We start from the raw sequence: 57,364 nt of genomic DNA on the forward strand, positions 1-57,364 counted from the left end.
GCCGTGGCCTGGAGCCCTGGAACAGCAAGAGCGTGGCCATGGTGGGCAAGCTGGAGCAGCCCATGAGCGGCAGCGATTTCGCAAAGCTTATTGCTGAGCGACTCGGTCGTGAGCCGCTCCACTGCGGTGACAGCGGTCCCGAGCTCATCAGCTCGGTGGCCTGGTGCACCGGCGGTGGCCAGAGCTACATCAACCTGGCGGCGGAGCAGGGCATCGATGCCTTCATCTCCGGCGAGGCCTCCGAGCAGACCATCCACACCGCCCGCGAGATGGGGATGCACTTCTACGCCGCCGGCCATCACGCCACCGAGCGCTACGGCATCAAGGCGCTGGGGGAGTGGCTGGCGACGGTGCACGGGCTGGAGGTGACCTTTATCGATATCGACAACCCGGTGTAGGTTCGATTAGCCGCGTAGCGGCGTAATCGGACGTGACCGCAGCAATAGGTAGAAATGACAAGGGAGGCCTAGGCCTCCCTTTTTTACATGCTGTTTTCGGCTACTCGCAGGCATGGCCCGCCGGGCCGAGCGCCATGCCATCCAGCAGGGCTGTGCCCTCCTGCATCCGCAGCCGCCCCTGGCAGAACCACTGCACCACCAGCGGGTAGATGCTGTGCTCCTGAGCCTGGACCCTGGCCGCCACCTCGCCTGTGTCATCCCCTTCGAAGATGGGCACCCGGGCCTGCAGGATCACCGGGCCGCCGTCCAGCTCTTCGGTGACGAAGTGGACGCTGGCACCGTGCTCGCTGTCTCCCGCCTCGATGGCGCGCTGGTGGGTGTGCAGCCCCTGATACTTGGGCAGCAGGGAGGGGTGGATATTGATCATCCGCCCCGCGAAGTGGCGCACCAGATCGGCACTCAGGATCCGCATAAAGCCGGCCAGCACCACCAGATCCGGCTGATAGTCTGCCATCAGCGCCTGCAGGGCGACGTCATACTCGGCCCGGCTGGCAAACTGCTGCTGGGCCAGGATGGAGGTGGCCACCCCGGCCTCCTGGGCGCGCACCAGACCATAGGCATCGGCCTTGTTGCTGATGACGCCGACCACCTGGCCCGCTATCTTGCCGCTGGCGCAACTGTCGAGAATGACCTGCAGGTTGCTGCCGCTGCCGGAGATGAGTACCAGGATGCGTTTCATAGGGGAGGTCATTTGATGACGACCTGCTCCTCGCCATCCGCAGCCTTGGCGATATGGCCGATGTGCCATGCGTTCTCGCCTTCGGCCTTGAGCAGGGTCAGCGCCTTGTCCAGCTGATCCGCGGGCAGGGCGATGATCATGCCGACGCCGCAGTTGAAGGTACGGTACATCTCGTGACGGGTGACGTTGCCGGCCTGCTGCAGCCAGCCGAACACCGCCGGCCACTGCCAGCTCTGCTCGTCGATCACCGCCTGGGTGTTGGCGGGCAGCACGCGGGGGATGTTCTCCCAGAAGCCGCCGCCGGTGATGTGGGACAGCGCGTGGATCTCGCACTCCTTGATGAGCTTGAGCACCGGCTTCACATAGATGCGGGTCGGCTCCAGCAGGGCGTTGGCCAGGGTGGTCTCACCCAGCGGCTGGTGCACGTCGGCCTTGGAGACTTCCAGGATCTTGCGCACCAGGGAGAAGCCGTTGGAGTGGGGGCCGCTGGCGGCCAGGGCGATCAGGGCGTCCCCTTCGCCGACCTTGCTGCCATCGATGATCTCGCTCTTCTCCACCACACCGACGCAGAAACCGGCGATGTCGTAGTCTTCCCCTTCATACATGCCCGGCATCTCGGCGGTTTCGCCACCCACCAGGGCGCAGCCGGATTGCTCGCAACCGGCGCCTATGCCGGTCACCACGGCGGCGGCGGTGTCCACATCCAGCTTGCCGGTGGCGTAGTAGTCGAGGAAGAACAGCGGCTCGGCGCCTTGCACTATCAGGTCATTGACGCACATGGCCACCAGATCGATGCCGACGGTGTCGTGTTTTTTCAGATCGATGGCGAGACGCAGCTTGGTGCCCACCCCGTCGGTGCCCGAGACCAGCACCGGCTCCTTGTAGCCCGCAGGGATTTGACACAGGGCCCCAAAGCCGCCAAGACCACCAAGGACTTCAGGACGACGAGTGCGTTTTGACACGCCCTTGATACGTTCAACCAGTGCATTGCCGGCATCGATATCCACGCCAGCATCCTTGTAGCTCAGTGAGGTTTTGTCAGTCACGCGTATTCCCCGTCATATGAAGAAGTGGAGGGTAAAATTCGGGGCGTATTCTACCAGCGGCGTGGTAAAAGCAGAAAGGAAATCGTTTGCGCGTTTTTGCGTGGAAAAGCTCCACAAGCGGCGGCTTTTGTTGTATGATTCCGCGATTTTTTCGCGGCAGGTTAGAGGAGATAATAATGAAAGTCGTTGAAGTCAAACACCCCCTGGTCAAGCACAAGATCGGGCTGATGCGTGAAGGCGATATCAGCACCAAGCGTTTCCGTGAACTGGCCAAAGAAGTGGGCAGTTTGTTGACCTACGAAGCGACCTCTGACTTCGAAACCGAGAAAGTTACCATCGATGGCTGGAACGGGCCAGTGGAAGTTGACCAGATCAAGGGCAAGAAGGTCACTGTCGTGCCCATCCTGCGTGCCGGTCTTGGCATGATGGATGGCGTGCTCGAGCACATGCCGAGCGCCCGCGTCAGCGTGGTCGGCATCTACCGCGATGAAGAGACCCTGCAACCGGTTCCCTACTTCGAGAAGATCGTCAGCAACATCGAAGAGCGTCTGGCCCTGGTGATCGATCCCATGCTGGCCACCGGCGGCTCCATGATCGCCACCATCGACCTGCTCAAGAAGAAGGGCTGCCAGTCCATCAAGGTGCTGGTGCTGGTCGCCGCGCCGGAAGGCATCAAGGCGCTGGAAGCCGCTCACCCCGACGTGGAGCTCTACTGTGCCTCCGTCGATCAGGGCCTGAACGAGAAGGGCTACATTGTGCCTGGTCTGGGCGATGCCGGTGACAAGATCTTCGGCACCAAATAAACCCTGATGCCATAACCCCTTCTGCTCGTGAGAGGGGGAAAACGGAGCCGGCATCTCGCCGGCTTCGCTGTTTATACAGTCCCCCGTCTTGCTGGGAAGCGCGCCTTGCCGCTACCATAAGCACCATCTCCCATTTCGAGAATCTTCTTTATGCTTAAACGCTTAGTGACGCTCCTCTGCTGCTCCCTGTCGTTGATGGTGTCGGCCGCCCAGGTGACCGATCTCTATCAGGGCAAGGCGCCGACCAGCGGTGACATGGCGGCCGCCCAGTCCCAGGCACTGGGCGATGTCTTGATCAAGGTGACAGGCCGACGCGACATTCTCACCCAGCCGGAGGTGGTCAAGGCGCTGGCCGCCCCGGGGGACTATGTGCAGCACTACGGCTATCAGGATCTGGGGCCGGTCAAGTTCCTCAAGGCCGACTTTGACGTCACCAAGGTCAACGCCCTGATCGCCCAGAGCAAGTTTGCCCTGCTCGGACCCGCGCGTCCGCAGTTGGCCATCTGGCTGGTGCTCGATGAAGGGGAGCGTCGCATACTGCCGGATCAGTCAAGCGATGGCTGGGCCGCCGCCCTGCGAGGCCAGACGCAAGCCATGGGCCTGCCGGTCAGCATTCCGCTGATGGATCTCGATGACAACATGGCGGTCAATGCCACCGATGTGTGGGGGCGTTTCGCCGATCCCATCCTCCAGGCGAGCCAGCGTTACGGCGCCGAGATGGTGGTGCTGGGCAAGCTGACGCCGGAGGGTGACAAAGAGGAGGGGAAATGGAGCATCGACTGGGGTCTCTATGGTCCCAAGGCGGGCGGTGAGCTGGCGGAGTTGACCAAGGGCGCCGGCTCAGGCACCCAGGCCGAGGTGGCGCAGGGGATGGCCGATGCGCTGGCCGGCTGGCTGGTGCAACAGTACGGCACCCGCCTGTCCGGTGTGGCCTCCAGCCAGACCCTGGTGGTGGAAGGCTTGTCCGGCATCGATGGCATGATCACGGTGCAGAAGATGCTGCAGGGCATGGCCAGCATCACCAAGGTGACGATCGGCAAGCTGGAGGGGGACAAGGTCACCTTCAACCTCTCCCTGCAGGGTGACAAGGCCGAGCTGGTACGCGGTCTGCAACTGGAGAGTCGCCTGCGCCAGATCGAAGACAATGAGAGCGGTTTGCGCTACCAATGGGCACAGCCCTGATCCTCTGCAGCCGAAGATAATGCGCGCAGTCTGCGTTACCAATGGTCGCACTGGCGATCTTTATTGAGGATCCAAACCGCCCGGCCGAGTCCGGGCGGTTCTCTATCTGCCGCGGCGATGATACACTTGGGCACAAATGTCACAGTCAAAGCCCAACGAGTGAAGCAACCGGCCCAACTGTCTTTAGCCGTACAATTACCGGATGATGAAACCTTCGTCAGTTTTTATCCCGGCAACAATGCCCATCTGATCACCGCCCTCAAGAATGCGGCCATCGGTCAGGGCGCGCCTTTCCTCTATTTCTGGGGAGCCAAGGGCTCGGGGCGTTCCCACCTGCTGCACGCTACCTGCGCCGAGGTCAACGCCCGCGACGCCGCCGCGGCCTATCTCTCCCTCGATCAGTTCGAACAGCTGGATCCCAGCATGCTCGATGCCCTCGAGAGCCTGCCCCTGGTCTGCCTCGACAGCCTGGAGGCCATCGCCGGCAATGCGCTCTGGGAGCGAGCCCTGTTCGACTTCTACAATCGCTGGAAAGAGAAAGGCGAGGGCACCCTGGTGGTGACCGGCTGCAGCGCCCCGCGCAAGCTGGGGCTGCAACTGCCGGATCTCGCCTCGCGCCTCGACTGGGGGGTGAGTTTCCACCTCGACGAGCTGGACGATGAGGGCAAGCTCAGCGCCTTGCAGCTGCGCGCCGAACTGCGGGGCTTCAAGTTGCCCATCGACGTGGGTCGCTTCCTGCTCAATCGGCTGTCACGCGACATGCGCACCCTGCTCGCCACCCTCAATCAACTCGATAACGCCTCGTTTCGCGCCAAGCGCAAGCTCACCATCCCCTTCGTCAAGGAGATCCTCGAGCTCTGACCCTGTCTGGTGAGGGATGCATCATCCCGTTTCATGTCTCACGCGCAAAAAAGAAACCCCGGCACCAGGCCGGGGTTTTTGTTCGCGTTATGCGGTCATCAGTGGAACTGATCTTCTTCGGTGGAGCCGGTCAGTGCCGTGACGGACGACTGTCCACCCTGGATGACGGTGGTCACCTTGTCGAAGTAACCCGTGCCCACTTCCTGCTGGTGCGCCACGAAGGTGTAGCCACGGCTGGCGGCGGCAAATTCCGGCTCCTGCACCATCTCGACGTAGTGCTTCATCCCCTCGCCACGGGCGTACTGGTAGGCCAGCTCGTACATGTGGAACCACATGTTATGAATTCCAGCGAGCGTGATGAACTGGTACTTGTAACCCATGTCGGACAGCTCCTGCTGGAAGCGGGCGATGGTGGCATCGTCCAGGTTCTTCTTCCAGTTGAAGCTGGGGGAGCAGTTGTAGGCCAGTATGGTGTCCGGGTACTGGGCCTTGATGGCTTCGGCAAACTGGCGCGCCTCGTCCAGATCCGGCTTGGCGGTTTCACACCACACCATGTCGGCGTAAGGGGCATAGGCGAGGCCGCGGGAGATGGCCTGCTCGATGCCGGCCTGCACCTTGTAGAAGCCCTCGGCGGTACGCTCACCGGTCAGGAAGCCAGCATCGTAAGGGTCGGCGTCCGTGGTCAGCAGGTCGGCGGCATTGGCGTCGGTACGGGCGATCACCAGGGTGGTGGTGCCGCAGACATCCGCTGCCAAACGTGCTGCGACCAGCTTCTGCACCGCCTCCTGGGTGGGGACCAGCACCTTGCCACCCATGTGGCCGCATTTCTTCACCGAGGCCAGTTGATCTTCGAAGTGCACGCCGGCGGCGCCCGCCTCAATCATGTTCTTCATCAGCTCGAAGGCGTTCAGCACGCCGCCGAAACCGGCTTCGGCATCTGCGACTATCGGCAGGAAGTAGTCGATGAAACCGGCATCCTGCGGACCCAGCTTGTTGGCCCACTGGATCTGGTCGGCGCGGGCGAAGGAGTTGTTGATGCGCTCCACCACGGACGGCACCGAGTTGGCCGGGTAGAGGGACTGATCCGGATACATGGTGGAGGAGAGGTTGTTATCCGCCGCCACCTGCCAGCCGGAGAGGTAGATCGCCTCTATGCCCGCCTTGGCCTGCTGCACCGCCTGGCCGCCGGTCAGGGCGCCGAGGCAGTTGACGTAGCCCTTCCTGGCGCCGCCGTGGATCAGCTCCCACAGCTTGTCGGCACCGCGCTGGGCCAGGGTATGTACCGGCTGCAGGCTGCCACGCAGGTTCACCACGTCTTCGGCGCTGTAGCCGCGTTTGATCCCTTTCCAGCGGGGGTTCTCTGCCCAGTCTTTCTCGATAGCCTGGATCTGTTGCTCACGGGTCAGTGCCATATCAGTTCCCTCTTTCATTGATTTCACGTTTCCATTGATTTGTTATGGACGAGCCCCGCCCGGGGCCCGGATTCAGAGCCGCTCGTAACCGGGCAGCGTCAGAAAATCGATCAGGGTGTCGGCGCAGGTGATCTGCTCCATCAGCTCGCTCGCCTCGGCAAAGCGGCCGGCCTGCCAGCGGGCATCGCCCAGCTCGGCTTTGACCACCTCCTGCTCCTCGGCCAGCATCTGGCGGAACAGCGCCTTGGTCACCACCTTGCCATTGGAGAGGCTCTTGCCGTGGCGGATCCACTGCCAGATGGAGGTGCGGGAGATCTCGGCGGTGGCCGCGTCTTCCATCAGGCCGTAGATGGGCACGCAGCCGTTGCCGCCGATCCAGGCTTCCAGATACTGCAGGGCGACCCGGATGTTGGTGCGCATGCCGGTCTCGGTGCGCTCACCCTCGCAGGGGGCCAGCAGATCGGCGGCGGTGATGGGGGCATCCTGTTCACGCAGCACCCCGATCTGGTTCCTGGCGCCGGCCGGGATGGCGGCGTTGAACACCGCCATGGCGGTATCGGCGAGGCCGGGGTGAGCCACCCAGGTGCCATCGTGGCCGTTGTGAGCCTCCCGCTCCTTGTCCGCCTTGACCTTGGCGAACACCTGCTCGTTGACGAGCGGATCCTTGGCGGGGATGAAGGCGGCCATGCCACCCATGGCCAGGGCGCCGCGCTGATGGCAGGTCTTGATCAGCAGGCGTGAATAGGCGGATAGGAAGGGCTTGTCCATGGTGACCACCTGGCGGTCCGGCAGCACCCTGTCCCCATGATCCTTGAGCGTCTTGATGTAGCTGAAGATGTAGTCCCAGCGGCCGCAGTTGAGCGCGACTATGTGATCCTTCATCTGATAGAGCAGCTCGTCCATCTCGAACACCGCCGGCAGGGTTTCGATGAGTACCGTGGCCTTGATGGTGCCGCGGGGCAGCCCGAACTTGTCTTCGGTCCAGGCGAACACCTCGCTCCACCAGCGCCCCTCCAGATGGCTCTGCAGCTTGGGCAGGTAGAAGTAGGGGCCTGAGCCCTTGGCCAGCAGCGCTTTATGGTTGTGCAGGAAGTAGAGCGCGAAGTCGAACAGGCCGCCGGGAATGGGGGCGCCGTCGAAGGTGACGTGTTTCTCCGGCAGGTGCAGGCCGCGCACCCGGCAGATCAGCACCGCCGGATCGGCCTTGAGGCTGTAGGATTTGCCCTCGGGGCTCTGGTAGGAGACGGTGCCGTTGACCGCGTCGCGCAGGTTGATTTGGCCCTCGATCACCTTATTCCAGGCCGGTGCCAGGGAGTCTTCGAAGTCCGCCATGAATACCTTGACGTTGGCGTTGAGGGCGTTGATCACCATCTTGCGCTCGACCGGCCCGGTGATCTCCACCCGCCGGTCCTGCAGGTCGGCCGGGATGCCGCGCACCGTCCAGCTTCCCTCGCGAATATGGGCGGTCTCGGGCAGAAAGTCCGGCAGCTCGCCACCGTCGATGCGCGCCTGACGGGCCACCCGTTGCTTCAGCAGTGCATCACGCTGAGAGGCAAAGCGCTCCACCAGTTCGGAGACCAGGGCCACCGCAGCGGGCGTCAGAATTTGCGCGTAATCGGGAAGCATCTCGCCTTGGATGCGCAGACGGTGGCTGCTGTGGGTCTGGGCCGGTGCCGACATAGGGTTCACTCCTTTGAAAGTTACATTTTGAACTTACTAACTACGACTAAGGTCTATCTCCATTTCCTTAAAGCCCCTGTAACAGCGGGATAACACGATTGATAAGGTGCAAAATATTGCCCGGTTCGTCAACCTAATTTTTAAAACGGGTGTTTTTGACTGGTGTTTAAGTTGATGTTTTTAATGAATTTATTTGATTGACGTAAAAGCTCTATCTAGATGGTTATGCTCTTGGCCAGGCACCCGTTCAGGCGAAGGGAGCGGAGTCCGTCCCGAACATGAAAAATGTAATTTATTACGTAATAAAATTACCAATGCAAAAACAAATCCCGACCTTACTCCAGGCTTTGCAAAAACATCTGTATGAAATACATCCTGCAAATGCCGTTGGCGTCTAGCTCCTGCAGGCATTGAATGATGAACTGCTGTTTAAAACTGGATCCGGATGCATCGAGCGGATGGGGGTCTGGGGCCCCTGTCGTTGAAATGACGAGCAATAACGTAGGTTTGTATCAGCGAGCGGTGGGGAGAGGGGAGGGATGGGAGGGGATGCAGGTAGTGAATAATGCCAATAACCTGCGTCTATTTAGCATTTTGTTGTTTTTTTAGTCGACCGGATTTGGCCGGGGGAAAGGGCGGTGCGGAGTAGCAGAATTGGCCATGGATCCACGATCTGGCAGGCGGGGAGAGGGGCTCATTGGCCGGCTCAATAGTCATCGTCCGGGGCGGCGAGATCGATCACATCGAGCTGCACCATGTTGCCCGGTTCGGCATCGGTGGCTTCGATGTCGGGATGCGGTGACGGAATAAGGGGCTGATCGGGTTGAAGTTCAACAGCTTGGGTCATGGGTGCTTGCCTCATTGGATTGCAAGCCGGTTGGTGACTCCCTCACCCTGATACCCACCTCCCTGTCTGAATGGCCGGCGGAAAAGTTGCGTATCCTAGCGACACTTTGTAAAAGCTTCAAGTGGTTCTGTATAAAAAACATGCCGTTCCCGAGGGGCCAGGTGCAGGATATGGGGATGCGGTGAAGCAGATAAAGGAGGAAAGGGTACAAACAAGAGTAGGGAGGAAAGTAGAGGGAGAGCTGGGGACAAAAAAATAGCCCAGTCGTGGGACTGGGCTATTTCTCGGGGAAAATGGTCGGTGTGAGAGGATTCGAACCTCCGACCCTCTACACCCCATGCAGATGCGCTACCTGGCTGCGCTACACACCGACGAGGTCAGTTCGAGCTGACGGAGGGAAGTCTAATGATCTGGGCAAGTAGGCGCAACTCCTTTTTTATCAGGGAGATGCCGATTGCTTCTTTATTGCGCAGACAAGATGCAACTTGGGCCCTGGCGGGAGATTTGGCATAATCGCCGCCCACCCGAGATGGCGGCATCCGGCCGCGGCGGCGGGTGGCATATAGGCACCAAGCCGTCTGAGTTGTGAATACGGATAGAAACCTAAGAGGAGCGGGCGTGGAGTCAGCAGAGAAGAGAGCAGCCGAGATGCAGATCACCCAGGATGAGCGCTGGATGCAGCATGCCATGGCGCTGGCCAGCAAGGCGGAGGGGATCGGCGAGATCCCGGTCGGCGCCGTGCTGGTGTTGGGGGACGAGGTGATAGGCGAGGGCTGGAATCGATCCATCAGCGAGCACGATGCCTGCGCCCACGCGGAAATCATGGCGATCCGCGCCGCAGGTAGCAGGCTGGCGAACTACCGGCTGCTCGACACCACCCTCTATGTGACGCTGGAGCCCTGCTGCATGTGCGCCGGCGCCCTCATCCACAGCCGGGTCAGGCGAGTGGTCTACGGGGCGCAGGATCTCAAGACCGGGGCCGCGGGCTCGGTGTTCGAGATCCTGCAGGACTCGCGGCACAATCACAGGGTGGAGATCCGTGGCGGCGTGCTGGCGGATGCCTGCTCGGCCCAGCTCTCGGCCTTCTTCAAGCGGCGCCGGGCCGAGCAGAAGGCGGCAAAACTGGCGGCAAAACAGGCGAGCGACGCCGCATCCTGACTGCTGCGAGGGGCACTGCCTGTCCCTCACCGAATGATGGGCCCAGTACCCTAGTCCAAACACCTCGTACAAACAAAGGGTTGGCCCCATTTCACCGCGACCATTTTCCTCAGCAATAACCTCTCTGCCTGCACCTCGATGTAACAAAACTGTCATGCAACCGCCATATAATGCCGCCAAGCCTAGCTCACATTGAGGTTTTGCATGTCATCGGAATCGATCAACCTGGTCATGGCGGGCAGTAGAAAACGCCGGATCAAGGACAAGTTGGCCAAGTACGGGGTCACCACAGGCGGTGGTCTGGTATTGGTGGCCCTGTTGCTTATCTTCTTCTATCTGCTCTATGTGGTGAAACCCATCTTCAATGGCGCCAGCATGGAAGCGACCTCCTCCTTTACCCTGCCGGTGCAGGGCAAGACCGCCTGGCTCGGCGTCGAAGAGCAGAACGAGATCGGTTATCGCTTCAGCGATCAGGGTCAGGTCAGCTTCTTCGCCGTGCAGCACGATGGCAACCTCAAGGTGGGTCAGGTGCTGGGTCAGGCCCAGATCGCGGGCAAGATCACCGCGGTCGCGACGCCGGCCCCTGGTCAGAAGCTGATCGCCTACGGCTTTGCCGATGGCAAGGCGCAGGTCGTCCAGCCTTACTTCAAGGTCTCCTATCCCGACGACGTGCGCGTCATCGAACCCAGCCTGCAGTATCCCTTCGGTGAGGAGCCCATGGTGGTCGATCCCCAGGGCAAGGCGCTCAAGGGCATGGTGTTCGAGGCGACCAAGGACAAGATGGCCGCCGCCGCCGTGACCGAGGATGGTCGTGGCGTGATGACGGTGCTGAGCGGCGAGGAGAACTTCCTCTCCGGCGAAGTGGAGTGGAGCAGCCAGAACTACGCCATTCCCTCCCTGCCGCGCCACGTGGATCAGATGCTGCTGACCCCCAACCTGCGCATCCTGTTCGTGCGCGAAGGCAACCGCCTGTCGATCTATGACATCCACAATCTCAGCGACATCTCCCTGCGCGACGTCATGGAGATCAACGCCCCCAACGCCAACGTGACCAAGGTCGAGCTGCTCTCCGGCGCCTCCTCCCTGCTGGTGGGCAACGACAACGGTGTCATCTCCCAGTGGTTCGAAGTGGCGAAGGATGGCAAGCGCCAGTTCGCCCAGATCCGCGACTTCAAGGGCGATGGTCCGGTCGACCTGCTGACCCCCGAGCACTTTCGCAAGGGCTTCATCAGCGGTGCCAAGGACGGTACCGTCAGCTTCTTCCACGCCACCGGCGAGTCCAAGCTGCTGAGCGAGAAGATCGAGGGCGGTGCCCTGGCGGCGCTCGCCATCTCCCCCCGCCACAACCTGTTGCTGATGCAGCAGGAGAACACCTTCAAGCTGTTCGACGTCGAGAACGAGCACCCCGAGGTGACCTGGTCGGCTCTGTGGCAAGAGGTGTGGTACGAGGGCTATCCCGAGCCCATGTATGTGTGGCAATCGACCTCCGCCAGCAACGACTTCGAGGCCAAGCTGAGCCTGGTGCCGCTGGTGTTCGGGACCCTCAAGGCCTCCTTCTACGCCATGCTGTTCGCGGTGCCGCTCGGGGTGGCCGGTGCCATCTACACCGCCTACTTCATGTCGGCGGGGCTGCGCAAATACGTCAAGCCGACGGTGGAAATCATGGCGGCACTGCCGACCGTGATCCTGGGCTTCCTGGCCGGTCTCTGGCTCGCCCCCATCATCGAGGGTTCGCTGCCCGGGGTGATACTGCTGCTGATCCTGCTGCCGATGGGCATGTTGCTGACCGCGCTGGCCTGGAACTACCTGCCGGAGCGTGGCCGCTCCTGGTTGCCTGACGGTTGGCACGCCATTCTGCTCATTCCGGTGCTGCTGCTGATCGGCTGGGGGGCCTTCGCCCTGAGCCCGCTCATCGAGAACGCCTTCATGCACGGGGATTCCCGCATCTGGCTGACCCACGAGATGGGCATCAAGTTCGACCAGCGCAACTCCCTGGTGGTCGGCATCGCCATGGGCTTCGCGGTCATACCCACCATCTTCTCCATCGCCGAGGATGCTGTGTTCTCGGTGCCCAAGCACCTCACCCAAGGGTCTCTGGCGCTCGGCGCCACCCCCTGGCAGACCCTGAGCCGGGTGGTGATCCTGACCGCGAGTCCGGGCATCTTCTCGGCGGTGATGATGGGCCTTGGCCGCGCCGTGGGCGAGACCATGATAGTGCTGATGGCGACCGGCAATACCCCCATCATGGACTTCTCCATGTTCCAGGGGCTGCGCACCCTGGCGGCGAACATCGCGGTGGAGATGCCGGAGTCGGAAGTGGGTAGTTCCCACTACCGGGTGCTGTTCCTCGCGGCCTTCGTCCTGTTTGTATTCACCTTTATGTTCAACACCCTGGCCGAGTTCATTCGTCAGCGGTTGCGCGAAAAATACAGCTCTCTGTAATGAGCCGTTCTATAAAAAGCGGCGTTCTGTATATGGACAAGGAATCAACAATGGGTAAGTGGTTTAAATCAGGGGCCCCCTGGATCTGGATGACAGGCGGCGCCGTCAGCCTGAGTCTGGTGGCGGTACTGGGTCTGTTGCTGCTGATCGGCTGGCGTGGTCTGGTCTACTTCTGGCCTCACCCCATCTACGAATGGCAGCTGGAAGACGCCAGCGGCAACAAGAGCGTGCTGATCGGCGAGATCAACGATCGCGAGCTGGTACCGGTCGAGCGGTTGCGCTCCGCCGGCCAGGCGCTGGCAGGGGAGGAGCGCGAGCAGCTGACCCGTTATCTGGTCAAGACCGGCAACCGCGAGTTCGTCGACCTCGATTTCCGCTGGGTGCTGGAGACCGACATCAAGTCCCGGACCCAGCCGGCCGAGCTGGCCATGGTGGAGCGCACCACCAACGGCAACTTCTACGGCTACATCGTCGGGGTGAAGGAGGATGGCCGCGAGCTGAGTCAGGACTTGCATCCCGCCCTGCAGCGGGTGCTGGCCCGTGCCAACGCGCTCTCCGAACAGGCCAACGATCTGCAAAAGGGTGACATCGGCAGCATCAACTATCAGCTGGAGCGACTGCGCCTCAAGGAGCGCAAGGCCGAGCTGGAGGACGAGTTGACCGAGGCGCTCAAGGCTGACCTGGCCGCGCAGCGTCAGGCGCTCAACGATCGTTATCAGGTGCTGGAGAAGGAGCTGTTCTCCCTGCGTAGCGAGGCGGATCGGGACGCCATCACGGTCAAGGACATGCGTGGCGAGCTCATCACCATGCCCATGTCCAAGGTGCTGGATGTGGTATGGCCCAACGACATGAGCCTGCCGGCCAAGGTGGGACACTGGTTCCATCAGATCGGCAAGTTCGTCTCCGACGATCCCCGTGAGGCCAACACCGAGGGCGGCGTGTTCCCGGCCATCTTCGGCACAGTGTTCATGGTGTTGCTGATGGCGGTCATCGTCACCCCGCTCGGGGTGGTGGCGGCGGTCTACCTGCACGAGTATGCGGGCAAGAATAACCTGACCAAGATCATCCGCATCGCGGTGATCAACCTGGCGGGGGTCCCCTCCATCGTATACGGCGTGTTTGGCCTCGGCTTCTTCGTCTACACCCTGGGTGGTTCGTTAGACCAGCTGTTCTATCCGGAAGCGCTGCCGAGCCCGACCTTCGGCTCCCCCGGTGTCATCTGGTCGGCGCTGACCCTGGCCATCCTGACCCTGCCGGTGGTGATCGTCTCCACCGAAGAGGGGCTGGCCCGAATTCCGAGCACCATACGTCAGGGCTCCCTGGCATTGGGAGCCACCCAGGCCGAGACCCTGTGGCGCATAGTGCTGCCCATGGCGAGCCCGGCCATCATGACCGGCCTCATCCTGGCGATAGCCCGGGCGGCGGGTGAAGTGGCACCGCTGATGCTGGTGGGGGTGGTCAAGCTGGCACCGACCCTGCCGATGGATGGCAACTTCCCGTACCTGCACGTGGAGCGCAAGTTCATGCACCTGGGCTTCCACATCTACGACGTCGGCTTCCAGAGCCCGAACGTCGAGGCGGCGCGGCCCCTGGTCTATGCCACCTCGTTCCTGCTGGTGACGGTGATCGTCGGCCTGAACCTGACGGCCATCGGTATTCGTAACCACCTGCGCGAGAAATTCCGCTCTTTGGAGCACTGATGATGAACCTGACGGGCATCATGGGTATCCGCAACCACCTGCGCGAGAAATTCCGGTCGCTGGAACATTAATCCGGCCACCCCTGAGACAAGAGATGCGCGGCCCAGCGGCTGCCATCAACAGCATGATGGTCGCCGGAGTGTATCCGGCCACCCTGGACTGATTTGAGGTAACAGATGATCAACGTAACACCGACTTCGACCCAGCATACCGCCCTGGACCTGCTCAACCTGAGCCCGGAACAGACCGCGCTGGAGGTCAAGGATCTCAACCTGTATTACGGCAACAAGCAGGCGTTGTTCAACGTCAACATGAAGATCCCCAAGGGGCAGGTGACCGCCTTCATCGGCCCGTCCGGCTGCGGCAAGTCGACCCTGCTGCGCTGCATCAACCGGATGAACGATCTGGTGGAGATCTGCCGCATCGAGGGGGAGATCCAGCTGCACGGCCACAACATCTACGACAAGGGGGTGGATGTCTCCGCCCTGCGCCGTCAGGTGGGCATGGTGTTCCAGCGTCCGAACCCCTTCCCCAAGTCCATCTATGAGAACGTGGTCTATGGTCTGCGCCTGCAGGGCATCAACGACCGCCGCACCCTGGATGAGGCCGCCGAGCGTTCACTGCGCGGTGCCGCCCTGTGGGAAGAGGTGAAGGATCGTCTGCACGACAATGCCTTCGGCCTGTCCGGTGGTCAGCAACAGCGTCTGGTGATCGCCCGGGCCATCGCCATCGAGCCGGAAGTGCTGCTGCTCGATGAACCGACCTCGGCGCTGGATCCCATCTCCACCCTCACCATCGAGGAGCTGATCAACGAGCTCAAGAGCCAGTTCACCGTGGTCATCGTCACCCACAACATGCAGCAGGCGGCGCGGGTGTCGGATCAGACCGCCTTCATGTACATGGGCGAGCTCATCGAGTACTCGAACACCAACACCATCTTCACCACCCCGGCCAAGAAGAAGACCGAAGACTACATCACCGGTCGTTACGGCTAAGGGGCGAGGGAAAGAGTGGTATGAACAGCATGAATTTCAGCGAACACATTAGCGGTCAGTTCAGTGGCTAAGGCATAATCGGAGCGATAAGGATTATTTGTATGGACAATATGAACCTCAATAAACACATCTCCGGTCAGTTCAATGCCGAGCTGGAGAACGTACGCAATCAGGTGTTGGTGATGGGTGGCCTGGTTGAGCAGCAGCTGACCGACGCCATCTCGGCCATCCACATCCAGGATCTGGATGCGGCGCGCAAGATCGTGGCCAACGACCACAAGGTCAATGCGATGGAAGTGGCGATCGACGAGGAGTGCACCCGCATCATCGCCAAGCGTCAGCCCACCGCGTCCGACCTGCGGCTGGTGATGGCCATCATCAAGACCATCACGGATCTGGAGCGCATCGGCGACGTGGCGGACAAGATCGCCCGCATGCTGACCGACAACGCCAACAAGCCGCAGCCGCCGCTGGTGTCGCTCGAAAACATGGGCCGCCGCACCATCAAGATGCTGCACGACGTGCTCGACGCCTTCGCCCGCATGGATCTGGAGGCGGCCATCGCCGTCTACAAGGAAGATGACAAGGTGGATCGGGAGTACGAGTCCATCATCCGCGAGCTGATGACCTACATGATGGAAGATCCGCGCACCATTCCCCAGGTACTGAACGTGCTGTGGGCGGCGCGGGCCATCGAGCGGGTCGGCGATCGCTGCCAGCACATCTGCGAGTACATCGTCTACTACGTCAAGGGCAAGGACGTACGCCACACCAAGGCCGATGAACTGAGCGACCTGCTCGGCAAGCATTGAGTCAGAAATGAATAAAAAGGCGCATTGAGCGCCTTTTTTGTTGCATTGGGCGACAGGTTAAGATAACGCCACCCAATGGGCGCTTTTCTGCTAGAATACTGCCCCTGTGTGAGTCCCGGATGGACTCACGGTCTGGTATCCCGGGCCCAGTTTGCCGTCTTGTGCTAAGGCGGCTGTCGCAATAGGTCAATCATGAGTTTTGCCGATAGTTTATTCTTTTTAATGCTGCTGGTAGCCGGCAGCGTGTTCTTCTCCCTCTCCGAGATCTCTCTCGCCGCCTCCCGCAAGATCAAGTTGCAGGTGATGGCCGACGAGGGAAACCGCCATGCCGAAAAAGTGCTGGCGCTGCAGGCCCAGCCGGGTAACTTCTTCACCGTGGTGCAGATAGGCCTCAACACCGTCGCCATCCTGGGTGGCATCCTGGGCGAATCCGCCCTGAACCCGGCCATCAAGACCTTCATCACCAGCTTCTATCAGGGCCCCTGGCTCTCCCAGATAAGTTCGGTCGTCTCTTTCGTGGTCGTCACCAGCCTCTTTATCCTGATCGCCGACCTGATGCCCAAACGCCTCGCCATGAGCATGCCTGAGCGGGTTGCCGTGGTGGTGGTGCGTCCCATGCTGCTGTGCGTGACCCTGCTGATGCCGCTGGTGTGGTTCTTCAACGGCATGGCGAACGCGTTGTTCCGCCTGCTGCGGGTCTCCATGATCCGCAACGACGAGATCACCTCGGACGACATCTATGCGGTGATGGATGCGGGCGCCGAGGCGGGGGTCATCCAGCGTGAGGAGCACCAGCTCATCGAGAACGTGTTCGAGCTGCAATCCCTCGGCGTCACCTCCGCCATGACGGCCCGCGAGAGCCTCATCTACTTCACCCTGCAAGAGGGCGAAGAGAGCATCAAGGCCAAGATCGCCGAGCACCCCCACAACAAGTTCCTGGTGTGTGACCACAACCTCGACAGCATCAAGGGCTTCGTCGACGCCAAGGAGCTGCTGATCCGCGTCATCAGCGGCCAGAGCATCGATCTCAACAGCGGCTCCCTGGTGCAGAGCGTCATCATCATCCCCGACACCCTGAACCTCTACGAGGCGATGGAGTACTTCAAGAATCATCGGGGCGACTTCGCCGTGGTGATGAACGAATACGCCCTGGTGGTGGGGATAGTCACCATGAACGATCTGATGAGCACCGTCATGGGCGAGTGGGCCACCCATGCGATGGAAGAGCAGATAGTGCAGCGGGACGAGAACTCCTGGCTGGTGGACGGGGTCACCCCCATCTCCGATGTGATGCGGGCCTTCGACATCGAGGAGTTCCCGGGGAACCAGAACTACGAGACCATCGCCGGTTTCATCATGTTCATGCTGCGCAAGATCCCCAAGCGTACCGACTCGGTGAAATACGCGGGCTACAAGTTCGAAGTGGTGGACATCGACAGCTACAAGATCGATCAGCTGCTGGTCACCCGGGTCGAACCCATCGCGAGCGACAAGCTGGCGCAGGAGTCACATCCGGCGGTCTGATCGGGAAGCTTGACCCAAGTGGGCCGGTTTTCGTTAGAATGCGTCGACGATAAGTGTGAAGTGGTGGACCGGGCCGGGATGAGCCGCGGACCACCAGGAACCCATAGTGACCGAGAAGGTCGTTCAGGAGTCATGAAGATGCCGTCTTATTCCCGTGCGCTGGCCTGTGTGGCACTGGCCATCGCCCTGGGGGCCTGCAGCCAGAGCGCGCCCCGCAAGCCCGCCGCCGCGGCCAAGCCCGCAACCCCCCAGGCCGCCGTCGTGGTGCCGCAGCCGGATCCCGATGCCGTGGTGCAAAGCGCCGTGGCAGAGCCGAGCCCGGTGTTCGATGAGGAGTATCAGGGACCGGAGCAGGGATCCTTGGAGTCGGTGACGGCCCTGTTTGCCCGTGGCTACATCGAGTCCGCCATGCGCGAGACCATGCTGGCGGCGGTGCACAGCGACTACCCGCTGCTCGGCATGCGGGACGTGCGGCTGACGGATCCCGTGCCTAAGTTCCTCACCTCCGCCCAGGCGCGTACCACTGCCCATGACTACCTCTATGCTGGGGTGCAGCGCAGGCTGGGTCGCCCCCTGAGCCCGGCCCAGTGGGAGCAGATCTGGCAAGGCCTGCCCCAGCAGGGACGTGTCTCCGACTGGGTCAAGCAGACCAAGCGGGTACTGGCGGGGCGTTAAACCGTCACCACAGATAAGAGATGAGGCCACCCCAGGGTGGCCTCACGCTTTTCTGCCTTCTGCCTTCTGCCTTCTGCCGCTTTTTCCTCATCTTCTGCCGGCTGATTTCCGGTGATACCGATTGCCGTCGGCTCGGCTTTGTCTTATCTTATTTTGGCCGTCTAAACATCTATATGTTTTTATGGCTAACTTCCCGGGGTGCCGAATTCACATCGACGGCGACGCATCGCCGCAGGACATGGCCGGGTACACAACAGACAAACACAGAAAAACAAAGAGACAGGACAGATGGAAACACAGGCATTGTGGGTACTGGACGGTGGCATGGGGCGTGAGCTGGCACGGCGGGGCGCGCCGTTTCGCCAGCCCGAGTGGTCGGCGCTGGCGCTGATGGAGGCGCCGCAGACGGTACGCGAGGTGCATCAGGCCTATGTGGCCAGCGGTGCCCGTGTCATCACCACCAACAGCTATGCGCTGGTGCCGTTTCATATCGGCGCCGAGCGCTTTGCCGCCGAGGGGGAAACGCTGGCGGCGCTGGCGGGCCAGTTGGCGCGGGAAGTTGCCGATGCACATACCGACGCCGTGCAGGTGGCGGGATCCTTGCCGCCGCTGTTTGGCTCTTACCGTGCCGACTTGTTCGAGGCGGACAGGGTGAGCGAGCTGGCGGCGCCGCTCATTCGGGCGCTGGCGCCTCAGGTGGACATCTGGCTGGCCGAGACCATGAGCCTGATCGCCGAGCCGCTGGCGCTCAAGGCGCTGTTGCCAGCGGATGGCAAGCCGTTCTGGGTCTCCTTCACCCTGGAGGACGAGACGCCAGGGCGCGAGCCCCTGCTTCGCTCCGGCGAGCGGGTGGTGGATGCCGTCACAGCGCTGGTCGGGGTCGGGGTGGATGCCATCCTGTTCAACTGCTGTCAGCCCGAGGTGATTGAGGCCGCGCTGGCGGTGGCCGGCGCCAGATTGCAGGCGCTGGGGCGAGGGGATATTCGCCTCGGTGCCTATGCCAACGCTTTTCCGCCCCAGCCCAAGGAGGCCACCGCCAACGACGGTCTGGACGAGATCCGCGCCGATCTGGGCCCGCTGGATTACCTCGGCTGGGCCGAGCGCTGGCGCGCCGTGGGGGCCTCTCTCATCGGCGGTTGCTGCGGCATAGGCCCCGAGCATATTCAGGCCCTGGCCAGTCGGCTGCGCTAAGGAGAGCATATGAAAGAGAGCAAAATAGGCCTCTGGTCCCTCACCGCCCTGGTGTTCAGCTCCATGGTGGGGGCGGGTATCTTCAGCCTGCCCCAGAACATGGCCGAGGTGGCCGGTGCCAGGGCCGTGCTGATCGGTTGGGGCGTCACCGGGGTGGGCATATTGGCGCTGGCTGCGAGTTTTCTCTATCTGTCGCGGCTAAGGCCCGATCTCGATGGCGGCATCTACAGCTATGCCCGCGCCGGCTTTGGCGATCTGGTGGGTTTCTTCTCCGCCTGGGGTTACTGGTTGTGCGCCACCATAGGCGTGGTGGGCTATCTGGTGATCGCCTTCGCCGCCCTCGGCAGCTTCGTCGACACGCCAGAACACATCTGGTTTGGCGAGGGCAACACCTTGGCCGCCTTCATCGGCGAGTCCTGCATTCTCTGGGCCGTGCATCTGCTGGTGGCCCGCGGCGTGCAGCAGGCGGCCCTGTTCAATCTGGTGGCGACCCTGGCCAAGAGCCTGCCGTTGCTGCTGTTCATCCTGTTCGCCTGCTACTGGTTCGACCCGATGACCTTCGCGGCGGATCAGGGGGGCAGCACACTGGCGGTGCCTGTCTCCGAGCAGGTGCGCAACACCATGCTCATCACCCTCTGGGTCTTTACCGGCATCGAAGGGGCGGCCGTCTTGTCGGCCCGCGCGAGAAACAAGCGGGACGTGGGCACGGCCACCGTGCTGGGGGTGGTGCTGGCACTGCTGCTCTATGTGCTCATCTCGGTGCTGGCGCTGGGGATATTGAGCAGACCCGAGCTGGCGGCCCTGCCCAATCCCTCCATGGCGGGACTGATGGCCCAGATGACCGGCTCCTGGGGCAAGCTGCTGATCAGTGTCGGCCTCATCGTCTCGGTGCTGGCCTCCTACGTGAGCTGGACCCTGTTCTCGGCCGAGGTGCCGTTCAGTGCGGCGCGTCACGGCGCCTTTCCGGCCATCTTCCGGCGCCAGAACCGCAACGGCACCCCCATCGCCTCCCTCTGGCTCACCAGCCTGACGGTGCAGGGTTGCCTGTTGCTGGTGTGGCTGCTCGGCAAGGGATATACCAGCCTGCTGCTCATCTCCACCTCGATGATCCTGGTGCCCTATCTGCTGATCGGCCTGTTCCTGCTCAAGCTCTCCTTCAGTGGGCAGGGCAATGGCTTGATGCGGGCGGTGGCGCTGCTGTCGAGCGGCTACGGCCTCTGGCTGCTCTATGCCGCCGGGGTGGAATACCTGCTGCTCTCCTTGCTGCTGTACGGGCCGGGCCTGCTGCTGTTTCTCTACAGCCGCCGCCAGCTGGCTGGCGCCGAACGGCTCAGTGGCCGCGAGCGACTGCTGGCCGGGATGACCCTGGTGAGCCTCATACCCGCGCTCTGGTCATTTGTCCATGTCTGACTCGGGTCTGTGACTGGCAATGAAAGAGAGCGCCCTGGTGGCGCTCTCTTTTTTGCTCTGCTTCAAGGCTCTGACTCAGGCGCTGCCGGGGCCGGCCGGCTTGCCAAACAGCACCCTCAGCTTCTTCTGCCAGGGCAGGCCGCGGGCCTCGCGCAGCATGTCGCGCCACTCGTGGAAGGTGAGGGTGAGGGGGTTGAAGCTGCGGATGGGCTTGGTGATGCCGAACCGGCAAGGCTCGGCAGGGTCCTCTTCCACGAAGGTGCCAAACAGCCGATCCCAGATGATCAGCACCCCGGCGAAGTTGCGGTCTATGTACTTGGCGTTGCTGGCGTGATGCACCCTGTGGTGGGAGGGGGTATTGAGGATCCACTCCAGCCGGCCAAGCTTGCCCACCACCTGGGTGTGGACGAAGAACTGAAAGCCCAGGCTCAGCAGCACTGTGGCGACCACGGCCTCTGGCGGGAAGCCGATGAGGATCATCGGGATCCAGAACAGCCACATGCCGGAGACGGGGTACATCAGGCTCTGGCGAAAGGCGGTGGAGAGGTTGAGCCGCTCGGAGCTGTGATGAACCACGTGGGAGGCCCACAGCCAGCGCACATGGTGGCTGGCGAAATGGAACAGCCAGTAACAGAGATCCTGCAGCAAGAACAGCAGCAGTACGCTCCAGAAGTTGAGCTCGATATCGAACAGTCGCCAGCCCCAGAGGGCGTCATACAGGTAAGCGATGGCGATGGCCGCCAGCGCATCGCCGCCCTGATGCATCAGCGCCAGCGCCCCGTTGGCAAACAGATCCCGCCACTGGTAGGTGGCGGTGGGAAAGGCCGCCCCGTGTTTGCGCAGATAGAGCATCTCCCAGCCGATGAAGGCCAGAAAGACGGGGGAGAGGTAGAGCAGCAGCAGTTGCACATCCATGTGATGCATCCGGTTGGACCAGTTGGGTTCCAGCATACCGAATGAATTTAAAATTTCATTAACATTTCATTCCTTGGGCCGTGTAGGCGCCCTGCCTGGGTGCTGTTCAACGGTTTGTTTTTGCTGGCAAATGATGAGCATTGGTGATGCCCCCCTGGACGCGTCACCCCGCTGCCGGCGTCCTGTCGTCTGGCGAGCCCTCGCTTACACTGGAAGCTAGGCACCCTTTCTCGGGGCGCCATGGGCGGCAAGGTGCCGGCGGTGGAGGGGAGATGAGAGCTATCCTGGTGTGCGTCATGTTCGGCCTGTTGAGCACGAGTGTGCAGGCCAACGACAGCTTCAACAGCGAGTTGAGCCATTTCATCGGCGGCGCGGCCATGGGGGCCGGCTTCACGGCAGTTGCCGATCATTACGGCTATCGGGAGCAGAGGGGCTGGATCGGGTTCGGGATTTCCACCGGCATCGGGGTGCTGGGGGAGCTGGCGTCGAGCAACGGCGAGTTCTCTACCCTTGATGCGGGGGCCAATGCGCTGGGGGCGGCTCTGGGGGCTTATGGTACGGATCGCTGGTTGCTAGCGCCGGTTCTGCTGCCCGAACGGCACTATGCCGGGCTGATGAGCCGTTACCGCTTCTGAGGGACCGCGCTGGCTGGTTCCGGCATCAATGGAAGAGGGAGCCTGGGCTCCCTCTTCGTTTTCTTCCTTTTGCTTACAACACCTGACTCAGGAACTGGCGCAGGCGCGGGGAGGGGGGATTGTCGAAGAAGTCGGTGGGCTTCTCATCCACCAGTAGCTCGCCGCCCTCCATGAACAGCACCCGATCCGCTACCTCGCGGGCGAAGCCCATCTCGTGGGTCACCACCACCATGGTCATGCCCTCTCGGGCCAGCCCCTTCATCACGTCCAGCACCTCGCCCACCATCTCGGGATCGAGGGCGCTGGTAGGCTCATCGAACAGCATGATGCGCGGCTGCATGGCGAGCGCCCGGGCGATGGCCACCCGCTGCTGCTGGCCACCGGAGAGCTGGGACGGATAACTCTCGGCCTTGTTGGCCAGCCCCACCTTGAGCAGCAGCGCCTTGGCCCTGTCCTGCGCGTCGCTGCGCGACAGACCGCGCACCTTCTGGGGAGCGAGACTGATGTTGTCCAGTACGTTGAGATGGGGGAAGAGGTTGAAGGACTGGAACACCATGCCCACCTCTTCCCGCAGCTTGTTGACGTCGCCGGGCTCGGTCAGGCAGATGCCATCGACCCAGATGTCGCCATCGTTGATGGTCTCGAGCTGATTGAGGGTGCGCAGGAAGGTGGATTTGCCGGAGCCGCTTGGGCCGACGATCACCACCACCTCTCCTTCGGCCACCTGGGTGCTGACGTTCTTCAGGGCGTGCACGCCGCCGGCATAGATCTTCTCCACGCCGGTGGCCTTGATGATGGGGTCCGCTTTGTTACGCATGGTCATGCCTCGGTCCTCCCGGCGTCGATCTGTCTCGGGTCGCCGGTTTCGATGATGGGATCAGTTGCTGCGCGCATATTTCACCTCCAGACGACGCACCAGGAAGGAGAGGGTGCCGGTCAATACCAGATAGAGCAGGGCCACGGTGAACCACACCTCGAACGGGCTGAAGGTGGAGCTGACCACCTCGCGGCCGGCCTTGGTCAGATCCGTGATGGAGATGACGGAGACCAGGGAGGAGTCCTTGATCAGGTTGATGAACTGGCCTGCCAGGGGGGGCAATACCCGCTTGAACGCCTGGGGCAGGATCACGTAGCGCATGGTCTGGGCCGAGGTCAGCCCCAGGCTGCGGCCCGCCTCCATCTGGCCCTTGTGGATGGAGCTGATGCCGGCGCGCACTATCTCGGCCACATAGGCGCCGGTGAAGACCGCGAGCGCCGCCACCCCGGCGGTGAAGCGATCCAGATTGAGTACGGTGCCGATGAAGAAGTAGACGATGAAGATCTGCACCAGCAGCGGGGTGCCACGGATCAGCTCCACATAGGTGACCGCCAGGTTGCGCAGGGCCGGGTTGGGGGAGAGGCGGGCGAGGCCGGCCAGGGTACCGAGCAGGATGGCGAAGATGCCCGCCACCAGGGAGAGCTTGACCGTGACCCAGACACCCCAGGCGATGGGGCCTGCGGTCCAGGTGAGTTCGATATCCAGGGTATCGCCGAGGAAGACGGTATCCCCTTCGGCAACCTGGGCGCCGCTGGCGGCGATGGGCTGGCGCTGGCCGGGATCGGTATCGTTTTGCAGGAACAGCTGGCCCTTCTCGGCGGCTGTGGTGCCGGCCACTACGGTGCCGTCAAACTCGGCGTAATTCTTCTGTTCGGCCTGGTAGGCGATGTACTGGGGGATGCGTTCCCAGCGCCAGGTGTAATCCACCGATTGCACGGCCTTGTAAATGCCAAAGACGGCGGTCAGCAGCAGCAGCAGGAAGATGCCGTGCCAGAGCAGCTGATTGGGTTGTTTTTCCATCTGTCTTGTGGATTTGGGGTTGATCACTGTCACAACCTCTCTTGTCGTTATTGTGTGGGGAACTGCGTGAAGGGGCGGCCGGGCCGCCCCTTGAGAGGTTATTTGAGTTGATTCAACCAGGCGTTGGATTCAAACCATTTCTTGTAGAGGCGGTCGTAGCTGCCGTCGCCCTTGATCTGGCGCAGGTAGTTGTTCAGCCAGTTGAGGGTGTCTTGATCCCCCTTGCGGATGGCCCAGGCCAGCGGCTCGAAGGTGAACGGCTTGTCGAGGTGCACCACGGCGCCCTGATTCTGGGAGGCGAAGATGGCGTTGTAGGGCAGATCGTAGATGAAGGCATCCACCTTGCCGTTGATCACTTCCAGCTTGGCGTCGTCCTGGGTTTCATACTGCAGCAGGGTGGCTTTCGGGATCATGCGCTTGACCGCCTGCTCGCCTGTGGTGCCGAGCTTGACCGCGATCTTGTACTTGGGATCGTTGAGATCCTGGAAGGACTTGATCTCGCCCGCCTTGTCCTTGCGCAGCACTATGGTCTGACCGACCACTATGTAGGGGTCGGCGAAGTTGACTCGCAGGTTGCGCTGGGGGGTGACAGTCATGCCACCCATGATGACATCGAACTTGTCGGTCAAGAGGGCCGGAATGATGCCGTCCCAGGCGGTGTTGACGAACTCGACCTTGACCCCCATCTCCTTGGCGACCATCTTGGCCAGGTCCACGTCGAAGCCGATGTACTGGCCCTGCTTGTTGGTCATCTCGAAGGGTTGATAGCCGGCATCGAAGCCGACGCGCAGCACACCGCGCTCCAGCACGGCATCCAGGGTGGAGCTGGGGGCGGCATTGGCCAGCCCGCACAGCAGCAGGGTAGAGAGAATGAGTTTTTTGATCATAAGTGACGTCTCTGTCGAAAGTGTGTTCGGCCTTGAACCTGATCCCGTGCGACTCCGTGGCACAAGAGACTGCTGCATCCGGCAACAGGCAAGACAGGATTATTGTCTTGAGTTGGGTAGAAGCCCCATATGAGATTCTATGAATGACGCGCTGAGTGAAAAATGTACCAAAAGCCGATTGTGCCAGATGACTCAATAGGTTAGTGCGACTTTTTCCTCGCGGCCTGGCTCATAAAACCACATGAAAACAACATATCTATCTAACGCCGTGGGTTCAAGTCCAAAAGCTTATAAGGGGCACTTTCGCCGGTTCGACGGGGATCAAATGGGCTTGATGATGGCGAACCATAGTCGGATGACCCCTCTTTGGCCGCGGTGGGCTGGCGCGGGGTGGCCTCAAGCAGCTCAACGGCCAGGAGGCGGGGGAGGGGGACCACGACTATCAGGAGCCGGCCCGAACGTTGCCGTCAGGCCGGCTCGGCGAGCAGGGGGCGCGGCGCCTGGGCCTTGAGGAAGGGCAGCAGCAACAGGGCTGAGACCCCGGCCGCCACCGAGATCACCACGAAGAAGCCGTTCCAGTGCCAGATCTCCATCACCTTGGCCAGGGGATAGCCCGCCAGCGCCGCCCCCATGTAGGCGAACAGGCCGACGAAGCCGGTGGCGGCCCCGGCACAATCCTTGTGGGAGCACTCGGCGGCGGCCATGCCGATCAGCATCTGCGGGCCGAATACGAAGAAGCCGATGGTGAAGAAGCAGGCCGCCTGCATCACGTAGCTGAAGAAGGGCATCAGCCAGAGCGATCCCACCGCCAGCAGTATCCCCACCGCGAAGATCAGGTTCATCGGTCCCCGGTTGCCGTTGAACAGCTTGTCCGATCCCCAGCCCGCCACCAGGGCGCCGATGACGCCCCCCACCTCGAACATCGAGATGGCGGAGTTGGCGCTCATCAGGTTGAAGCCGCGCTGCTCCGTCATGTAGAGGTTGCCCCAGTCGTTGATGGCGGTACGCACCACGTAGACCAGCACGTAGCAGCAGGCCAGCAGCCAGATGTAGGGGTTGCCGAGCACGTATTTGCGCAGGATCTGGCGCGGCGTCAGATCGGCATCCTGGGTCTGTTGGGCTATCTCCAGCGCATCGCTTCGCCACTGCCCGACCGTGGGCAGCCCCAGGGTGCTCGGGGTATCCCGCAGTCGCCAGCAGAGGATCAGCCCGACCAGTATGGCGATGAGCCCCGGCACTATCATGCCGTAGCGCCAGCCATGCTGCAGGGCTATGGTGCTGACGATGAGCGGGATCAGCGCGCCGCCCACGTTGTGGGCCGTGTTCCAGGCCGACCACCAGAAGCCGCGCTCGGTGCGGGAATACCAGCTGGTCAGCAGCTTGGAGCAGGGGGGCCAGCCCCAGCCCTGGAAGAAGGCGTTGGCGACCCAGAGCGCCGCGAACAGCCACAGCGACGACGAGAGCCCGAACAATATGTTGATGACCCCGGTCGCCATCAGCCCCAACCCCATGAAGTAACGGGGGTTGGCCCTGTCGCTGATGATGCCGGAGAAGAACTTGGAGCAGCCGTAGGTGAGGTAGAACAGGGTCCACAGCATGCCGATGTCGGCCTTGTCCAGCATGCCGCTCGCCAGCATGTCCGGCATGGCGAAGTTGAAGCTCTTGCGGGTGAAGTAGAACACCGCGTAGCCCAGATACATGGTCAGCAAGATGTGCAGGCGCCAGTGGCGATAGCTGGCATTGATCTCGCGCTGATCCCGCACCAGGGGGGCCGCCGGGCGGCTCTTCATAAAGTTCAGCATGGCACTGGGCTCGTCCGGAGTGGGTCGTTACGCATGGGGCTCGTCTCGCTTGCGGCTGGGCAGGCTCAGGGTCAGCTGGGTGCCGTGCAGGCAGGAGAGCTGCAGGTTGCCCCCCAGCGCCTGCACCCGCTCGCGGATGCCGAGCAGGCCGTAGCCCTGGGCCGTCTGCTCGGGCAGGCCGCAGCCGTCGTCTTCCAGCAGCAGCTGCAACCGCTCCCCCTGCTGCTGGGCGCTAATGCGGACCGAGCTGGCGTTGGCGTGCTTCACCACGTTGTTGAGCCCCTCCTGGCAGACCCGGAACAGGGTGGCCCGCTGGGCATCGGAAAGATCCTCGTCCGCCAGCCGCCATTCGAGCCGGGTGACTATGCCGTGGCGTTCCAGCTCCAGCTCCCGCAGCAGGCTCTGCACCGCCTGCTCCAGGCTCATGTCGTCGAGCTGGCGGGGACGCAGCCGGCCGAGCAGGCCGCGCACGGCGTCATAGATGCCGAGCGACAACGTATCGATGAGGGCGCTGCTCTGGCCGACCCCAGGGTTGTCAGGCGCCAGCCGGCGCACTATCCCCGCCTGGGTGCGGATGGCGGTGATGGTCTGGCCTATGTCGTCGTGCAGCTCGCGGGCCACCTCCTTGCGGATACTCTCCTCTGTCTCCAGCAGCCGCTCGGTGAGCTGGCGGTTGTGGGCGAGCTGGCGGGTCAGCGCCTGGTTCAGCTCGCGCTGGCGCTGGATGCCGGCGCCGAGCAGCAGGCCGGTCAGGCTCTGGGCCAGCAGGGAGAGCAGCAGGTCAAGCGGGTGATCGTGCCAGGCCTGGCCCGCCATCAGCGCCACCGTGTTCATCAGGGTGGCGAGCAGGGCCCCCTGCCAGCCGTAACGCCAGGCCATGGCCATGATGGGGATGGCGAGGCAGAAAGGGGTGAAACGCACCAGCGAGTCCGGCAGACCGAGTTGCAGCCAGAGGCTGAGCACGAACAGCAGCAGGTACCAGATCAGGTGGCGAAAGCGCCAGTCTACCGGCTGATCGATCAGCGCCGGACCGAGTGGCACCCAGGTGGCGCGGGTGAGGTAGTGCCAGATCAGCATGCAGGTGGAGGTGAGGGTCAGGCCGCCGGTCAGGGTCAGCAGCAGGGCGGTGAGGCCATCCTCCCCGGCCAGGTGCCAGAGCAGGGACTGCAGCAGCGCCGCCGCGGTGACGGTGGCCAGCAGCACCAGCAGCTGCTGCCAGTCGTTGCGCACCCGCTGGCGGCGGGCGATGAGCAGCGGCAGCAGGGTGAGCAGGGTGCCGGCCTGGATCAGCGGCCAGGCTGGCAGGCCTATCTCGCCGTCGAGCCAATAGAGCAGCAGGGTTTCACACAGCAGCAAGGGCGGCCAGTAGGCGAGGGGGCTTTGCAGCAGCAAGCCGAGCCGCAGCCCGAACGGGAACAGCAGCACCGCCAGCACCGGGCCGCCCGCCAGGTGCAGGCCGATGCTCCACAGGCAGAACCAGCCGGCGGCGAAGATGAAGCAGGCCGCCAGCGAGATGGCGACATAGCTGGCAAGGCGGTGGATCACCAGCTGTCCAGCATGCGGTGGGCCAGCTCCACGTTGTTGCTGACCTGTAGTTTGTCCATCAGGTTGGCGCGGTGGACGTGCACCGTCTTGGGGGAGAGCCCGAGCTGCTCGGCGATGGCCTTCACCTCCAGCCCGCGGGCCAGCAGCTGCGCCACCTCCCGCTCTCTGTTGGTGAGGGGATCCCGGCTGTGGCTGGCGAGCTTGTGGGCGATGTCCGGGGTCAGGTAGCAGCCGCCGTGGGCGGCGGTGCGCACCGCGGCGATCAGCTCCTCCGGGCTGCAGCGCTTGGAGAGAAAGCCCTTGGCCCCCGCCTGCAGCGCCTGCTCTATCAGCGCCGGGCTGTCGTGCACCGACAGCATCACCACGGCGAGGCCGGCGGGCAGGCGCTTGAGCAGCTCCAGCCCGGACTGATCCGGCATGGAGATGTCGCACACGCACAGCTGGACGCCGCTGCCGGGCAGGCCCGCCAGCGCCTCGGCGGCGCTGCCGAATTCGGCAACGACCCGCAGATCGGGTTCGAGATTGAGCAGTTGGGCGAAGCCGGAGCGGACGATCTGGTGATCGTCGATGAGGGCAATTTTTATCATGATGTCAGCCTGAAATCTGCGGCCAGGGTGCTGGCGCGGCCAACAAGATACCCGTGGCCGAGGTCAGGCTCAAGGGGGAGGGCAAAGAGTGACCAAGATAAGTGGCGGCGTGCACCCAAAGCTTGATCGGGATCAGGAGGGCAGGCGCCTGGCCGCTCAGCAAGGGACGCGCCGCCCGAGGCTGACGCGCGTCCGCGGCGACTAGCGGTGCAGCTCGCCCGCCCGCTCCGGCTGGTAGACCACTTCCAGGATCTCGACCTGGATGGTGCGACCGGCGGGACCTGGCCAGGCGATGCTGTCACCCACCTTCAGGCCCAGCAGGGCGCTGCCGACCGGTGCCAGCACCGAGATCTTGGATTCGTCCCCCTGGGCATCCTTCGGATAGACCAGGGTCAGGCAGAACTCGGAGCCGCTGTTTTGCATCTTGAAGCGCACCGTGCTGTTCATGGTTACCACGTCCGGCGGCATGTCGGCGGGCTCGCGGATCTCGGCGCGATCCAGCTCCTCTTGCAGGGCAAGGTGCTGGGGGTGGTTGCCGAGCAACTGTTCGATGCGATCCAGATCCAGGCTGGAGATCACGAGATGAGGTTGTTTCATAGGGCATTCCTTATCAATGGCGGACAGGACCAGGATGGCGGGCAGGCTGGTCGGTCGAAAAAGTCAGAGGCTGTAAAGAGATCGCACAGGCGGTGCCCCCGAACGACTCGCGGTCAGGGGCGAGGGCGGGGGCTCAATGGGGTGTGAGCAGACTTGAAAAAATCATGAGCGCTTTCATGTGGATACCATAACCATTCTGGACGGCTTTGGCAATTGCCCCGGCAGAGGGCTCAGGGCGCCTGATAATCGTACTGCTTGATGATGTTGGCCAGGCTGCCGTCCCGGCGCATGGCCTGGATCGCCTTGCGCCAGCGCGCCGCCTCGCTGGGCGGGAAGTCGGGGTGGGCGGCGAGGTAGATGGCCGTGCGCTGCAGGGTCTCGCCGCGCACCAGGCTGGCCAGCGGCAAGCCGGCCTGCTGCTGGGTATAGCGGGCGGTGTTCCAGGCCACGGCCCAGCCCTGGATGCGGCCCAGCGCCAGCTTGTTGGCGTTGTTGGCCTCCGCCGCCACCGGCTCCACCCTGGTCTCGGCGATGGACTGGATCAGGCTCTGGCCATAGGAGCCGCGCATCACCCCTATGGTCTGCGCGGGCAGCTCCTCGATGGTGAGCGGGGCGGGATGATGCTGGCGGTGGCTGACCAGCACGAAGGCCTCGTCCAGCAGGGGGGTTATCCAGAGAAACTGAGACTCGCGCTGGGGGCTGCGCACCGGCGGCAGCAGCAGCACGTCCGGTCGGTGGCGGGTCTGGATGAGGGCGCGGGCCATTGGCATCAGCTCGAAGGTCAGGGGTTCATCCAGGCGGCGGGCCGCCTCCTCCAGCACCTCGATGGCCATGCCGCTCGGGGCGCCCTGGTAGGAGCGAATGACGAAGGGGGGTACCTCGGCCGCGATGACCACCACGGCGTGGGCTGACTCCGTGGTCAAGAGGGCACCGAAGGCAAGCAGCAAGACGGGAATACGCATAACGGACCGGGACAAGGATGAGTACGCGAAGTGTACCATCTCTGCCCGTAAAGTGAGCGCCTCCCGTGGCGGGGGCGCCCTCAGTCGAAGAAGTCGCGCAGGTCCAGGGTCTGGTAGCCGTCCAGCTGCTGCCAGGGCAGCTGCTTGGGCAGCGGCTTGAGGGTCAGCGTCATGCGGTAGATGCGATAGCCGTCCAGGCTTGCCGACTCCACCACCAGGGGGATCTGCCATTGGCTCGACCAGAGGATGCGGGTGCGCTGCTTGCCCTCTCGCTTCTCGTACCAGCGCGCCTGATCGGGCGCCGTCTCGTCGAGGGCGGTCATGCCTTGCAGCAGGGCGGGATCCACGAGATGGCGAATGCGCGTCCAGTCGGGCTTGAAGGCGACCTGGCCATACTCCTCGGCGGGCACCTCTACCAGCTGATTGTGCCAGGCATCCGCGTAGCGCAGCTGCAGCTCGCCATCCTCGGCGCGGCTGACCCAGCGGGCCGCCATCTGGTGGGTGAAGTGCTTGTGGCCGGGGTTGGCGTCGTGGCTGGCGTGGTAGGCGCGGGCCAGGGGCAGCGGGATCAACCGCTGGCTCCACACCTGGTTGCCGACCCGCATCCACTTCTCCTGCCACTGGTTCGCCCGGGCTATGCCGTCGCTGCCGGTGACGCTGTCCTGATAACTGATGCGGGCGGCGAGATCCGGCGCCTCGTCGGCCCGCGCCTGCGTAAAGAGGGTGCTGCCGAGTAGCAGCAAGGGGAGCAAGAGTCTTCTCATCATCTGTCGCTCGAAAGAGCAGGGGCCCGTGCGGGCCCCTGCCACTTACAGGCCGAGCGCCTCCCGCAGTTTGCCAAACACCTTGGTGTTGTCCAAGGTGCCCTTGAAGCGGTCACTGCCCGCGCCATCGGCAAACAGCATCACATCACCGCCGCCATGGGTCTCGGCGCCGAGCTTGACGCCGGTCTCCTGCAGGTAGTCGTCCGCCATCACCTGATCGCTGGTGAGGGTGGGGCGCACGTCGGCGCGGTTGGGACCGTTGCCGAATACCAGGGTGGTGAAGGGCTTGCCATCCACGTCGTTCTGGGTAGTGCCGTCGCCGTTCTTGACCAGATCCAGCACCTTGTTGCCCTTGGCGGAGTAGCCGTTGATGGTCATGGTGTGGTCGTGATCGGCTGTGACCACGATCAGGGTATCGCTCAAGTCCACCTTGCCGAGCGCCGTCTTGACCGCCTCGTCCAGCGCCACCGCATCGGTGAGGGAGCGCTTGGCGTTGGTGGCGTGCAGGGCGTGGTCGATGCGACCCCCCTCCACCATCAGGAAGTAGCCCTGGCTGTTCTGGCTCAGCAGATCGATCGCCTTGGCGGTCATCTCGGACAGGGACGGCTGGGTATTGGCGGCGCCCTTGGCGACGCGGTCCAACTCGTAGTCGAGGTGGGACTTGGCACTGAACAGGCCGAGCACCTTGCCGCTGCTGACCTTGGCCAGATCGCCCTGAGTGGTGACGTATTGATAGCCCTGGGCGCTCAGCTCGGCGGTCAGATCCCGGCCATCGGCCCGGCCGCCCTTGTTGCTGGCGCTGTAGGGCGTCCAGTGATTGGCGCCGCCCCCCATCAGCACGTCGACCCCATCCCCGAGCGCGGTGTTGAAGCCGGCACCGCCCGGTACCGCCTGCTCGGCGATGGCGTAGGCCGCGTCCCGGTGGCAGATGTGGGAGTAGGTGGCGGCCGGGGTGGCATGGGTCAGCTCTGTGGTGGTGACGGCACCGACCGATTTACCCGCCGCCTTGGCCAGCTCCAGTATGGTCGGCACCGGGGTGCCGTTGTCGCCGGTGCAGTTGTTGATGCCCTTGTTGCCGTTGATGTCCTTAGCCGGGGCGACCGCCTGGGTGTCGCTGCTCATGGCGATCACCTCGTTGTTCATCTTGACGCCGGTGGTGTAGGCCGCCATGGAGGGGGCCGAGTCCGTGGTCTGGGCGTCGTTGGAGAAGGTCTTGATGCGGGCGCTGCGGGGCAGCTTCATGATCTCCAGGTTGCCCTCTTCCCCCACCTTGAACAGCCGGGTGGCGGTGAGCACTGTGGGGCCCATGCCGTCACCGATAAACAGGATCACATTCTTGGCGTCGCTGGCCTGGGCCTGGGACAGGCCACCCAGGGCACCGAACAGGGCGGTGCACACCAGGGTCTTTTTCATGGTTGTTGTCATGCTTGTTCTCATGGAATGCTCCTTACAGCTTGGCCGCAGCTTTGACCTTGCCGAACACGGCGGTGTTGTCGAGAGAGCCGTGGAAGCTGTCCGCTCCCTGGCCGATAGCGCCGAGGAAGACGTCGGTGCCGCCATGGGTTTCGTTGCCTATGTCACCCACCTTGACCACCACCTCCTGGTGATAGTCGTCGGCCGAGACGGTGGCATCGTCCAGCGCGGCCACGCTGCTGCGCGAGCCATCCACCCGGTTGTAGCCGTTGCCGAAGCCGATGATGGTGTAGGGCATGCCGTCGGCATCCTTGCTCGGTTCGCCGGTTTCGTAGTTCTTCACCAGCCCGAGCACGCCCGGGTTGTCGGCGGTGGTCTTGCCGGTGCGCTTGGCATAACCGTTGAGCACCAGCGTATGGTCATGGTCGGCGGTGACCACGATCAGGGTGTTCTTCAGCTCGGGGTCGGTCTTCTTCACCTCGTCGATGGCGGCCTTGATGGCGTCGTCGAAGGCGAGGGTGTCCTGCAGGGCGCGCTTGGCGTTGGTGTCGTGCAGGGCATGATCGATGCGGCCCCCTTCCACCATCAGGAAGTAGCCCTTCTCCTTGTCCTTGAGCTGCTTGATGGCAGCCAGGGTCATCTGGGCCAGTGACGGCTCGCTGGCCGGTCTGTCCAGGTCATATTTCATGTGGCTGGAGCCAAACAGTCCCAGCAGCGGCTTGCCCGCCTCGGCCTGGTTCAGTTGATCCAGGTTGCTGGCGAACTGGTAGCCCTTGGCCTGCATCTCGTTGATGAGGTTGCGGCCATCCTCCCGCTTGCCCTGGTCGGCCGCCGGCAGGAAGAAGCTGCTGCCACCCCCCAGCACCACGTCCAGCCCTTCTTTCAAGGCGCCGTTGTAGCCGGCACCGCCCGGCACCAGCTGGGCGGCGATGTCCGCCTCCAGATCCCGGTTGCAGATGTGGGCGTAGGTGGCGGCCGGGGTAGCGTGAGTGACCCGGGTGCTGGTGACCACGCCGGTGCCGCGGCCGTCGGCCTTGGCCAGCTCCAGCAGGGTGGTGACCGGCTTGCCGGCGCTCTGGCTGCAGTCGCTCTCCTGGGTGGCATCACTGTCCATGCTGATGACGCCGTTGTTGCTCTTGACCCCGGTCATGTAGGCGGCCATGGAGGGGGCCGAGTCGGTGACCTGGGAGTCGTGGGAGAAGGTCTTGATGAAGGCCGTCTCCGGCAGGGTGTCTATGGTGAGACTGCCCTCTTCCCCGACGCCGTAGATGCGGGCCGCGGTCAGGGTGTTGAGGCCCATGCCATCGCCGAGGAAGAAGATCACATTCTTGGCGCTGGGTTCAGGGGTGTCGCTGTCGTTTGTGGAGTTGCAGCCGGCGGCCAGGGCGGCGCCGATCATCAATGCAAGTCCTGCCATTTTTCTCATTGGGGTTCGCTCCTTGTAAAACCTGAGCGAAGCCTAGAGGGATCAGATGACACTTTTAGTGAATGTGGATGACAATACGGTGAAGGCGGGATTTAAATGTGATGTTGTATCAATCACTTATTTATGTGGGCAACATGGCGGTCGACACCCCGGACCCGACCCGACCGCCAGCTTGGTGGTTCCCGTGCCGCGGGCTAGAATGGCCTGTCAAATTGGGGCTCCAGCAGGTAAAATGCGCCCCCTTGCGACGCCCGACGTCCGCTCCAGCCGCCACAGCGCGCCCGCAGCCCCTTTTAGAGAGTAACGGATATGTCCATCAACTGGTTCCCCGGCCACATGCACAAGGCCCGCAAAGAGATTGCCGAGGTCATGCCCCAGGTCGATGTCATCATCGAGATGCTCGATGCCCGCATCCCTTTCTCCAGCGAAAACCCACTGGTGCCCGAGCTGCGTGGCGATACCCCGGTGATCAAGGTGCTGAACAAGGCGGATCTCGCCGATCCGGCGATCACCGAGCTGTGGGTGGCGCACATGGAGAAAGAGAAGGGGATCAAGGCGTTGCCCCTGACCCAGCAGGAGCCGGAGAAGATCAAGAACCTGCTGGCCCTGTGTCACGAGATGCTGCCGGAGCGTAACTTCGACCTGCGTGGCGTGCGGGCCATGATCATGGGCATCCCCAACGTGGGCAAGTCCACCCTGATCAACACCCTGGCGGGGCGCACCATAGCCCGCACCGGCAACGAGGCGGGGGTGACCAAGTCCCAGCAGCGGATCAAGCTCGACAACAACGTCATCCTGACCGACACCCCGGGCTTCCTCTGGCCCAAGCTGAACCCGCCCTCCTGCGGCTATCGGCTGGCGGTCACCGCGGCCATCAAGGACACGGTATTCGACTATGCCGACATCGCCATGTTCGCCGCCGATTACTTCATCAAGGCCTATCCGGAGCGCATCAAGGCGCGCTACCAGATTGCGGATCTGCCGGAGACCGAGATCGAGCTGCTGGAGATGATCGCCCGTCAGCGCGCCTTCGTGCGCAAAGGGGGCCTGGCCGATCTGCACAAGGCGTCCGAGATCCTGGTCAACGAGTTCCGCTCCGGCCTGCTCGGTCGCATCTCGCTGGAGACCCCGGAGATGGTGAGCGCCGAGATAGTTGCGGCAGCAGAAGAGGCTGAGGAGAAGGCCAAGGAGAAGGCCGAGCGGGAAGAGGAGCGCCAGGCGCGCGCCCGCCGCAAGTACGCCAAGAAGCGTCAAAAGTAAGCCCACAGCCTTCATTCAGACGGGTCCATGGGTTCGACTGGCTCAGCCTGATCGGACGACCGGAGGCCCATTCTGACGAGGCAAATAAAAGAGGCGACCCCAGGGTCGCCTCTTCTGTTATGGCGTCCATGGTCAGGGCAGGGGCGAGGCAAGGCGAAAGAGCGGAACGCCTTGGCTGAGACGATGGTGTGCCTCATCGAACAGGGAGAGGGGCCGCGGGGAGGGCTACTGCCAGTCGCGCCGGTCGCCGTCACCCCGTGCTTTTTGCTGCCTCACCTCCTCGCGCAGCGCCAGCAGCACGTCTTCATCTTCATACCGTCGCTGAAAGATGGATGAGGATCCTCAATCGACCATATCCCTTCCTTGCTAGCCCAAGGTCCAGTTAATCAATGGGATAATCCTGCTGCTGAGCAGGCGTTTCAGAGAGCAGATCAATGAGGCAACGCCTGTGCGAAGCCAAACCTGGCTGCCGCTCGTTCAGTGCCGATTGACAATGGATTTGGCAGTGGCATGATGCGCTCGCATTTTGACTCTCCTCACGGTTTTATCCATGACCACATACTCCCGGCCAGTGCTGTTATTGCTCTGTGGCCTGCTGCTGTTGACCCTGGCCATCGCGGTGTTGAATACCCTGGTACCGCTCTGGCTCGCCCATGACAATCTGCCGACCTGGCAGGTGGGCATGGTCGGCTCCTCCTATTTCAGCGGCAACCTGCTGGGGACCCTGCTGGCGGGAGCGCTGATCAAGCGCGTCGGGTTCAACCGCAGCTACTACCTGGCCTCCGCCCTCTTTGCCGCAGGCTGTGTCGGGTTAGGGCTCACCCTTGGCTTCTGGAGCTGGCTCACCTGGCGATTCTTCGCAGGCGTCGGCTGCGCCATGATCTGGGTGGTGGTGGAGAGTGCGCTGATGTGCAGCGGTAACGCGCGCAATCGGGGGCGCCTGCTCGCCGCCTACATGATGGTCTATTACATGGGGACAGTGCTCGGGCAACTGCTGGTCAGCACGCTGCCGACCGGTCTGATGGATGTATTGCCCTGGGTGACTGGCCTGGTATTGGCCGCGATCCTGCCGCTGCTGTTCACCCGCATTGTCAACGAGCACAGCGAACAGCAGGGGACAACCCGGGTGTGGCCGATGCTGCGCCTGCGTCAGGCGCGTCTTGGGGTCAATGGCTGCATCATATCCGGCATAGTACTGGGGTCGCTCTATGGCCTGATGCCACTCTACCTGAACCACCAGGGGGTGAGTGATGCCGGTATTGGCTACTGGATGGCGGTGATGGTGAGTGCTGGCATCCTGGGGCAGTGGCCGATAGGCCGTCTGGCGGACAGGTTCGGTCGCTTGCCGGTGCTGCGGATGCAGGTGCTGGTGGTTATCCTGGGCGCTTTGGCGATGCTCGGTGCCGTGGCGATGGGCCCGGCGCTCTTCATCCTTGGCGCCGCCGGCTTTACGCTCTACCCGGTAGCCATGGCCTGGGCCTGCGAGAAGGTCGAGCAGCATCAGCTGGTGGCGATGAATCAGGCGCTGCTGTTGAGCTACACCATCGGCAGCCTGCTCGGCCCGGCCTATACCGCGCTCTTGATGCAGCACTACTCGGATAACCTGCTGTTTATCATGATAGCCAGCGTGTCGTTTATCTATCTGCTGATGCTGCTGCGTCCCAGGGGTGAACATCCGACGCCGGTGGCACATGCCTGATGGCCGGCACATCCCTGATGGAAAGGGGCGCCGAGAGCCATGGATGACGCCGTGTCATGTCCTGGCTGGGCTCTGATGACAGGCTCGGTATGGCGCAGTTGTGCGCTGTATAAGAAGAGGCGGCCCCGGGGCCGCCTTGTTGTTATCAGGAGCTGGCAAGCGGGGCAGGGGTGCTAGCCGTAGCGTTTTTTCGCCTCTTCGAACAGGGACAGGTGCAGCGGGATCAGCTGCGGCCAGTCGCGCCGGTAACCGCCCCCCGGCACGGCGGCGATGGGCAGGCCCTGCTGCCACGCGCAGTCGAATACCATGGCGTCCCGCTGGCGCACCCCGGCATCGCTCAGGGCGAGATAGCCGAGCTCATCGGCCTGGTGCACATCGACTCCGGCCTGATAGAGGATGAGATCGGGGCCGTACAGGCGCAGCGCCAGTGACAGCGCCTGGGCCAGGGTGTCGAGGTAGGCATCGTCCTGCATGCCGCTTGGCAGGGCGAAGTCCAGGTGGGAGGCCGGTTTGTCGCGGGGGAAATTGTGCTCGCCGTGCAGGGAGAGGGTGATGATGTCACGGCTGCCGGCGCACAGCGCCGCGCTGCCATCCCCCTGATGGACGTCGAGATCCACGATCAGCACCCGCTCGCAGCGTCCCTCGTCCAGGCAGGCCCGGGCCGCGATCACCAGATCGTTGAACAGGCAGAAGCCGCGGCCATGCGCCCTGTGGGCATGGTGATAGCCGCCGGACACCTGCAGGCCACAGCCCTGGGCGAGGGCATGGCGGCTGGCCGCCAGGGTGGCGCCGACCGAGTGCAGGGTGCGCTCGATCAGCAGGGGCGACCAGGGGAAACCGAGCCGGCGGATGGCCTGCTCGTCGAGCCGACCGGCCAGGGCCGCCTGCACATAGTCAGTGTCGTGGACCCGCACCAGCTGTTCATGGCTGGCGGGGCGGGCCTCCTCCAGCGGATACCCTAATGCCAGAAGCCTCTGGTAGAGCGCCTGATACTTGGCCAGCGGAAAGCGATGGCGCTCGGGCAGCGTCAGGGCGGAGTAAGTGGCGTGATGAAAGATGCGAAGGGACATGGGATCAGGCGGGGGCGGATATGAAGAAGGGGAGCCTGGCTCCCCTTGTTTGCTGGCATGAAGACGCCATTACTGCTGCTGGATCACCCAGATCTGGAAGGCTTTGCGGGTTTCCGCATCGGCCTTGTTGTACCAGTTTTGCAGCTGGGTCAGGGCTTCCGGATTGCTCTGGGCCTTGCTCGGTGCGGCTGCGACCGGGGCGCTGGCGGCAGCCATCACGGCGGCGCTGGAGACGGCAACGGCGGTTGGCTGGTTGAAGGCCTTGCCCATCTTGAGCAGTTCTTGCTGGTAGTCGCGAGTCAGCTGGAAGCCACCCACGGTCGGCATGACGAACTGCTCGCTGGTCAGGGCCTGGCCGCTGCTCTTGTCCTTGAGGACGACCTTCTGCTCTTTCACGAACTGCTTGGCTTCTTCTTCGGTACGGGGCTTCTTGTAATCCAGCATCAGGGTCTGGTTGTCGGCGGCGGTGAAGTTGATCACCAGCGGCTCGGCGGTCACCAGCTTGATGTCGTTACGGTTGGAGTAGTTGCCTTCGAAGGCCACCACCAGCTGGTGCTTGCCGGCTCCGATGGGGAAGCTGCTGGTCTTGTCGAGCAGCTTGGGATTGATGGTCACGCCGTCGAGTAACTGCACCACGTAGGGATTGCTTATTTCCAGTTGGCTACTTGCCAGGGCGCTACCTGCCCACAACAGACCAGCCAGGGCCGGCACCAGAACAGTCAGTTTCATTTCATCTCCTTGAACAGTCAGGCGATTGCCCACTGAAAAATAGGGGCTCATTTTTGCAGGTTTGCCCCACAGCAGCAATAGGCGTTTATGGGGCTCCCGGCGGGATGGCTACTGACTTGTCTATCAAATAAGTCAGGGTGCCTGTTACTCGATGCGGCGGGTGAAGGGGGGAAGCGCATCGAGCAGGCCCTTGCCGTAGCGCTTGGTCAGCAGGCGCCGATCGAGAATGGTTACTCGGCCCCGATCGGCTTCCTTGCGGATCAGGCGACCACAGGCCTGAATGAGTTTGCGGGATGCTTCTGGCACCGTCAGCTGCAGGAAGGGGTTGCCACCGCGTTTCTCGACCCACTCGGCGGTCGCCTCTTCCACCGGGGAGTTCGGCACGGCGAAGGGCAGCTTGGTGATCACCAGGTTGGTGAGGTAGTGACCGGGCAAGTCCAGCCCCTCGGAGAAGCTGCCGGTGCCGAACAGTATGCTGGCCTGGCCGCCGTCGCATTTTTGCTTGTGCAGGCTGAGCAGGGCGTTGCGGGAGGCCTCGCCCTGCACCAGCAGCGACAGCCCTTTTGCCCGCAGCCCCAGCGCCACCTCGTTCATCTGCCGGTAGGAGGAGAACAGCACCAGACTCGCCTCCTTGCCCGCCAGCAGGCGGGGCAGGGTATCGACCAGCTCCTGGGTAAAGGCGGGGGCACTGGGCTCATGGGCCATCTTGGGAAGGTAGAGCTCCGCCTTGTGGTAATCGAAGGGGGAGCGCAGGCGCAGATAACGGGTGCCATCGTGCTCCTTCAGTCCCACCTGATGGCGGAAATAGCTGAAGGAGGAGAGGGCGGTGAGGGTAGCCGACACCAGCACGGCGCCGATGCAACGGGACCAGAGCCACTCCTCCAGCAGGTAGCCCACCTCGATGGGGGAGGCATGCAGCCAGATGTCGCCATCGTCGCTCTTGGCCATCCAGCGGGCCAGCGGGGTCTTGCCGGTCGGCACGTGGCGCCCCAGCATCTCCCACAGGGCGCAGAAGCTCTCCAGCCGCTGCAGGTGAAAACCGCTCTCCGCCAGCAGGGGCTCGGCCTCCTTGCGCCGGATCTCGCCGTCCTTGAGCGCCTCGCCGATGGCGCCCTGCATCCGATCCAGTGCCCGCAGCGCCTTCTTGCTCGCCTCCTTCAGGTTCTCCGCCAGCATGGGCAGGGGCTCGGGCAGCACGCCGTCGGCAAATCTGTGGTGCTGCTCGCTGCCAAACAGCTGCTCGTTGCCGGCGAGCCACTGCTCCAGTGCCTTGAGATCGGGTTGCAGGGAGGCCAGCGCATCCTGCAGTTTCAGCTGGGGATCGAGCAGGCTCTCCTTGTTGAGGGCCCGGGCCAGCTTGCCTGCGCTCTGCGCCAGCTTCTCCAGCCAGCGGCGCGAGCCCTTCACGCTGGCGGAGGCGGCGCCGTGATCCCGCGCTATGGTCGGCAGGTGATGGGCCTCATCCAGCACGTAAATGCATTCGTCCGGCGGCGGCAGGATGATGCCACCCCCCATGGTGAGATCCGACAGCAGCAGGGCATGGTTGACCACCAACACATCGGCGGCGTCCATGTCGTTGCGGGCGCGATGGAAGGGGCAGTGCTGGTGGTGGCTCAGCGCCTTGTTGCAGCTGTGGCGATCGGCGGCGATCCGCTCCCAGCACAGGTCCGGAATGGGTTGCGCCCAGTTGTCTCTGTCCCCGTCCCACTTGCCGTCGGTATAGGCCTGCCACAGCGCCTGATAGCGCGCCTTGTCGGCGTCCGTCGGCTTGTGTTTGCTCAGGGCGCCGAAGTCGAGCTCGAAGTTGGCCATCTCCGCACCCTGGGCGGCCTGCTCCAGCAGGTGCTCGCAGCAGTAACGCTGGCGCCCCTTGACCAGCATGAAGCGAAACGGCAGCTCGCTGTGGCGGTGATAGAACGGCAGATCCTTGTGGATGAGCTGCTCTTGCAGGGCGACGGTGGCGGTGGAGATGATCAGCTTCTTCTGGGTGAGGCGCGCCACCGGGATGGCGCCCTGGGCATAGGAGAGGGATTTGCCGATGCCGGTGCCCGCCTCGGCCACCAGAATGCGACGGGCCCTGTCATATTCGCCGGTCAGGGTTTTGGCGATCTCGGCCACTAGAAAATTCTGCTCCTTGCGCGGCACAAAACCGGGTAAGCCATCGGCAATCTGTCGATAGGTATTGCGAATGGCGGCTTTGAGGCGGGTAGATAGCATGAATGAGCGGTGACCGTGTCGAAGGGGATGGAAGACAGGATACCCGCAACAGGCTGGTGGGGTCGAGGCAAGGAGAGATCAGGCTCTGCCGCCCGGACTCGGCGTTTATAGTCTGGGGGCTCGTGGCGGTGCAATAAATCCCCAAAATTGGGCGAGAAAAGCAGTGACTATCGCTGTAAACGTTTTCCCTGGCGGAGCAAACAATGTGAGATTCAGCTCACAAAATTTTCGTTTTGACTATGCATTTGCCGAAAAGTTCCAAGTTTTTTCGTTGCGGATCGGAAAACCCAGTGATAGTCTCGGCGGCATAGTGATGCAAAGAACATCGCTAACACAGGGAATAACAAGGACTTAGTGTTTAATTACAGTAGGCATTGGAAACAACTATGAAAAAGACAATTCTGGCTATCGCTATCCCGGCTCTGTTCGCATCTGCCGCTAACGCCGCAGTAGTTTATGACAAAGACGGTACTTCTTTTGATATCTATGGCCGTGTTCAGGCTAACTACTACACCGACCACAACGATGCTGATGCAGAGCTGATCGGTACCTCCCGTCTGGGTTGGTCCGGCAAAGTTGCCCTGAATAACACCTGGTCTGGCATCGCCAAGACCGAGTGGCAGGTAGCTTCCGAGAACTCCAACAACAACGATTCTGACAGCGACACCTTCAAGGCTCGTCACGTTTATGTCGGTTTCGATGGTACCCAGTACGGTAAGATCATCTTCGGCCAGACCGACACCGCGTTCTACGACGTGCTGGAGCCGACCGATATCTTCAACGAATGGGGTGACGTAGGTAACTACTACGACGGTCGTCAAGAAGGCCAGATCATCTACTCCAACAGCTACCAGGGCTTCAAGGGCAAGCTGTCCTATCAGACCAACGACGACACCGCTGTCATCGTCTCTGACGTAGGTGGTCAAACCGTTACTGACGTGTTCCCCAACCTGAAGCGTAACTACGGCTATGCAGCTGCTGCCGGTTATGACTTCGACTTCGGTCTGGGCCTGAACGCCGGTTACGCTTACTCCGACCTGGAGAACAAGCTCAACGGTGATTCCGGTGACAAGGAAGAGTGGGCTGTTGGCGCACACTACGCCATCAACGGCTTCTACTTCGCCGGTGTCTACACCGAAGGCGAGATCAGCAATGACACCAACGGTAACGGCGGCAAAGGCCACGGTTACGAGCTGGCTGCCTCCTACAACGTTGACGCCTGGACCTTCTTGGCCGGTTACAACTACAAGGAAGGCAAGGACAAGCTGGCTGGCTCTTCCTACGAAGACCAAGTTGACGAAACCCTGCTGGGCGTGCAGTACAACTTCACTTCCAAGCTGAAGGCTTACACTGAATACAAAATCCAGGGTATCGACGACCTGGACGACGAGTTCACTGTTGCCCTGCAATACAACTTCTAATCCAGTCCTGGTACTGAGTTAGTGGATAAACGGCCAAGCTTGCTTGGCCGTTTTGTTTTGTCTGTTCCTCCCATCTGTCCTCTCGTCAGCCGCCCTGGCAACCCTCTTTTTCTCTATTCTCCCTTGCGTCAGTTCACGTTGTCTCTTATTTACCCTTGGCGCTCTTGGCGTAAATCGCTAGATTATTCAATTCGTTGAAGTAAGGTCGGCCGACAGGGAAGGATGCGTTTGATCGATTTCAGTCACCCCGAGTGGCGGGCGTTGGCCCGCCAGCTGCTGACCGACAGCCCCCTGGTGATCCGCGGTCGCCAGTGGCAACCCCTCATCGGCATGCTCAAGGACAACCAGCTGCTGCTCGCCCTCGGCAACCACCACTATGAGCTGACCCCGGCCGGTCGCCGCTATCTCACCCGGGAATTGATGCTGGCCGAGCTGGCCAGCGCGCCGCCCGAGCCCGAGGAGTGGCTGCACGGCCAGGGTTGGCAGCTGGGTGAGCGGGTCAACGAGCGGGTGCTGGCGGCGCTCTATCGCAAGGGGGAGGCGAGCTTCAGCCCGGTCGAGCAGATCAACTTCGAAGACAAGGGCATCCGCTTGTGTGGCGATCAGCCGCTCCGGCTGCGTTCCTTACGGCCCTTCAGCCTGTTTTTCAGCGACGGCACCCTGCTGGATGCGGCTCCCTGGCTGCGGACGCTGGGGGAGGTGGCCCTGCCGGCCCGCACCCTGGCGGGGCTTGGTAAGATCCTGTGGGGGGAGGGCGATATCCTGCGGCTGATCAGCACAGATTCCGTCGGCGCCTTTGCCGAGTTGGCCTTGCCCCCGGACGCGCTGCTGGTCTGGATTCCCCTCGAGGATCCTGGCGCCCTGCAACCTCTGATCGCGGCCCTGCCGCCCCATATCCTCTGGAGCCATCTCACCGCGCTCGATCCGGCCGGGGTGGATAGGGTCCAGGTGCTGGCCCAGCGCCTCGGCCGTCCGGCCAGCTGGTGGTTGCCACGGGATCTGGCGCCCATCAAGGCGGCCTATGCCAGCGCGCCGGCCGGTTCCCGTCCCTGGGAGCCGAGCCGGATCCCGCGGCCATTGTTAGCGATTTGTAGCGATTTGATTGAGTCAAATGGTGGCTTGTCGGCCGAGGTGTGCGCGCTGGCGCCGGAGTGGCATGCCATCGGCTGATATTGCCGCAGATGCCGTTGAGAAAGCTGTTTTCCCTCATTGAGCGCGATGGTATAAAGAGTTGACGAAGCGCTTGCCAGACGAGCGCTTCTGTCCGCCACCTTTTGTGTGCCGCTTTTTGTTTGTCACTGTTTTAAAAAAGCGCCTGCCACCCAACACATTCAATGGAATACAGGGACTACCATGTTTGAAAAGGTTGTTGCCGCCCCAGCGGATCCGATCCTGGGCCTGACCGAAGCCTTCCGTGCCGACTCTCGCAGCCACAAGATCAACCTGGGCGTGGGGATCTACAAGGATGAATCCGGTGCCACCCCCATTCTGCACTGCGTCAAGAAAGCCGAGCAGAAGCTGCTCAGCGATGAGAAGACCAAGAATTATCTCGGTATCGAGGGCAACATCGAATATGCCCGCATCGTTCAGCAACTGCTGTTCGGGCAGGACTCGGCCCTGATGGCCAGCGGCCGTGCCAAGACGGCGCAGGCGCCGGGTGGCACCGGTGCTCTGCGCATCGCCGCCGAGTTCGTGGTGCGCAACGGCCTGGCCAACACCATCTGGATCTCGGATCCCACCTGGGCCAACCACGTCAGCGTGTTCCAGGCCGCTGGTCTGACCGTGAAGTGGTACAAGTACTACGATGCGGCGACCAAGGGGCTCGATTTTGCCGCCATGCAGGCCTCCCTTGCCGAGGTGCAGCCCGGCGAGCTGGTGCTGCTGCACGGCTGCTGTCACAACCCGACCGGCATCGACCCCACCACCGAGCAGTGGCGTGCCCTGGCCAAGCAGAGCGCGGCCGCCGGCTGGCTGCCTCTGTTTGACTTCGCCTATCAGGGCTTTGCCCGCGGCATAGAGGAAGATGCCGAGGGTCTGCGCATCTTCGCCGAGTGTCACGACGAGCTGCTGGTGGCGAGCTCCTTCTCCAAGAACTTCGGCCTCTATAACGAGCGGGTCGGGGCCTTCACCCTGGTCAGCGCGAGCAAGGCCGTGGCCGATGTGGCCTTCACCCAGGTGAAGACCGTCATCCGTGCCAACTACTCCAACCCGCCGTCACACGGTGCCGCCGTGGTGACCGCCATCGTCAGCGATCCGGCGCTCTACGCCGAGTGGGTGGAAGAGGTGACCGCCATGCGGGTGCGGATCCGCGAGATGCGCGAGCTGCTGGTCGAGAAGCTGGCGGCCCTCGGGGTGAGCCAGGACTTCGGCTTCATCCGCGAGCAGAATGGCATGTTCTCCTTCTCCGGCCTCTCCAAGGATCAGGTCGAGCGCCTCAAGAGCGAGTTTGCCATCTACATCGTCGGCTCCGGCCGGATCAGCGTGGCCGGGATCACCCGCGCCAACATAGATCCGCTGTGTGATGCCATCGCCAAGGTGCTGTAAGCAACGGACCATCGCAGTGCGGTCGGGATCCCCCGTGTCGATATAGATCCGCTGTGTGACGCCATCGCCAAGGTGCTCTGAGTCCTCTGGACTGACGGTATTGAGTCGATAAAAAGCCCGCCAAATTTGGCGGGCTTTTTTGATCCGGGTCCTGGCATGGCTTAACGGCGGCGCTTGCTGCCCCCCAGCAGGGAACCCAGCACGCCGCGCACCAGCTGACGTCCCACCTCGTTGCCCAGGGTGCGGGCCACGCTCTTGGCGGCGGTCTGCACCACCCCATCGTGCTGGCCACCGCGGGGGCCGGTGCGGCCAAACAGCATGTCGCTCAGGGCATCGAGCAGTCCCCCCTCGGCGGGGGCACCAGCCTGGATGGGAGCCAGCGTCGGCTTCTCCCGCGCCGCGCTCTGGTCTTTGGTTTCTACCTGACCGTTGAGGCGCTCGAAGGCGGAGTCGCGATCCTCCCTGGCCTCATAGCGGCCGTAGAGCAGGGAGCCCCGGATCAGGGCCTGGCGCTCGGCCTCATTGAGCGGGCCTATGCGGCTGGCGGGGGGCGCAATGAAGGCGCGATCCACCACGCTGGGACGCCCCTTCTCATCGAGCAGGGAGACCAGGGCCTCGCCCACGCCGAGCTCGGTGATGATCCCTGCCGCATCGAACGCCGGGTTGGCCCGCAGGGTGTTGGCGGCGATCCGCACCGCCTTCTGATCGCTCGGGGTGAAGGCGCGCAGGGCATGCTGCACCCGGTTGCCAAGCTGCCCCAGCACGCTGTCCGGGATATCAGCCGGACTCTGGGTCACGAAGTAGACGCCGACCCCCTTGGAGCGGATGAGCCGCACCACCAGCTCGATCTTCTCCAGCAGCGCCTTGGGCGCGTCGTTGAACAGCAGGTGCGCCTCATCGAAGAAGAACACCAGCACGGGTTTGTCCGGATCGCCCACCTCGGGCAGTTGCTCGAACAGTTCGGACAGCAGCCAGAGCAGGAAGCAGGCATAGAGCCGGCTGGACTGGGTCAGCCTGGCCGCCGCCAGCACATTGAGATGGCCGTGACCGGCCGCATCTGTCTGCAGCAGATCTTGGATATCCAGCATGGGCTCGCCGAAGAAGTGATCGCCCCCGGCACTCTCCAGGGTGAGCAGATTGCGCAGTATGGCGCCCACTGAGGCGGTGGAGACGTTGCCGTAGCGGGTGGTGAGGAACTTGGCGTTCTCCCCAACGAACTGCACCATGGCGCGCAGGTCTTTCAGATCGAGCAGCAGCAGGCCCTCGTCGTCCGCCACCCTGAACACCAGCTCCAGCACGCCGCTCTGGGTGTCATTGAGGCCGAGCAGGCGGGCCAGCAGCAGGGGCCCCATATCGGAGATGGTGGCCCGCACCGGGTGACCCTGCTCGGCGAACAGATCCCAGCACAGCACCGGGCTGGGGGCGAAGGCGGGGGCCGGGATGCCGAGTTGGGCCAGGCGGGCATCCAGTTTGGTGGAGGGGGTGCCTGCGGCCCCCAGACCCGCGAGATCCCCCTTCACATCCGCCAGGAACACGGGCACCCCCAACCGGGAGAATCCCTCCGCCATCACCTGCAGGGTCACCGTCTTGCCGGTCCCGGTGGCACCGGTGATGAGACCGTGGCGATTGGCCAGGGCCGGTAGCAGGCAGATGGGACGGCCATTGGCATAGGCGAGGGTCAGTGGTTCGGCCATGGGGGACTCCTTATCTCGGTTTGTCGTGCAAAGAGAAATCAGGCTGATAGGAGTGTGGTGGCAGAGCCAGTTGATGGCAAGGCGAGGGGGCAGTCAGGCTTGTGTCAGCGTCTCGTCATCCCGTGACGAGTCAATGGCTTAGCGGGGGTGCTTGCCGCGTCGGGCCAGGGTGAGCAGCAGCAGGGTGAGCAGGCCGCCGGCGAGGGAGGTCAGCACCGCCAGCAGCAGGCTGCCGAGCAGGAAGGGGGGCATCAGGGTGGCTGCCTCGTGCTCCAGCCAGTGCAGGGACCAGTTGAGATGGAAGGGCTCAGGTGTCTGCTGCAATACCTGGCAGCCGGTGCGATAGGCCCACAGATACATGAAGGGCAGGGTCAGCGGGTTGTTGAACCAGACGGCGAGCAGGGCCAGCGGCAGGTTGAAGCCAAAGGCGACCACCAGGGCAACCGCGATGAGCGAGTGCATGGGCACCGGGATCCAGCAGGCGAAGATCCCGGCCGCCATGGCGCCACCCAGCGCCCGCCGGCCACTCTGCCATAGGGCCGGGGCAAACAGCCGCTCCCCGAACAGGGCAAACCACTTCTGCCGGCGCAGGCTCTCCGGGTTCAGCTTGAGGCGGGCGAGCCAGCCACTCAGCATGCCCGGGCCACCTTGCGCCGCTGCCATTGCCGCACCGTGTTGATGCGCCAGAAGGTGCGGATGAAGGCGTAGCCAATCAGCGAACTCAGGACGGCGAGCACCAGGGAGCCCAGCAGCAGGGGTGGGGCCAGGGTCTCAAACACCGAGACCAGCCACGGCCAGGTGAACTCGATGTCGATGTGTTGGGAGGGCTGGCCCAGCAACTGGCAGCCGACCAGATAGGCGCCGTAAAACAGCGGAGGCATGGTGAAGGGGTTGGAGAGCCAGACCAGCGCCACCGAGAGTGGCAGGTTGACCCGGCAGGCGATGGCGCCCCCCGCCGCCAGCAGCATCTGGCAGGGGAGGGGGATCCAGGCCATGAACAGGCCGACCGCGAAGGCGCCCGCGGCGGAGCGGCGATTGAGATGCCAGAGGTTGGCATCGAGCAGCAGCTTGCCGAACAGCCGCAAATGCTTGTGTTCCTTGAGCTTCTCCTGATCGGGCAGCCAGCGTTTTATGAGTCGTTTGGGCATGATTGAAACCTTGCTAAATACTTGCTCCATGGATCTGCGTCTGTTGTCGTTTGCCCTGGGGGCAAGCTCCTCGCTACTTTGGCCCTGGTTACCCTCGATGGCATGGGGAGGCGTGCTGCTGGCCCTCGCCATCCCGCTCGCCCATGGCCGTCATTGGCGGCTGCTGTTTCTGTTGCTCGGCATGCTCTGGATGCAGTGCAACTTGCAGTATCGGTTGGCCTGGCTGGAGCGGCTGGAGGTGCAGACCAGCCACATCATAACCGCACGGGTGCAAAGTACGGAGTCTCAGGGTGATAAATTTGTCCGCCTGCTGCTGCGGGTCTCGACCCTGGACGACAGGCCCCTCAGCCCGGAACCCCTCGTTCGCCTCAACGCCTACCAGGCGCTGCCGCCCATGACGGCCGGCAGCCTCATCACCCTGGTGAGCTCCCTCAAGCCCGCTCACGGGCTCGCCAACGAGGCGGGGCTGGACGGACGGCGTCTGCTGCTCGGCAAGGGGATCACGGCGACCGGCAACCTGCGCAGGATCATTGCAATAGAGGCCGTGGCCCCGGGCTGGCGCGAGCGCTGGCTGGCCGAGGCCGACGCCGGCTGGCGGGGCCTGAGTCAGGCTCCCTTGCTGGCGGCGCTCACCTTCGGCGAGCAGGAGGGCATCACGGATGAGCAGTGGACGCTGTTTCGCGGCAGCGGCCTGACCCACATCATCGCCATCTCGGGCCAGCACATTGCCCTGGTGGCCGTACTCGGCTGGTGGCTGGGCCGCCTGCTCGGGTTGCGCGGTGCCATTATTGTCTCCCTGCTGTTCGCCGCCACTTACAGCGCCCTGGCGGGATTCGCGGTGGCGACCGAGCGGGCGCTCATCATGGTGGGGGTGTGGAGCCTGCTGCGCTGGTTGAAGCGGGACTGGCCCCCTCATCGCATCTGGTTGTGGGCTTTCGTGGTGATCGCGCTGTGGGATCCGCTCGCCCTCTATTCGGCCGGATTCTGGCTCTCCTTCCTGGCGGTGGCGCTGTTGCTGCTGGCCAGCCTGCTGGATGACCGCCCCGGGCTGGTGCGCCTGCAGAGCCTGTTGCTGCTCGGCCTGCTGCCCCTGCAGCTGCTGCTGTTCGAGGGCATGGCGCCACTGGCCCTGCTGCTCAATCTGCTGGCGCTGCCGCTGTTCTGCGTCGGGATCATCCCGCTCGCGCTGATCGGCGTGCTGCTGGCGCCGCTCTCCACCACGCTGGCCCACGGCCTGTTCTGGCTGGCCAATCTGGGGCTGGAGGGGGTGCTGTGGGGGCTCGGCCTGCTGGCCGATCATCTGCAGCTCTGGTGGCCGGTGCCCGGCTGGTTGATGCCCGCCAGCGTTCTGTTGCTCCTGCTGTGGGGGGGCTGGCAGTGGCCGGGCGGCCGCGCCTTGCTGCTCCCGGTGGGGGCGGCCCTGTTGCTGGCGGCCTGGCCCGCCCCCACCCCCTGGCAACTGCGGGTGCTGGACGTGGGACAGGGCCTGTCCGTGCTCATCACCCGCGGGGAGCGGGGCATCCTCTACGACACTGGGGATCGCTATCCCGGCGGCTACAACATGGCCGATGCGGTCATCTTGCCGCAACTCGATCGGCTCGGGGTGCGGGTGCTGGATGCGCTCATCATCAGCCACAAGGACAGGGACCATGCGGGCAACCGACGCGCCATACTGCAGGCCCTGCCGGTGCGCCGCGAGCTCTCCTCGTTCCAGTTCGATCGGTCAACCGAGCTCTGCCGGCGCGGTCAGCAGTGGCGCTGGCAGGGGCTGGCGTTCAGGGTGCTCTGGCCCGAGCGGCCGGGGGCCGGCCACAACAACGACGGCTGCGTGCTGCAGATAAGTGACGGCCAGCACAGCATCTTGCTCGCCGCCGATATAGAGAAGGAGGCGGAGCGCCGCTTGCTGGCGCTGGAGGGGGAGGGGCTCGCCAGCACCCTGTTGGTGAGCCCGCACCATGGCAGCCGCACCTCCTCGACCCCGGGCTTCGTGGCGGCGGTGCAGCCGGCCTTGGTCGTACACAGCGCGGGCTATCTGAACCAGTGGCAGTTTCCCCGCCCCGAGGTGGTGGCGCGATATGCGGGCGCCAGGCAGTGGGTGACCGGTCAGGAGGGGGCCATTTTGATCGAGGCGGGCGACGCCGGGCTCGAGATCCGGGCCGAGCGTGAGCAGGGGCCCTGGTATCGGCGTGGGGGCGCCTGGTGGCGGCCGAGGCTTTGGCCGGAGGAATAAGCCGTCGCTCCCTTCTCTTCACCCAGCTGGCTCAGCTTTGAGCCGGTGGCGTCAGGTGCCGGAAGGATGACTGGCTTTGGCTTGAGCAATAATCCGTCATTTCCCTTTGAGGCGGGGGGGTGGGAGATGGCAACGTTTGGTGGGGTCCAGCCTTGGCTTGGACAATAATCCGTCATTTCCCTTTGAGGCGGGGGCGAGGGAGATGGCAACGCTTGGTGGAAACCCAAGCTTTGGCTAGAATAGCCCGTCATTTCCCTTATTAACGGCTTTTCATGCAACAAGAAACCTCACAAGAGAGCTGGCCCGTCTTCAAGCGCCTGCTCGGTTATGTCCGGGATCGCAAGCTGGGACTGGTCGGCGGCATCATCGGCATGCTGGGCTATGCGGCCGTGGATACCACCTTCGTCTATTCCATCAAGCCGCTGATCGATCAGGGGCTGAACGGCAACGACAGCACAGTGCTGAAATGGATGCCCTTCTTCGTGCTCGGCATAGTGGCCCTGCGCGGCTGCGCCGCCTTCCTCTCCAACTACTGCATGGCCTGGGTCGGCAACCATGTGGTGATGCGGCTGCAGCAGCAGGTGTTCAGCCACCTGATGGCCATGCCCATGAGTTTCTTCGATCGCCAGAACACCGGCAACCTGCTCTCCAAGGTGACCTACGACGCCGGTCAGGTCTCCTCCGCCGCCAGCTCCACCCTGGTCTCGCTGGTACGGGAAGGGGCGACCGTGGTCGGTCTGCTCGGCCTGATGTTCTGGCACTCCTGGCAGCTGTCGGTGATCTTCCTGGTGGTCGGCCCGGTAGTGGGTGTGCTGATTGGCCTCATCAGCCGCCGTTTTCGCAAGATCAGCCGCCACATCCAGCAGGCGGTGGGCGACATCACCACCTCGACCGAGCAGATGCTCAAGGGTCATAAAGAGGTGCTGATGTTCGGTGGCCAGCAGGTGGAAGACAAGCGCTTCTTCCAGGTCAGCAACCGGATGCGTCAGCAGACCATGAAGATGGTGGCGGCGGATGCCATCGGCAGCCCCATAGTGCAGATGGTGGCCTCGGTCGCCCTGGCGGTGTTCCTCTACGTGGCGACCATCGACAGCGTCAAGGCGACCCTGACCGCCGGTACCTTCACCGTCATGGTCACCTCCATGATGATGCTGCTCAAGCCGCTCAAGAGCCTGACCGACGTGAACAACCAGTTCCAGCGCGGCATCACCGCCTGCCAGAGCCTGTTCGGTCTGCTCGACTCCACCCCGGAAGAGGACACCGGCACCCGCACCCTGGAGCGGGCCCGTGGCGAGATCGAGTTCCGCAACGTCACCTTCACCTACCCGACCAAAGACACCCCGGCGCTGCACAACATCAGCTTCAAGGTGGAGGCGGGCAAGTCAGTGGCCCTGGTGGGTCGCTCCGGCTCCGGCAAGAGCACTATCGCCAGCCTGCTGACCCGCTTCTACGACATCGAGCAGGGCGAGATCCTGCTGGACGGCGTCAACATCCGCGAATATCGCCTGAGCGAGCTGCGCAAGCAGTACGCCCTGGTCTCCCAGCATGTGCATCTGTTCAACGACTCGGTGGCCAACAACATCGCCTATGCGGCGGAGGATCGCTACAGCCGCGAAGAGATCCAGCAGGCGGCCCGCATCGCCCATGCCGACGAGTTCGTCAGCAAGATGCCCCAAGGCTATGACACCGTGGTCGGTGAGAACGGGGCCTCCCTCTCCGGCGGCCAGCGTCAGCGTATCGCCATCGCCCGCGCCCTGCTGCGTGATGCCCCAGTTCTGCTGCTCGACGAGGCGACCTCGGCGCTGGATACCGAATCCGAGCGCCACATCCAGGCGGCCATCGATGAGCTGTGCAAGGCGCGCACCTCGCTGGTCATCGCCCACCGCCTCTCCACCATAGAGAAGGCGGACGAGATCCTGGTGATCGACGAGGGCCATATCGTCGAGCGTGGCAACCATGCCGCCCTGATGGCCCAGCAGGGTACCTATGCCCAGCTGCGCGCCATCCAGTTCGGTAACGTTTCTGTGGGTAACAAGGGATAATGCTGGATCGGCTCTGGTATGGGCGAAGCGGCTGGCGCTGGCTGCTGGCCCCCTTCGCCCTGCTGTTTGCCATCATCAGCGGCGCGCGTCGCGTCGCCTATCGGCGCGGTTGGCTCAAAAGCTATAGGGCCAGCCTGCCGGTGATCGTGGTGGGCAATCTCTCGGTGGGGGGCAACGGCAAGACCCCGGTGGTGGTCTGGCTGGTGGAGCAGCTGCAGGCCCGTGGCCTGCGCCCCGGCGTGGTCAGCCGCGGTTACGGCGGCAAGGCCCCCCATTACCCTTACCGGCTGGGCGCCACCAGCACCACCGCCGAGGCGGGGGACGAGCCCGTGCTCATCGCCAGGCGCTGCGGCTGCCCCGTGGTGGTGGCCCCCAAGCGCAGCGATGCGGTGCGGCTGCTGGAGCAGAGCGGTGAGGTGGACATCATCATCACCGACGACGGCCTGCAGCACTATGCCCTGGCCCGTGACCTAGAGCTGGTGGTGGTGGACGGCGTGCGCCGCTTCGGCAATGGCTGCCTGCTGCCCATGGGGCCGCTGCGCGAACCCATGACCCGCCTGAAGCGGGTCGATGCCATCATCTGCAACGGCGGTACCCCCGCCAGGGGCGAATACGCCATGCGGCTGGTGGCCGGGACGCCGCGTCGGGTGCGGGATGATGCGCCCGCCACCGAGCCCTTGCCGCCGGTGATCGATGCCCTGGCGGGGATCGGCCACCCGCCCCGTTTCTTCGCAACCCTGGCCGCGCTGGGCTACGAGTTGCGGCAGCGCGTCGGCTATGCGGATCACCAGGCGTTCGATCCCGAGGAGCTGCTGGCCCGCTTTGACCAGCGGCCCCTGCTGATGACCGAGAAAGACGCAGTCAAGTGTCGGGCCTTTGCGCCGGATAGCTGGTGGTATCTGCCGGTCAGCGCCGAGTTGCCGGCCTCCTTGCTCGACAGCCTGTTGCACTCCCTGAAGACGGCTCGCCCCGACGCGGGAGAATAAGACATCGCATTGCCCGGCCTGCGCGCCGGTACGACTGCGCTGAAGGCGCCTGCTTGTGGTGCCGGATGCTGAATATCAAATTGATCGAGATATGTTGAAGGCGCCGCGCTGTGGCGCTGAATATTGAATGGCTCGAAGTCGTTGAAGGAGCCGCGTTGTGGCGCCGGATACTGGTATCAAATTGCTCGAAATTGTCGAAGGAGTCTCGTTTTGGCACTGGATATTAAATTGCTCGACATCATCGCCTGCCCGGTTTGCAAGGGGAAGCTGCACTACGATAAGGCAGCTCACGAGCTGATCTGCCGCTTCGACAGACTGGCCTATCCGCTGGAGGAGGGGATCCCGGTGCTGCTGGAGAACCGGGCTCGCCATCTGCCCCTGGAAGAGCTGAAGCCATGAGTTTCGTCGTCGTCATTCCGGCCCGCTACGCCTCTACCCGGCTGCCGGGCAAGCCGCTGGCGGACATCCATGGCAAGCCCATGGTGCAGCACGTGGTGGAAAAGGCCCTGCAGTCCGGTGCCGAGCGGGTGATAGTCGCCATCGATGACGAGCGGGTGCGCAGCGCACTGGCGCCGTTCGCAGAGCAGGCCGGCGTCGAGCTGTGCATGACCTCGGCCGATCATCAGTCCGGCACCGAGCGCCTCGCCGAGGTGTGCCGTCACTACGGCTTCACCGCCGAGACCATCATAGTCAACGTGCAGGGGGATGAGCCGCTCATTCCGCCCGCCATCATCCGCCAGGTGGCTGACAATCTGGCCGGCGCGAGTGCGCCCATGGCCACCCTGTCCGTGCCCATCGTGGATGCCGAAGAGGCGTTCAACCCCAACGCGGTCAAGGTGGTGACGGACAAGGATGGCTACGCCCTCTACTTCAGTCGCGCCAGCATCCCCTGGGACAGGGATCGCTTCGCCCAGAGTCAGGAGCAGATCGGGGCACATTACCAGCGCCACATCGGCATCTACGCCTATCGCGCCGGCTTCATCCAGCGCTATGTGGACTGGGCGCCGAGCCAGCTCGAGCAGATCGAGGCGCTGGAGCAGCTGCGGGTGCTCTGGTACGGGGAGAAGATCCACGTGGCCCAGGCGCTGGAAGCTCCCCCGGTCGGGGTGGATACCCAGCGCGATCTGGACAAGGTGCGTGCGTTGCTGGCCCTTTGAGGTCGGAGTGCCCATCCGAGAAAAACGGCGCCAAGAGGCGCCGTTTTTCTATTGTCGCTCAGACCGGGGTTGGGATGTCCAGAGCCATCGCTGTCCGAGCCGGATAACCAAACTGAGCCTCCGTCAGCAGCTGTACCAACTGCAGCGGGGTCGTACAACCCATCTTCTTCATCATGTTGTGGCGGTGGATCTCTGCGGTGCGCAGGGCGATGCAGAGTCGATCCGCTATCTGCTTGTTCTGCATGCCCTCCTGTACCAGTCCCATGATCTCCCGCTCCCGTGGCGACAGCAGCTCGAGCCGTGCCTGCAGCACCTGGCGGGCGAGCTGATGCTCATGTGCCGCGCGGCTGTGGGCGCAGGCGCGGCCGATCGCCGCCAGCAGCACAGTTGAGTCCACCGGCTTCTCCAGCAAGTCGAAGGCGCCCTGCTTGAAGAGGCTGACCGTCGTGGCGACATCCGCCTCACCGGTGAGGAAGACGATGGCAAGGGTATTCGGGAGCCGGTTCAGCGCCTCCTGCAGCTCACCGCCGCTCATCCCCGGCATGCAGAGATCGAGGATCAGGCAGCCAGGTTGGTTCAGATCGACCTCGGCCAGGAAGCTGCGGGCCCCGTCATAGCTCTGCAGCCTGATCTGCACCGCCTCCAGCAGCCAGCCCAGCGACGCCCGCACGGCGGGATCATCGTCGACCAGATAGACGTTATCCTTCATTCCTGCTCTCCTTCTTCCTGTGGCTGGAGCGGTAGCGAGAAGGCGATCACCGCCCCCTGCGGCACCGCTTCCGCCCAAATGGTGCCCCGATAGGACTCGATTATCCGCTTGCAGATGACAAGGCCGAGGCCCAGCCCCTCTTTCTTGCTGGTGTGAAACGGCACGAAGAGATGGGCCCGCTGCGCCTCTGTCATGCCTGTGCCGTTGTCATGAATGCTGATGGTCACCCGATTGGCCTCTATCCGCTGGCGGATGGCGATGGATGGCGGTCGGGTGTCGGGGTTGAGCGCCACCGCCTCGCTGGCGTTGCAGAGTAGATTGACCAGCACCTGCTGCATCAGGGTAGGGTCGATCCGCAGATGGACGGGTTCCCCCTGTGGCAGGTGCAGGCTGATGCGCTGACGCACGAACTGGTCGTGGAAGAGTGGCAGGGTACCGCGCAGCAACTCGTCGAGGGAGATCAGGCGATCCTGCACCTCACCCTTGCGCATGAAGTCGCGCAGCCGGGCGATGATCCCCTTGGCCTGGCTCACCTGGGCGAGGGCCAGGTCTAGCCCTTGCTCGACGTCGGCCAGCGCCGGCGGTACCGCCGCCAGACGCAGCCGACAGCCCGCCAGATAGTTGTTGAGGGCCATCAACGGCTGGTTCAGCTCGTGGGCCATCCCGGCCGCCAGTTCGCCGGATAGCAGCACCCGCTGCGCCGAGAAGAGCTGGCTCTGCTGCTGGTTCAGACGCTCGGCGGCGAGGCGATTGTCGGTCAGCGCCCGGGTCAGCCGCGCGTTGCTCTCCTTGAGCTGGCGGGTGCGCAGCTGGATGAGGTACTTGACCCTCAGGTGATAACCCCCCAGTAGCAGCAGTCCCCCCAGGGCGATCAGCAGCCAGCCGCGATACTGATACCAGACCTGCACCGCCAATGGTTGCGCGTTGGCGGCGTCCAGCTGCTGTTGCAGGGCAATGACGGCCGCGTCCTTGACCGGTACCGTCCAGTGCCGATAGTGGCCGGCCCGGGCGGCGGTCGAGTCGGTGGGGATCTCCAGCAGCACCTTGGCCAGATCCCGGGCGAAGCCCTCGTTGACGTGGGCCATCTTGGCCAGGCTCAGGGTGGGATAGAGCGGGGTCGAACTCTGGCAGGGGAGCACGGATTGGGGTTGCGGCATGATGACGACGAATTGATCGGCGTCATAACGACCCTGGGCGATGGCCTGCTCCAGGATGCAGGTCGGCAGTATCGCCACCTCGGCGCTCCCCTCCGCCAGGTGGCGCAGCAGATCCTCCTGCGGTAAGCCGGCGAAGACCAGGTTGGGGAAGGCCTCTTCGGGGTGAAGCCCGGCCTTGAGCCAGAGCCCCTGCATGATCTGAAAGCCGCCGAAGGCCTCCGGGCTGGTGGCGACGATGCGCCTGTGTCGCAGCGCCTGCCAGTTGTCGATTGTGGGCGCATCGGCGCGGCCGATGAGGGTCGAACCGACCGCCTGCTCGGCCGAGCCCCGCAGGGGGCTGAGGCTCAGCAGGCGTACCGCATCATGCTGACGCTGATAGTCGAGAAACTTGAGGCCATTGCTGATGACGAAGTCCAGGGTGGCGGAGGCGACGAGCTGGTTGAGGCTGCGCACGTCTCCGCTCACCAGCAGAAACTGATACTGCGGCAGGCGTCGATTGAGGTAGTCCACCGTCGGTTGCCAGCGGGCCTTCTCGGAGTCGGGCTGATCGAAGGCGATGACACCGATGCGGATCACCGGCCTGAGGTTGGCCTGCCACTCTTTGGCGGGGGTCGGCCCGAGCCAGCTCAACCAGAGCAGGGAGGCACAGAGGATGAAGCGGCCCATGAATTCGTGGCTCCTGGAGGGGGACATGGGGAAGGAGACCCAATAGGCATCACCGCGTCCTTGATGCAGATCAAGCCCGGCGCCGATCTGCGGTCAGCCACTATGGAGCGGCGACCGCGCATTATGGACCATGGCGCTCTTCTTCAGTAGCAGAGAGTGCATCATGCAAGAGAATTCCAATCGTTCCCGGCGCGATTTTTTGACCAAGGGCCTGCAGACAGCCGCCTTTGCGTCCATCGCCGCCGCCCTGCCCGCGGCTGCGGCCGCCAGTCAGGCCCAGAGCTGTATAGACCCGACTCAACTGCCCTGGGATGAGGAGATGGACATTCTGGTCGTCGGTAGCGGCATCGCGGGCTCCGTTGCGGCCATCAAGGCGGCAGAGACCCGGGC

Annotated in this window: 50 protein-coding genes and 1 tRNA gene (2 of these 51 running past the window's edge); 25 read left to right on the top strand and 26 right to left on the bottom strand. The window is 63.2% G+C overall.

What is annotated here, in order from left to right; genetic code table 11:
* Nucleotides 1-398 carry the 3' portion of a Nif3-like dinuclear metal center hexameric protein gene (locus tag AACW18_RS16745; protein WP_218389283.1) on the top strand. Its footprint begins 364 nt before the window's first position, so only the last 398 of its 762 coding nucleotides appear in the window; its start codon lies beyond the left edge, outside the window; the stop codon is at nt 396-398.
* 100 nt (nt 399-498) lie between these two features.
* Here AACW18_RS16745 and purN read toward each other — a convergent pair whose 3' ends face one another.
* Nucleotides 499-1,137 (bottom strand): phosphoribosylglycinamide formyltransferase, encoded by a 639-nt coding sequence (gene purN / locus AACW18_RS16750; RefSeq protein WP_218389284.1) that lies wholly within the window; start codon nt 1,135-1,137, stop codon nt 499-501.
* Between the two features lie 8 nt (nt 1,138-1,145).
* Entirely contained in the window at nt 1,146-2,183 is a 1,038-nt protein-coding gene (gene purM / locus AACW18_RS16755) for a phosphoribosylformylglycinamidine cyclo-ligase (RefSeq protein ID WP_218389285.1), read from the bottom strand.
* Nucleotides 2,184-2,359: 176 nt separating this feature from the next.
* Here purM and upp point away from each other — a divergent pair, with 176 nt between their 5' ends.
* The 3 genes from upp to hda all read left to right on the top strand — a co-directional run bounded on the left by upp (nt 2,360) and on the right by hda (nt 5,029).
* Nucleotides 2,360-2,986, top strand: coding sequence for a uracil phosphoribosyltransferase (gene upp / locus AACW18_RS16760; protein ID WP_005320172.1), 627 nt, complete (start codon nt 2,360-2,362; stop codon nt 2,984-2,986).
* 150 nt (nt 2,987-3,136) lie between these two features.
* The gene (locus AACW18_RS16765; RefSeq protein WP_218389286.1) at nt 3,137-4,168 is read left to right on the top strand and encodes a DUF2066 domain-containing protein; all 1,032 of its coding nucleotides are present in this window, start codon (nt 3,137-3,139) and stop codon (nt 4,166-4,168) included.
* Between the two features lie 159 nt (nt 4,169-4,327).
* On the top strand, nt 4,328-5,029 hold the full coding sequence (hda, locus tag AACW18_RS16770; RefSeq protein WP_033131154.1) for a DnaA inactivator Hda: 702 nt from the start codon (nt 4,328-4,330) through the stop codon (nt 5,027-5,029).
* Nucleotides 5,030-5,127: 98 nt separating this feature from the next.
* Here the strand turns inward: hda and aceA are convergent, their stop codons facing one another.
* From aceA to AACW18_RS16790, 4 genes are all read right to left on the bottom strand, one after another.
* The gene (gene aceA, locus AACW18_RS16775; RefSeq protein ID WP_218328284.1) at nt 5,128-6,441 is read right to left on the bottom strand and encodes an isocitrate lyase; all 1,314 of its coding nucleotides are present in this window, start codon (nt 6,439-6,441) and stop codon (nt 5,128-5,130) included.
* 72 nt (nt 6,442-6,513) lie between these two features.
* A complete protein-coding gene (gene aceB, locus AACW18_RS16780; RefSeq protein WP_218389287.1) occupies nt 6,514-8,121 on the bottom strand; it encodes a malate synthase A in 1,608 nt (535 codons plus the stop codon).
* 706 nt (nt 8,122-8,827) lie between these two features.
* Nucleotides 8,828-8,968, bottom strand: a complete 141-nt coding sequence (locus AACW18_RS16785; protein ID WP_218291930.1) for a hypothetical protein — start codon at nt 8,966-8,968, stop codon at nt 8,828-8,830.
* Nucleotides 8,969-9,262: 294 nt separating this feature from the next.
* Nucleotides 9,263-9,339 (bottom strand) — tRNA-Pro (locus tag AACW18_RS16790).
* Nucleotides 9,340-9,616: 277 nt separating this feature from the next.
* Here AACW18_RS16790 and tadA point away from each other — a divergent pair.
* From tadA to AACW18_RS16835, 9 genes are all read left to right on the top strand, one after another.
* Nucleotides 9,617-10,126, top strand: a complete 510-nt coding sequence (tadA, locus tag AACW18_RS16795; protein WP_218389288.1) for a tRNA adenosine(34) deaminase TadA — start codon at nt 9,617-9,619, stop codon at nt 10,124-10,126.
* A 204-nt stretch (nt 10,127-10,330) separates the two neighbouring features.
* Nucleotides 10,331-12,568 carry an ABC transporter permease subunit gene (locus tag AACW18_RS16800; RefSeq protein WP_218291929.1) on the top strand — a complete coding sequence of 746 codons (2,238 nt, stop codon included), beginning with the start codon at nt 10,331-10,333 and terminating at the stop codon, nt 12,566-12,568.
* A 50-nt stretch (nt 12,569-12,618) separates the two neighbouring features.
* A complete protein-coding gene (gene pstA / locus AACW18_RS16805; RefSeq protein WP_218389289.1) occupies nt 12,619-14,268 on the top strand; it encodes a phosphate ABC transporter permease PstA in 1,650 nt (549 codons plus the stop codon).
* 176 nt (nt 14,269-14,444) lie between these two features.
* Nucleotides 14,445-15,263, top strand: coding sequence for a phosphate ABC transporter ATP-binding protein PstB (gene pstB / locus AACW18_RS16810; protein ID WP_033131161.1), 819 nt, complete (start codon nt 14,445-14,447; stop codon nt 15,261-15,263).
* Nucleotides 15,264-15,364: 101 nt separating this feature from the next.
* Complete coding sequence (gene phoU, locus AACW18_RS16815) at nt 15,365-16,075, top strand: phosphate signaling complex protein PhoU (RefSeq protein ID WP_025327511.1); 711 nt, start codon at nt 15,365-15,367, stop codon at nt 16,073-16,075.
* Nucleotides 16,076-16,267: 192 nt separating this feature from the next.
* Nucleotides 16,268-17,599 (top strand): hemolysin family protein, encoded by a 1,332-nt coding sequence (locus AACW18_RS16820; protein WP_042654559.1) that lies wholly within the window; start codon nt 16,268-16,270, stop codon nt 17,597-17,599.
* Between the two features lie 132 nt (nt 17,600-17,731).
* Nucleotides 17,732-18,274: a hypothetical protein gene (locus AACW18_RS16825; RefSeq protein ID WP_042654560.1), complete on the top strand. Its 543-nt coding sequence runs from the start codon at nt 17,732-17,734 to the stop codon at nt 18,272-18,274.
* 288 nt (nt 18,275-18,562) lie between these two features.
* A complete protein-coding gene (locus tag AACW18_RS16830) occupies nt 18,563-19,465 on the top strand; it encodes a homocysteine S-methyltransferase family protein (protein WP_042654561.1) in 903 nt (300 codons plus the stop codon).
* Between the two features lie 9 nt (nt 19,466-19,474).
* Nucleotides 19,475-20,875, top strand: a complete 1,401-nt coding sequence (locus AACW18_RS16835; RefSeq protein WP_218389290.1) for a basic amino acid/polyamine antiporter — start codon at nt 19,475-19,477, stop codon at nt 20,873-20,875.
* 75 nt (nt 20,876-20,950) lie between these two features.
* Here the strand turns inward: AACW18_RS16835 and AACW18_RS16840 are convergent, their stop codons facing one another.
* The gene (locus tag AACW18_RS16840) at nt 20,951-21,790 is read right to left on the bottom strand and encodes a sterol desaturase family protein (RefSeq protein ID WP_218389291.1); all 840 of its coding nucleotides are present in this window, start codon (nt 21,788-21,790) and stop codon (nt 20,951-20,953) included.
* Nucleotides 21,791-22,062: 272 nt separating this feature from the next.
* On the opposite strand from AACW18_RS16840, the gene AACW18_RS16845 reads away from it, so the two are divergent.
* Nucleotides 22,063-22,425 (top strand): hypothetical protein, encoded by a 363-nt coding sequence (locus tag AACW18_RS16845; protein ID WP_218389292.1) that lies wholly within the window; start codon nt 22,063-22,065, stop codon nt 22,423-22,425.
* Between the two features lie 73 nt (nt 22,426-22,498).
* Here the strand turns inward: AACW18_RS16845 and AACW18_RS16850 are convergent, their stop codons facing one another.
* The 11 genes from AACW18_RS16850 to AACW18_RS16900 all read right to left on the bottom strand — a co-directional run bounded on the left by AACW18_RS16850 (nt 22,499) and on the right by AACW18_RS16900 (nt 34,245).
* On the bottom strand, nt 22,499-23,242 hold the full coding sequence (locus tag AACW18_RS16850) for an amino acid ABC transporter ATP-binding protein (protein WP_256351934.1): 744 nt from the start codon (nt 23,240-23,242) through the stop codon (nt 22,499-22,501).
* 60 nt (nt 23,243-23,302) lie between these two features.
* Nucleotides 23,303-24,262, bottom strand: a complete 960-nt coding sequence (locus AACW18_RS16855) for an amino acid ABC transporter permease (RefSeq protein ID WP_218291923.1) — start codon at nt 24,260-24,262, stop codon at nt 23,303-23,305.
* A gap of 98 nt (nt 24,263-24,360) precedes the next feature.
* Entirely contained in the window at nt 24,361-25,149 is a 789-nt protein-coding gene (locus tag AACW18_RS16860; RefSeq protein WP_218291922.1) for a transporter substrate-binding domain-containing protein, read from the bottom strand.
* Between the two features lie 467 nt (nt 25,150-25,616).
* Entirely contained in the window at nt 25,617-26,951 is a 1,335-nt protein-coding gene (locus tag AACW18_RS16865; protein WP_218389293.1) for an MFS transporter, read from the bottom strand.
* Nucleotides 26,952-26,978: 27 nt separating this feature from the next.
* Nucleotides 26,979-28,496, bottom strand: a complete 1,518-nt coding sequence (uhpB, locus tag AACW18_RS16870) for a signal transduction histidine-protein kinase/phosphatase UhpB (protein ID WP_218389294.1) — start codon at nt 28,494-28,496, stop codon at nt 26,979-26,981.
* Nucleotides 28,493-29,083 carry a transcriptional regulator UhpA gene (uhpA, locus tag AACW18_RS16875; RefSeq protein ID WP_033131170.1) on the bottom strand — a complete coding sequence of 197 codons (591 nt, stop codon included), beginning with the start codon at nt 29,081-29,083 and terminating at the stop codon, nt 28,493-28,495. Before uhpA ends, uhpB begins: the two co-directional genes overlap by 4 nt.
* A 201-nt stretch (nt 29,084-29,284) precedes the next feature.
* Entirely contained in the window at nt 29,285-29,680 is a 396-nt protein-coding gene (rnk, locus tag AACW18_RS16880) for a nucleoside diphosphate kinase regulator (RefSeq protein WP_033131171.1), read from the bottom strand.
* Nucleotides 29,681-29,910: 230 nt separating this feature from the next.
* Complete coding sequence (locus AACW18_RS16885; protein ID WP_218389295.1) at nt 29,911-30,642, bottom strand: substrate-binding periplasmic protein; 732 nt, start codon at nt 30,640-30,642, stop codon at nt 29,911-29,913.
* A gap of 80 nt (nt 30,643-30,722) precedes the next feature.
* On the bottom strand, nt 30,723-31,406 hold the full coding sequence (locus AACW18_RS16890) for a hypothetical protein (protein WP_218389395.1): 684 nt from the start codon (nt 31,404-31,406) through the stop codon (nt 30,723-30,725).
* A gap of 45 nt (nt 31,407-31,451) precedes the next feature.
* Entirely contained in the window at nt 31,452-32,831 is a 1,380-nt protein-coding gene (locus tag AACW18_RS16895) for an alkaline phosphatase (protein WP_371317044.1), read from the bottom strand.
* Between the two features lie 22 nt (nt 32,832-32,853).
* Nucleotides 32,854-34,245: an alkaline phosphatase gene (locus AACW18_RS16900; RefSeq protein ID WP_218291918.1), complete on the bottom strand. Its 1,392-nt coding sequence runs from the start codon at nt 34,243-34,245 to the stop codon at nt 32,854-32,856.
* Between the two features lie 309 nt (nt 34,246-34,554).
* On the opposite strand from AACW18_RS16900, the gene ylqF reads away from it, so the two are divergent.
* Together ylqF and AACW18_RS16910 are read left to right on the top strand one after the other, a co-directional pair.
* Complete coding sequence (ylqF, locus tag AACW18_RS16905; RefSeq protein WP_042654573.1) at nt 34,555-35,505, top strand: ribosome biogenesis GTPase YlqF; 951 nt, start codon at nt 34,555-34,557, stop codon at nt 35,503-35,505.
* A 550-nt stretch (nt 35,506-36,055) separates the two neighbouring features.
* Nucleotides 36,056-37,204, top strand: a complete 1,149-nt coding sequence (locus tag AACW18_RS16910) for an MFS transporter (protein WP_218389296.1) — start codon at nt 36,056-36,058, stop codon at nt 37,202-37,204.
* A 173-nt stretch (nt 37,205-37,377) separates the two neighbouring features.
* Here AACW18_RS16910 and AACW18_RS16915 read toward each other — a convergent pair whose 3' ends face one another.
* The 3 genes from AACW18_RS16915 to dinG form a co-directional block, all read right to left on the bottom strand.
* Entirely contained in the window at nt 37,378-38,274 is an 897-nt protein-coding gene (locus AACW18_RS16915) for a histone deacetylase family protein (RefSeq protein ID WP_218389297.1), read from the bottom strand.
* Nucleotides 38,275-38,343: 69 nt separating this feature from the next.
* Nucleotides 38,344-39,003 (bottom strand): YccT family protein, encoded by a 660-nt coding sequence (locus AACW18_RS16920; RefSeq protein ID WP_218389298.1) that lies wholly within the window; start codon nt 39,001-39,003, stop codon nt 38,344-38,346.
* A 144-nt stretch (nt 39,004-39,147) separates the two neighbouring features.
* The gene (gene dinG, locus AACW18_RS16925; RefSeq protein ID WP_218389299.1) at nt 39,148-41,220 is read right to left on the bottom strand and encodes an ATP-dependent DNA helicase DinG; all 2,073 of its coding nucleotides are present in this window, start codon (nt 41,218-41,220) and stop codon (nt 39,148-39,150) included.
* Nucleotides 41,221-41,606: 386 nt separating this feature from the next.
* On the opposite strand from dinG, the gene AACW18_RS16930 reads away from it, so the two are divergent.
* The 3 genes from AACW18_RS16930 to AACW18_RS16940 all read left to right on the top strand — a co-directional run bounded on the left by AACW18_RS16930 (nt 41,607) and on the right by AACW18_RS16940 (nt 45,185).
* Nucleotides 41,607-42,641 (top strand): porin, encoded by a 1,035-nt coding sequence (locus tag AACW18_RS16930; RefSeq protein WP_218389300.1) that lies wholly within the window; start codon nt 41,607-41,609, stop codon nt 42,639-42,641.
* A 228-nt stretch (nt 42,642-42,869) separates the two neighbouring features.
* The gene (locus AACW18_RS16935; RefSeq protein WP_218291914.1) at nt 42,870-43,811 is read left to right on the top strand and encodes a hypothetical protein; all 942 of its coding nucleotides are present in this window, start codon (nt 42,870-42,872) and stop codon (nt 43,809-43,811) included.
* A gap of 183 nt (nt 43,812-43,994) precedes the next feature.
* Nucleotides 43,995-45,185 (top strand): amino acid aminotransferase, encoded by a 1,191-nt coding sequence (locus AACW18_RS16940; protein ID WP_218291913.1) that lies wholly within the window; start codon nt 43,995-43,997, stop codon nt 45,183-45,185.
* A gap of 161 nt (nt 45,186-45,346) precedes the next feature.
* Here the strand turns inward: AACW18_RS16940 and AACW18_RS16945 are convergent, their stop codons facing one another.
* From AACW18_RS16945 to AACW18_RS16955, 3 genes are all read right to left on the bottom strand, one after another.
* Nucleotides 45,347-46,879 (bottom strand): helicase HerA-like domain-containing protein, encoded by a 1,533-nt coding sequence (locus AACW18_RS16945; RefSeq protein WP_218389301.1) that lies wholly within the window; start codon nt 46,877-46,879, stop codon nt 45,347-45,349.
* Nucleotides 46,880-47,017: 138 nt separating this feature from the next.
* Nucleotides 47,018-47,515 (bottom strand): DUF2062 domain-containing protein, encoded by a 498-nt coding sequence (locus AACW18_RS16950; protein WP_218389397.1) that lies wholly within the window; start codon nt 47,513-47,515, stop codon nt 47,018-47,020.
* Nucleotides 47,509-48,027, bottom strand: a complete 519-nt coding sequence (locus tag AACW18_RS16955) for a DUF2062 domain-containing protein (RefSeq protein WP_042654583.1) — start codon at nt 48,025-48,027, stop codon at nt 47,509-47,511. The genes AACW18_RS16950 and AACW18_RS16955 overlap by 7 nt, the downstream gene beginning before the upstream one ends.
* A gap of 28 nt (nt 48,028-48,055) precedes the next feature.
* On the opposite strand from AACW18_RS16955, the gene AACW18_RS16960 reads away from it, so the two are divergent.
* The 5 genes from AACW18_RS16960 (at nt 48,056) to kdsB (ending at nt 54,442) form a co-directional block, all read left to right on the top strand.
* On the top strand, nt 48,056-50,257 hold the full coding sequence (locus AACW18_RS16960) for a DNA internalization-related competence protein ComEC/Rec2 (protein ID WP_218389396.1): 2,202 nt from the start codon (nt 48,056-48,058) through the stop codon (nt 50,255-50,257).
* Between the two features lie 272 nt (nt 50,258-50,529).
* Entirely contained in the window at nt 50,530-52,299 is a 1,770-nt protein-coding gene (gene msbA, locus AACW18_RS16965; protein ID WP_218328263.1) for a lipid A ABC transporter ATP-binding protein/permease MsbA, read from the top strand.
* Nucleotides 52,299-53,285: a tetraacyldisaccharide 4'-kinase gene (lpxK, locus tag AACW18_RS16970; protein WP_218389302.1), complete on the top strand. Its 987-nt coding sequence runs from the start codon at nt 52,299-52,301 to the stop codon at nt 53,283-53,285. The genes msbA and lpxK overlap by 1 nt, the downstream gene beginning before the upstream one ends.
* Before the next feature lie 210 nt (nt 53,286-53,495).
* A complete protein-coding gene (locus AACW18_RS16975; RefSeq protein ID WP_042654587.1) occupies nt 53,496-53,684 on the top strand; it encodes a Trm112 family protein in 189 nt (62 codons plus the stop codon).
* Entirely contained in the window at nt 53,681-54,442 is a 762-nt protein-coding gene (kdsB, locus tag AACW18_RS16980; protein ID WP_218328261.1) for a 3-deoxy-manno-octulosonate cytidylyltransferase, read from the top strand. Before AACW18_RS16975 ends, kdsB begins: the two co-directional genes overlap by 4 nt.
* A 58-nt stretch (nt 54,443-54,500) precedes the next feature.
* Here the strand turns inward: kdsB and AACW18_RS16985 are convergent, their stop codons facing one another.
* Nucleotides 54,501-55,151 (bottom strand): response regulator transcription factor, encoded by a 651-nt coding sequence (locus AACW18_RS16985; protein ID WP_218389303.1) that lies wholly within the window; start codon nt 55,149-55,151, stop codon nt 54,501-54,503.
* Nucleotides 55,148-56,974: a sensor histidine kinase gene (locus AACW18_RS16990; RefSeq protein ID WP_218389304.1), complete on the bottom strand. Its 1,827-nt coding sequence runs from the start codon at nt 56,972-56,974 to the stop codon at nt 55,148-55,150. Before AACW18_RS16990 ends, AACW18_RS16985 begins: the two co-directional genes overlap by 4 nt.
* Nucleotides 56,975-57,137: 163 nt before the next feature.
* On the opposite strand from AACW18_RS16990, the gene AACW18_RS16995 reads away from it, so the two are divergent.
* Nucleotides 57,138-57,364, top strand: the beginning of a protein-coding gene (locus tag AACW18_RS16995) for an FAD-dependent oxidoreductase (protein ID WP_218389305.1). The gene runs 1,390 nt beyond the window's last position; 227 of the gene's 1,617 nt are visible here — the first part of the coding sequence; it begins with the start codon at nt 57,138-57,140; its stop codon lies beyond the right edge, outside the window.

Source organism: Aeromonas sp. sia0103 (assembly GCF_963895295.1).
In the GTDB taxonomy this organism is placed as follows: Bacteria; Pseudomonadota; Gammaproteobacteria; order Enterobacterales; family Aeromonadaceae; genus Aeromonas; species Aeromonas encheleia.

Coding starts and splice junctions, on each gene's coding strand:
- kdsB (WP_218328261.1), top strand. CDS start 53,681: ATGAGTTTCGTCGTCGTCATTCCGGCCCGCTACGCCTCTACCCGGCTG.
- AACW18_RS16830 (WP_042654561.1), top strand. CDS start 18,563: ATGGAAACACAGGCATTGTGGGTACTGGACGGTGGCATGGGGCGTGAG.
- AACW18_RS16910 (WP_218389296.1), top strand. CDS start 36,056: ATGACCACATACTCCCGGCCAGTGCTGTTATTGCTCTGTGGCCTGCTG.
- AACW18_RS16920 (WP_218389298.1), bottom strand. CDS start 39,003: ATGAAACTGACTGTTCTGGTGCCGGCCCTGGCTGGTCTGTTGTGGGCA.
- AACW18_RS16840 (WP_218389291.1), bottom strand. CDS start 21,790: ATGGATGTGCAACTGCTGCTGCTCTACCTCTCCCCCGTCTTTCTGGCC.
- rnk (WP_033131171.1), bottom strand. CDS start 29,680: ATGAAACAACCTCATCTCGTGATCTCCAGCCTGGATCTGGATCGCATC.
- AACW18_RS16990 (WP_218389304.1), bottom strand. CDS start 56,974: ATGGGCCGCTTCATCCTCTGTGCCTCCCTGCTCTGGTTGAGCTGGCTC.
- pstA (WP_218389289.1), top strand. CDS start 12,619: ATGGGTAAGTGGTTTAAATCAGGGGCCCCCTGGATCTGGATGACAGGC.
- AACW18_RS16930 (WP_218389300.1), top strand. CDS start 41,607: ATGAAAAAGACAATTCTGGCTATCGCTATCCCGGCTCTGTTCGCATCT.
- AACW18_RS16985 (WP_218389303.1), bottom strand. CDS start 55,151: ATGAAGGATAACGTCTATCTGGTCGACGATGATCCCGCCGTGCGGGCG.
- AACW18_RS16855 (WP_218291923.1), bottom strand. CDS start 24,262: ATGGAAAAACAACCCAATCAGCTGCTCTGGCACGGCATCTTCCTGCTG.
- AACW18_RS16960 (WP_218389396.1), top strand. CDS start 48,056: ATGGATCTGCGTCTGTTGTCGTTTGCCCTGGGGGCAAGCTCCTCGCTA.
- AACW18_RS16850 (WP_256351934.1), bottom strand. CDS start 23,242: ATGCGTAACAAAGCGGACCCCATCATCAAGGCCACCGGCGTGGAGAAG.
- AACW18_RS16820 (WP_042654559.1), top strand. CDS start 16,268: ATGAGTTTTGCCGATAGTTTATTCTTTTTAATGCTGCTGGTAGCCGGC.
- AACW18_RS16765 (WP_218389286.1), top strand. CDS start 3,137: ATGCTTAAACGCTTAGTGACGCTCCTCTGCTGCTCCCTGTCGTTGATG.
- AACW18_RS16785 (WP_218291930.1), bottom strand. CDS start 8,968: ATGACCCAAGCTGTTGAACTTCAACCCGATCAGCCCCTTATTCCGTCA.
- AACW18_RS16900 (WP_218291918.1), bottom strand. CDS start 34,245: ATGAGAAAAATGGCAGGACTTGCATTGATGATCGGCGCCGCCCTGGCC.
- purN (WP_218389284.1), bottom strand. CDS start 1,137: ATGAAACGCATCCTGGTACTCATCTCCGGCAGCGGCAGCAACCTGCAG.
- AACW18_RS16800 (WP_218291929.1), top strand. CDS start 10,331: ATGTCATCGGAATCGATCAACCTGGTCATGGCGGGCAGTAGAAAACGC.
- dinG (WP_218389299.1), bottom strand. CDS start 41,220: ATGCTATCTACCCGCCTCAAAGCCGCCATTCGCAATACCTATCGACAG.
- lpxK (WP_218389302.1), top strand. CDS start 52,299: ATGCTGGATCGGCTCTGGTATGGGCGAAGCGGCTGGCGCTGGCTGCTG.
- AACW18_RS16860 (WP_218291922.1), bottom strand. CDS start 25,149: ATGATCAAAAAACTCATTCTCTCTACCCTGCTGCTGTGCGGGCTGGCC.
- AACW18_RS16945 (WP_218389301.1), bottom strand. CDS start 46,879: ATGGCCGAACCACTGACCCTCGCCTATGCCAATGGCCGTCCCATCTGC.
- AACW18_RS16915 (WP_218389297.1), bottom strand. CDS start 38,274: ATGTCCCTTCGCATCTTTCATCACGCCACTTACTCCGCCCTGACGCTG.
- AACW18_RS16950 (WP_218389397.1), bottom strand. CDS start 47,515: ATGCTGAGTGGCTGGCTCGCCCGCCTCAAGCTGAACCCGGAGAGCCTG.
- aceA (WP_218328284.1), bottom strand. CDS start 6,441: ATGGCACTGACCCGTGAGCAACAGATCCAGGCTATCGAGAAAGACTGG.
- AACW18_RS16825 (WP_042654560.1), top strand. CDS start 17,732: ATGAAGATGCCGTCTTATTCCCGTGCGCTGGCCTGTGTGGCACTGGCC.
- AACW18_RS16940 (WP_218291913.1), top strand. CDS start 43,995: ATGTTTGAAAAGGTTGTTGCCGCCCCAGCGGATCCGATCCTGGGCCTG.
- ylqF (WP_042654573.1), top strand. CDS start 34,555: ATGTCCATCAACTGGTTCCCCGGCCACATGCACAAGGCCCGCAAAGAG.
- AACW18_RS16885 (WP_218389295.1), bottom strand. CDS start 30,642: ATGCGTATTCCCGTCTTGCTGCTTGCCTTCGGTGCCCTCTTGACCACG.
- tadA (WP_218389288.1), top strand. CDS start 9,617: ATGCAGATCACCCAGGATGAGCGCTGGATGCAGCATGCCATGGCGCTG.
- upp (WP_005320172.1), top strand. CDS start 2,360: ATGAAAGTCGTTGAAGTCAAACACCCCCTGGTCAAGCACAAGATCGGG.
- AACW18_RS16835 (WP_218389290.1), top strand. CDS start 19,475: ATGAAAGAGAGCAAAATAGGCCTCTGGTCCCTCACCGCCCTGGTGTTC.
- AACW18_RS16890 (WP_218389395.1), bottom strand. CDS start 31,406: ATGAGAAGACTCTTGCTCCCCTTGCTGCTACTCGGCAGCACCCTCTTT.
- AACW18_RS16895 (WP_371317044.1), bottom strand. CDS start 32,831: ATGACAACAACCATGAAAAAGACCCTGGTGTGCACCGCCCTGTTCGGT.
- AACW18_RS16865 (WP_218389293.1), bottom strand. CDS start 26,951: ATGCTGAACTTTATGAAGAGCCGCCCGGCGGCCCCCCTGGTGCGGGAT.
- phoU (WP_025327511.1), top strand. CDS start 15,365: ATGGACAATATGAACCTCAATAAACACATCTCCGGTCAGTTCAATGCC.
- aceB (WP_218389287.1), bottom strand. CDS start 8,121: ATGTCGGCACCGGCCCAGACCCACAGCAGCCACCGTCTGCGCATCCAA.
- uhpA (WP_033131170.1), bottom strand. CDS start 29,083: ATGATAAAAATTGCCCTCATCGACGATCACCAGATCGTCCGCTCCGGC.
- pstB (WP_033131161.1), top strand. CDS start 14,445: ATGATCAACGTAACACCGACTTCGACCCAGCATACCGCCCTGGACCTG.
- msbA (WP_218328263.1), top strand. CDS start 50,530: ATGCAACAAGAAACCTCACAAGAGAGCTGGCCCGTCTTCAAGCGCCTG.
- AACW18_RS16955 (WP_042654583.1), bottom strand. CDS start 48,027: ATGCCCAAACGACTCATAAAACGCTGGCTGCCCGATCAGGAGAAGCTC.
- AACW18_RS16845 (WP_218389292.1), top strand. CDS start 22,063: ATGAGAGCTATCCTGGTGTGCGTCATGTTCGGCCTGTTGAGCACGAGT.